Raw genomic sequence first — 57671 nt, forward strand, 5'->3', positions numbered from 1 at the left:
AGGGAACCAAGCCTTGGAATCATAGATAGTCAAAGTATCAAACGGGGTAATAATTATTCCTTGAATGGAATAGATGGGAATAAGAAAATCAAAGGTATAAAGCGTCATGTGGTGGTTGATAAGAATGGTTTTCTTATTGCTGTTATGGTTACAATCGCTAACATCCATGATAGCAAAGCGGCATATTTACTTATGCGTGTATTGAAAGAGCTTTGTTCGGGAGTAAAAGTTCTCTTCGCTGACGGAGGATATAGAGGTAAATTGATTGAAAGCGTGAAGAATAAGTTTGGCTATCTGATCCGGGTTGTGGTAAGCGCTTATAAAGAGCAAGGCTTCAGACCTATTCACAAAAGATGGATTGTAGAAAGTACTTTTTCCTGGTTTGATAATGACAGAAGGCTTTGCCGAAATTATGAGCTAACATTCGATTCAGCTGAGGAAATGGTCAAAATCGCCGCTATAAAATTATTATTGAGGAAAATTTAAACAGGCTCTTAGTTGCATTAATCTGAGAAGGCCTTTCCACCTCTTTTAACGAAGAAATAGAAATACTAAACAAGCCGATCCCTTCCAACTCAACCGTATCCCCCGTTAAAAGATGCCGTTTCAAAGTTGTCGAAAAAGCCTCCAGTAACCCCTTAACATCCGCACTACTGAATGATGACATAGAACCAATCTCAGCAGCAATCTGCTCCGTTTTAATAGCCCTGTCACTAATGGCCGAACATGAAATTTTATTTTACCATCCGCTTTCGGATTAGGTGTCTCATGAATAGAATACTTAACTGTAGCCATACGTATCTTTTCTCAATTGTAAGTTTGGTTAATAAATTAATTTTCAACGGTTCTCTTTTTCCACAAATATAGAAAAACTTTACCACAGTTATAGAAAAACTTTTTGACAGTTGTGATAAAAGCAAGTTGTAGAAAATTTATTTTCATTACACACTACACGATAAGCTTTCAATTATGTATCTTCGCTCATTAAAATACAGTTGTGGTTTTTTTCTTCTGAATCACAATAAGGATTATTCCGTTGTGAAAACATTTGGTTTGCCCCTTGTCCATAAACAGGGGGCTTTTTTGTGTCTTTTCGTTACTTTTCTTTTAACTTTGCGCTTACATCTTTAATGTTGTGTGTAATAACGTAAATCAATTATATATTATATGTACAGAACGAAGACTTGCGGTGAGCTTCGCTTGCTGAATGTGGGCGAGGAAGTTGTTTTGGCCGGATGGGTGCAGAAGGCTCGTAAGATGGGTGGAATGACTTTTGTTGATGTCCGCGATCGTTATGGTATTAGCCAGGTGGTTTTTAATCAGGATGTGAATGTGACTTTGTGCGAGGAGGCGAATAAATTGGGACGTGAGTTCGTTGTTCGTGTTACGGGTAAGGTGCAGGAGCGTTCAAGTAAGAATAGTCATATTCCGACAGGGGATATTGAGATAATTGCATCGGATTTGAAGGTGCTGAATGTGGCTGCTACGCCTCCGTTTACCATCGAGGATGAAACGGATGGGGGGGATGATATTCGTATGAAGTATCGTTATCTGGATCTTCGCCGGAATGTGGTGCGTCAGAATCTGGAGTTGCGCCATAAGATGACACTCGAAGTGAGAAGTTATTTGGATTCGCTGAATTTTCTTGAGGTGGAAACGCCTGTACTGATTAGTTCTACACCGGAAGGTGCGAGGGATTTCCTTGTCCCTTCTCGTATGAATCCGGGACAGTTTTATGCTTTACCGCAGTCACCACAAACGTTCAAGCAGTTGTTGATGGTTTCAGGGTTTGACCGGTATTTTCAAATCGTAAAGTGTTTCCGTGATGAAGATTTACGTGCCGACCGTCAGCCGGAATTTACGCAGATCGACTGTGAGATGAGTTTTGTGGACCAGGAGGATGTGTTGACTACTTTCGAAGGAATGACGAAGCATTTGTTTAAAACGATTCGTGGGGTGGATGTGGAAACTCCGTTTAAACGAATGACATGGCACGAGGCGATGAAATTGTATGGTAGTGATAAGCCGGATTTGCGTTTCGGTATGGAGTTTGTCGAACTAATGGATGTTCTCAAAGGGCATGGTTTTTCTGTTTTTGACGATGCGGCTTATATTGGTGGTATCTGTGCAGAAGGTGCTGCAAGTTATACGCGTAAGCAATTGGATGCATTGACGGATTTCGTAAAACGTCCGCAGATTGGGGCTAAAGGTATGGTTTATGCCCGCGTAGAAGAAGACGGAACGGTGAAGTCGAGCGTTGATAAATTTTATACGCAGGATGTTTTGCAAGAAATGAAATCGGCATTCGATGCGAAACCGGGCGATTTGATTTTGATTCTTTCCGGTGACAATGCGATGAAAACCAGAAAACAATTGTGCGAGCTTCGACTTGAGATTGCTTCTCAATTGGGATTGCGTGATAAAAACAAGTTTGCCTGTCTATGGGTGGTTGATTTTCCTCTATTTGAGTGGAGTGAAGAAGATCAACGTTTCTATGCAATGCACCATCCGTTTACGTCACCAAAGTCCGAAGATATACCTTTGCTTGATTCCGATCCCGGAGCCGTTCGTGCGAATGCTTATGATATGGTTATCAATGGCGTTGAAGTAGGCGGTGGTTCTATTCGTATTCACGACAGTGCGTTGCAGAATAAAATGTTTGAATTATTGGGCTTCACACCGGAACGCGCGCAGGCACAGTTCGGCTTCCTGATGAATGCCTTCAAATACGGAGCGCCCCCACACGGAGGTTTGGCTTATGGCCTGGATCGTTGGGTATCGCTGTTTACCGGATTAGATTCCATCCGTGACTGTATCGCCTTTCCTAAAAATAATTCAGGTCGCGATGTGATGATTGATGCACCATCAACTATCGATCCCGAACAATTAGAAGAATTATCTATTAAGGTAGAAGTGAAGGAGTAGTCGGTTTCTTTTAAAATACATATATTTGTGATATGTATAAAATTAAGGACATAATACGCGAAATAGAAGCATTTGCTCCACTGCCTTTACAAGAGAGTTATGACAACTCGGGAGTTCAGGTGGGGGATGTGAACCAACAGGCGACAGGTGCTTTGCTTAGTCTTGATATTACGGAAGAGGTAATAGATGAGGCGATAGAGCTGGGATGCAATCTGATTATTGCTCATCATCCTTTGATCTTTAAACCTCTTAAAAGGTTGACGGGGGCTAATTATATCGAACGTTGTGTAATAAAGGCTTGTCGGAATGATATCGTTATCTATGCAGCACACACAAATCTTGACAACACAAAAGATGGAGTCAATTATTATTTGGCAAATCTGTTGGGACTAAGGAATGTACGCGTGTTAAGTCCGCAAAAGAATGTTTTACTGAAATTTGTGACATTTGTTCCCGAATCATATGCCGATGTAGTCCGAAACGCGTTATTTAATGCAGGAGCGGGGAATATTGGCAACTATGATTCGTGTAGCTATAATCTGAAAGGAGAGGGGACATTTAAAGCGAATGAAGGTTGTGATCCCTACTGTGGTACTATTGGTGAGATACATATAGAGCCTGAAATCAGGATTGAAACAATTCTGCCTGTGTATAAAAAAACAGCAGTTACACGGGCGTTACTTTCCGTTCACCCCTATGAAGAACCTGCGTTTGACTTCTATCCGTTGGCAAATACCTGGAATGAAATCGGATCCGGGATCGTTGGTGAACTTCCGGAAGCGGAAGACGAAGCTATGTTCCTTGCCCGTATAAAAGAACTCTTCCATGTGGGCTGTGTGAAACATTCCGCTTTGCGCAATAAAGCCGTACGGGAAGTTGCTCTCTGTGGAGGTAGTGGAGCATTCCTGATTAATGATGCAATAGCCTACGGCGCTGATGTGTTCATTACCGGAGAAGCAAAATATAATGATTTTTATGATGTGGAAAACCGTATTCTGTTGGCTGTGATAGGACATTACGAATCAGAACTCCATACAAAAGATATCTTTTATAATTTGATTTCGAAAAAAATGCCTACCTTTGCCCTACATTTTTCGAATGTTAATTCAAACCCGGTTAAATATTTATAGAATGGCTACAGATAAAAAATCAGCTGAAAAAGAATATACAGTTGAAGAAAGGCTTTCTACGCTATATCAACTTCAGACAATGATGACTGAGGTAGATAAAATTAAGACACTTCGTGGCGAACTTCCTTTGGAGGTTCAGGATCTTGAAGATGAGATCGCGGGGCTGGAAACCCGTCTTCAAAACTATCAGACGGAGATCAAAGATTTTGAAGCTGCTGTTATAGAGCAAAAAAATAAAATCACGGAATCCACCGGATTGATTGAAAAATATAAAGGACAATTAGATAACGTACGTAATAACCGTGAGTTTGATAATTTGTCTAAGGAAATAGAGTTTCAAGGTTTGGAGATTGAATTTTCTGAAAAAAAGATTCGTGAATTCAATGAAACAATCGTAACGAAGAAGAACGATATCACCAAGATTGCTGAAACCTTAGAGGGACGTAAGGGAGACTTGGAGCAAAAGAAAAGCGAACTCGAAGAAATTATTTCGGAAACCAGACAGGAAGAAGAAAAACTAAGAGAGAAAGCGAAGAAATTGGAAGCTATTATCGAACCTCGCCTATTGACTGCATTTAAACGTATTCGTAAAGGTGCACGCAATGGTTTGGCTGTTGTTTATATTCAACGTGATGCATGTGGTGGTTGTTTTAATAAGATTCCGCCTCAGAAACAGATGGATATCAAACTACGTAAGAAAATTATCGTTTGCGAATATTGCGGACGTATTATGATTGACCCTGAATTAGCGGGTGTAGAAGAGATTTAAGAAAACAAAACACAGTATAAGATTAGGGATGCATATGTATCCCTATTTTTTTTCAATGCTAAGGAAAGTACGTGCGTATATAGAAGAATTCCACTTGTTGACGGATGATAAGCCTATTATTGTCGGGGTGAGCGGGGGCGCTGATTCGGTTGCCCTTCTAAGCGTGCTTTGCGATTTAAATTATCAATGTATAGCTGCGCATTGCAATTTTCATCTGCGTGGGAGTGAATCAGACCATGATGAGGCTTTTGTCCGTACTTTTACATCCGCGCGAAATATTCCGTACTATAAAATAGACTTTGATACGGAGTCTTATGCCGAAGAAAAGCATATTTCCATAGAAATGGCTGCCCGTGAGTTGCGTTACCAATGGTTTGAACAGTTACGCGTAAGCCTTTCTGCCCAAGCAATAGCTGTTGCGCATCATGAACAAGATAATGTGGAGACTGTTTTATTGAATCTGATTCGAGGTACGGGAATTAAAGGACTCACCGGTATGCAACCGAAAAATGAATATGTGGTACGCCCACTTTTATCCGTTAAACGAAATGATATTTTAGCCTGGCTGGAACATAAAGATATAAGCTACGTAACAGACAGTACAAACCTTTCTGACGAATACACCCGCAATTTTATACGTCTTAAAATCATTCCGTTATTAGAAGAAATCAATCCTTCAGTTTCTGAAGCGATCATAAGGACGGCTGAAAATCTTACAGATGCAGAGAAGCTTTATGCCTCCTCTTTGAGTGAATATCAAAAAAAAGTGCTTTCAGAAGATCATTCAGTCCTGATAGAACCCTTGTTAAATACCCCAGCGCCTAAAACTGTTTTATATGAAATTCTGAAGTCGTATGGGTTTAATCGCTCTGTCGTAAATGATATTTACCTGAGTTTATCGGGAGAATCGGGGAAACGATTTTATTCATCTACCCATCAATTATTAAAGGATCGGGATCGTTTGTTTATTGTGCCCCTTGCAGAACCAGAAAAGGATACTCAATGCCTGTTCCTGAACGAACAGGATAGAGAAATACAGTCTCCGATTAAACTTTCTTTGCGAAATGAGGTTATAATAGAAAGCCCCTCTATCAGTAAGGAAAAGAATATTGCTACTCTTGACCGTGATAAATTGCAGTTTCCTCTTTGTTTGAGACGTTGGAAAGAAGGTGATTGGTTCATTCCGTTCGGGATGAAAGGACGAAAGAAATTGAGTGACTATTTCACTGATCGTAAGTTAAGTTTGTTTGAAAAAGAAAAAATCCGGGTGCTTTGTAGTGGAGAAAATATCGTTTGGATTGTTGGCGAACGAATAGATAATCGCTTTTGTGTTGATAAAAACTCAAAAGAGATGCTTATAATTCAATTTTTCGATTAAATAAGCTGTTTTATTAAAAAGAATTTTTACATTTGCGCAGATTTCTCCGCTAATATGTTACTAATAGAGGTCAGATTAGCTAAACAATCCGTTATTTTTTTATATAATTATAATTTTTGTCAGCATTAAAAAGCAATGATAAAGTTGTGTATGGTTCATAAATATATATCCATCCCTTTATCCTATCTATATTATTACTTCTCAATATGCAGAAATATAACATCTTAGAATTAAATGAAAAACTTCTTCCGGAATTGCAAAAGATTGCCGAAGAATTAGGTATTAAAAAGATTAGTTCTTTAAGAAAGGAAGAGCTTGTTTATAAAATATTAGATGAACAAGCTATCTCTTATGCTGGTTTACAAGCAGAAAAAGAGAAAAATAAAGAAGCTAAAAAAGCCGAAAAACAGTCTAAAACAAAAAAGACAACTAAGTCTGAAACACCAAAGGGAAAAGCCGCCAAAGAAACTAAAAAGGAAGCACCTAAAGCTGATACGCCTAAAGTAGCCGAGGTAAAGGCTGTAGAACAACCCGTAAAAAAAGAAGCGAAAGAAAAGCCCAAAAGAGCTCGCGTGGAGAAGAAAAAGGAAGAAACAAAAGTGGAACCTGTTTCCGAAACTCCCAAAAACGAAGCTGTAGTGGAAAAGAAGCCTTCTCCTGTGGTTGTGAAAAAACAGAGTCCGGTTTTAGTAGAACAAACGAAAGAGGAACAGAAGCCTGTTGATGAGGCTAAACCTGAAGTGCAAACTCCTCCGGCTATCCCTTCAAAACAAGTGAAAACAGAGCCAAAGGAAACAAAAAAAGTGATTCCTGCTGCTGAAAAACAAACAGAGGTTTCTACAGAAGAAAAAGCAGAAACAAAACGCGTATTCTTCAGACATCCGGATACGAATTCGCTACTCGACCAAATGTTTCCTCTCGCTTCTCCAGCGCCAAAACAGGAACCTGCGCGGCAGGCTGAACAACAAACGAGTCAACAGCCAAATAATAATAATCGTCAGAATAATAACCGCCAGAATAATAACCATCCGAACGCAAAGAATACTAATGGTAACCAACAGGAGAAACCATATGAATTCGATGGTATTCTGATTGGTTCAGGGGTGTTGGAAATGATGTCTGATGGGTATGGATTCCTTCGTTCTTCGGATTTTAATTACCTGACTTCGCCTGATGATATCTATGTTTCACAGTCGCAGATCAAGTTGTTTGGTTTGAAGACGGGTGATGTCGTTGAAGGACCTATTCGTCCTCCAAAAGAAGGTGAAAAATATTTTCCATTGGTGAAAGTAGATCGTATCAATGGCCGTACTCCGGAAGAAGTAAGAGACCGTGTGCCGTTTGATCATCTGACTCCGCTTTTCCCGGATGAAAAATTTATGCTTACCGAAAAGAAATCGACTAAAGTAAATGATCAGATTGCTGTTCGTGTGGTTGATCTTTTCTCTCCGATAGGTAAAGGACAACGTGGTTTGATTGTTGCCCAACCGAAGACCGGTAAGACGATGTTGTTAAAAGACATTGCTAATGCGATTGCGACCAATCATCCGGAAGTCTATATGATTATCCTGTTGATTGACGAACGTCCGGAAGAAGTTACCGATATGGCACGTAGTGTTGATGCTGAAGTTATTGCTTCTACATTCGACGAGCCGGCAGAAAGACATGTGAAGATTGCAGATATTGTATTGAATAAGGCAAAACGTATGGTAGAATGCGGTCATGATGTGGTTATTCTGTTAGACTCGATCACTCGTTTGGCGCGTGCATATAATACCGTACAACCTGCATCCGGAAAAGTACTCTCGGGTGGTGTGGACGCGAATGCGTTACAAAAGCCAAAACGTTTCTTTGGGGCTGCCAGAAATATAGAAAATGGTGGAAGTCTTACGATTCTTGCTACTGCTCTTACTGAAACAGGGTCTAAAATGGATGAAGTTATTTTTGAGGAATTTAAGGGAACCGGTAATATGGAGTTACAGTTAGACCGTAAATTGTCTAACAAACGTGTTTATCCTGCGGTTGATATTACAGCTTCAAGTACACGTCGTGACGATCTCCTGCAAGACGATAATACACTCAACCGTATGTGGATACTTCGTAAGTATTTGTCTGATATGAATTCTATGGAAGCTATGGAATTTGTAAAGAAACGTATGGAACAAACGTTTGACAATATGGAGTTTTTAGCGTCAATGAACAGCTAATCAATAGTAAAATATATCTGAAAACGCCTGGCAGAATTTCTGACCAGGCGTTTTTTCTATTTACTTGATAGTCGGCGGGTTCTTTAGTGTTCCCCCTTCATTGTATTTCTGATTATTCGGAAGACCTTTCTGGCCTACCCCTTCTTTTAGCAGTTCTTTCAAATCATTCAGGTGGTAGCGGTAAATACCTCGCGGGTTCGTGTTGTATTTCTTGCAAAGGGATGCTGCCATACCAACTACTTCTCCCATCATTCCGGTAGTACGCATTACGCGTACTGTGCCTAATGCAACATGTGTGACGCTGATATTCCGTCCTGCCATAAACAGATTGTCTATGTTTCTGGAATAGAAACAGCGATAAGGGATTGGATAAGGATGAATAGGCGTGTGTTTGGCAATTGATTTAAATTCAGCACCGGGAAAATTAGCCGTATTTTTAGGATCAGGATAATGCAGATCGATCGTCCAGGTGGTAGCCGCCGTTCCGTCTTCATGAACAACATACTTTGTCAGATCCGCTTCCTTTAAGATATAATCACCCAATAAACGTCTTGATTCCCTCTTACCGGCGATATAAGCAACCCAACCTAATTTCCTGTTTTTATATAAGTCGTTCTCCCTTAGTTCATTTTTTAGATAGCTCCAGTTAGAGTACACCACCAAAAGACCATAATCACGAATACGTTCAAAGTCCTTGATCTGGTCGTAGTTCATTCCCGTTTCCCAAGTCCATTCTCCCATTGTTACCTTTTCACAACTTGCGTCCGTAAACTTGACTCCATAATTGAATAAGGGAAAACCCGTAGGCTTTTTTTCATCTACAGAATACCACTGTACAGATGCGCCCATCGTCATTTTATCGGATTCATCAGGGGCTGTCTCTTCTCCGAATTCCTCTTTGCTCTCTCTACCCATAGTAAAGTCCGCTCCCGCCAAATAACCGATTGTTCCATCCCCCGTACAATCCGAGAATACAGGAGCCACAAATGTTTTTTCTTCTCCCGATTCAATATGTTTTGCAATAATCGAGGCGATTTTAGAACCATTCATATTTACAGCGATAGCTCTGAAGTTAGAAAACAGCGTGATGTTTTTCTCGTTTGCAACAATCTGATCTTTCTTATCATCTTCATAATAATCTGCAGGTTGAGCATTTCCACCACGCGTAGGTCCAAACTCCTTCTGCAAGTTACCCAACTCTTTATAGGAGCCTGATTCAATACGTCCCCCAAGATGAACACGGATTTCAGAACTGTTATTTCCTCCTAAAACCGGACGATCATTGATTAAAGCTACCTTGCATCCTAAACGAGCTGCAGAAACAGCTGCACTGATACCCGCAACACCACCCCCAACGACAACCAGATCATACGTTCCCGCCGTTGGCGGGGTATCCGGAAGACTAAGCTCCTTTTTACGGAATGTACCCAATGCCGCCAGGTCAGACGGAGGAACATCTCCTTCTTCAGTTGTGAAATATATCGCATCACATCGTCCGTTAAACCCCGTTAAGTCGTGCAACCCTACTGTAGCTTCTGTTTTTTTGATGCTTACTTTACCGGCTGACTGCCATATCCAGGCTTCTCCTTCAGTCCCCAGAACCGGAGATAACTTTTTCCCGTTTACCGATAACTTAAACTTACCCGGCCCTTCACCTTTCTTCCACGGAGAAGTCCAGTTGAATGTCCTCACGTAAACATAATAAGTACCCGTTTCAGGAAAAGAAACTTTTGTTCCCGCATCATCAACCGGTTCTCCCAAACCATGCGCCATCAGATAAGGCGATCCCATTAGATCCATAAATTGCTGATCCACTACCCAGCCTCCTTTCTCTGTAAAACTTTCCGCTTCAACTAAAAGTCGGGCAGCATTCGCCACATTAAAACTCAAAAGCAAAGCTAAAACTGCAACTAAATTTGTTCTCATGTTTTATCGTATTATTTATAGTCTAACCCTATAAAGTATTAAGTATTTATAAATATCTTACTTTCTCACCGCATTCGTTATATCTTTGCTCACATCCCTTTTGCATTAATAACTTTAATTCATCCAGATGATAACGATATACTCCGCGAGGAGATACGTTGTGTCTTTTACATAAAGAGGCTGCCATACCAACCACTTCACCCATCATTCCGGTTGTACGCATAACACGAACCGTACCTAATGCGATATGAGTTACACTGATATTTCTTCCGGCCATAAACAGATTCTCAATATTCCTTGAATATAAACATCGATACGGAATAGGATAGGGGTCTATTTTGATGTGTTTGGCAATGGACTTAAACTCTGCATTCGGAAAATTAACTGAGTTATCAGGGTCAGGATAGTGAAGGTCGATAGTCCACGTAGTTGAAGCCGTTCCGTCTTCATGAATCAGTTGCTTTGTCAGATCACTTTCTTTTAGAATATAATCGCCAAGTAATCTGCGCGACTCCCTCTTTCCGCTAACGTAGGCTACCCAATCTAATTTCCGATTCCTGTATGCTTCGTTTTCTTTTAAATTATTCTTTAGATAGCTCCAGTTAGAATATACAACTAACAAACCATAATCACGGATACGTTCAAAATCATTAATCTGATCATAGTTCATGCCTGTTTCCCATGTCCATTCACCCATCGTTACTCTTTCGCAATTTTGGTCAGAGAAAGTAACGCCATAGTTAAAATACGGAAATCCCGAAGATTTTTTTTCTTCCGAAGAATACCATTGTACGGAAGCTCCCATTGTTAATTTATCCGCTTGCTCAGGAGCTGTTGCTTCATTAAACAGATCTTTGGCTTCTCTTCCCATCAAGTAATCAGCCTTTGCAAGATAACCTACAGTACCGTCTCCAGTACAATCAACAAATAGTTTTCCGGTAAAAACCTTTTCCTGATTTGTGATGATATCTTTCCCTGTAACCGATTGAATAGTTGCTCCATCAACTTTGACAGCAAATACATGTGTGTTTAGAAAAAGATCTATGTTATCTTCCTGCTCTATTATCTCAGTCTTTTTGTCATCTTCATAATTGCTTGCAGGTCCGGCATTGTGAATCTTCTTCTCCGGATTTTCTTCAATCACTTTTAAGATGTTCTTACTCCTTTCACTTTGAGGATCTTGTTTTGCTTCCCAAAGAGTCCAATATCCAATAGAACCTATTTCATCTACTACTTTTCCTAATTGCGGGTAAGGGCTTTGGAATATGAGTCCAGACAAACCAACCCTGACTTCAGAACTATTATTCCCACCCAAAACCGGTCGGTCTTGAATTAGAGCTACCTTACTTCCTAACCTTGCTGCTGTAATGGCCGTACTCATTCCGGCTATTCCACCACCTACAACAACTAAATCATAGGTTTTAGTTTCCGGTACATTCACTATTCCTTGTAATTGCCGACGAAAAGCATGTAATGACTCGCTTTCAGACGGAGGAATATCTCCCTTTTCTGTAGTAAAAAAGAGAGCATCACATCGTCCGTTAAACCCTGTCAAGTCGTGTAGCCCAATCGTTACCTCAGAGGTTTTAATAGTAACCTTTCCTACAAGCTGCCATAACCAGGCGTTTCCTTCTGTCCCTAATACCGACGAGAGTTTTTTTCCATTTACGGACAACATAAATTTACCCGGTCCTTCTCCCAGTTTCCAAGGAGAAGTCCAGTTATATGTCCTTGCATAAATATAATAGACACCTGTTTCCGGGAATTTAACAATTGTTCTTGCGTCATCAACTTTTTCACCCAAACCATGCGCCATCAAATAGGGTGATCCCATTATGTCCATGAACTGTTGATCAACTACCCATCCGCCTTTCTCTTTAAAACTTTCAGCCTCTACCAACAAGCGGGCTGCTTCAATAAATCCAAAATCCAAGAAAAGGATTAGGATTGTAAATAAATATATTCTCATGTTTTATCGTATTATTTATAGTCCAACCAGGTTGTTGCATTTACATCAGTATCTGATACAAACCTGATCCATCTGGCCTGAAAAGAGTCAGGGAATTGATGAACCTGTTTCTTCCCTGCTTCAACAGGTATAACTAAGTATTCCATCCAGTCCCCATTGCCTGTAGGATCAACTTCGATTGTGAAATTAACAGTCTTGCTTCCATTATGAGACAGGGTTAATGTCTTCTTATCATAGAAACTAATCAGATAAGGATCGGAGGGTATTCCCTGTTTAACGCCCGATTCAACCCACGGACCGCCTTCCCCCACAGGTTTACCTAAAGTCCAGAGGTCGTCGATTACTCCTGCCCATACTGCTGCTTTATTATCATCGGAAACAATGATATGTGGATTATCTGCTCCCTTTTCAGGGGTGACACCTGTTAAAATCAACATACCGCGATACGAAGCATAGTCGTTAATTTTGAAATTATGTGAGCTGACAGGTCTGATTTTAGCATACCCGTCGGCGTTTTCTGCCGGAAGTTCAAAGAATGTACCCATAGCATGAAAAAGATCTCTTTCGGTCGCAACTTCACGGCAAATACGTAAAAGCCCCTTATTGGTGTCATCGGCTAATTTAGCGTTGCTGAAAGGAAGTCTCCATCTGCGATCGTTGTCATCTATGATCAGAATAGAACCCTTCTCGATTGAAATCACTTGCTGAGGAATAGCAAACTTTTCGCGAATGAAATCGGTCGTTTCCTTGTCCTCTTTACGCACGAGTTTCAGCGTATCTCCCATTTCGTAATAGCCTGTCTCAATCGTTTGACCGTCTTTGATTTCTGAAGCAAGTACCCCTAATGCACGGCGGTTATCCCCCAATCCGTAGAGTAATCCTCCCTTAGAGGCAGAAGATTCAGATGTTGCCAAACCCTTGAATAGTTCTGCGGGAGAAGTCGAACGTTCATCCGGAGCGGTATAAGCAAAGGCTACAGTTGCTGTCGTATTCTTATCTGTTTTTACCCGTATCCATTCACCTTTATCGGCAGAGGTAAAAGGAATACCAGTGGATTTACCTGCAGCAACTGTTATGGATTTTAGTTCAGACCAGGTATTGTTACCTTTAATATCCGTTTCAAATGTAAAGGTAATATCCTGGTTACCTTCATTTTTCACCCAAGCCTGCCGTTGATTCCAACCACTAAACAAAAAAGGCTCCGAATAACTGTTTGCCTTAACTTCTTCCTTAGCCCAAACAGCACCTTCAGCTGTAGCCGGACCTAACTCGTCCGGTTTTGTTAATGACGTAAACCAAAGATTCGAGTTGGATTGTCCCGGCCCCTCAATGTTGCCTTTTGTTTTACGCTTATTCAGAAATTCTTTCTGGGCGGAGTCGTCACAACCAAACACAAGCCCATCGTTCCAGCGGGTAAAATCTCCGATCACTTTCAGATAAGCTGTACGAGGACGGATTCCAGCGGTGTTGTCTGCTGTAAATGTACCCGGGAAATGCCAAAACATGCCATGCATAGTCATCAGATAGTCGGGCGAACCGGCCGTTCCTATGTCACGAATACGAGGCCATTCCGTGTTCCATCCATGTGCCCCGTCATAACTATGGCTGGCTTTAGGCAGGCGGAAAAAAGTCCACCCTTTTTTCGCATCGCGAACACCCAGTAAAACAGATTTATAATCCCAACCGGTTGCCCATATCGGATCAGTTTCCGGATTAGAATTACCATAGATTCCTCCGGGTCCGGTTACTTCCACAAATTGATTTCGGCGAACAATTTTCCAATCTTTTCCATCCCATTCAGCCAATGCTCCTGACTTTATAGCAAAGTTGACCAACGCCTCTTGACCGGTTTCACCGTTATTCGAATAAACCAAAACCCCCTGACCGGAATAAAGCCCTTTCCCGTGCGCACCGGGCAATAAAGCAGCTTCCTGCGCCATCTCTCCGGGTTTTCTGTTCACATTCCCGTCTTCAAATAATGTGTTCGGTTCAAGTGTTTTTACATCAACTTCATAAAAACCTTCCTCCATAGTCCCGTAATAGATTTTATTCGCGGGATCTGTCAGATGACGCGCATTGCCGGTATGCCTCCCGGGCATAGATTTATAAGGAATCGCACGTACATTTCCTTCTTCAGAAATAGCATAAGGCCCGATAAACAATTGATTACTCTCCTTATGGATCATCCTGTTGGCAGGTGTACCTCCGATACTTTCCTCACGAACAATCTGATTTAATTCCGGTGTGATCTGATATAATTTATCAGACGAACCGAAAGGCAGATGAGGGCCATAAGTTATTACCCATAAATTGCCTGACCAGGGAACAACCGCCCCTGTTCCGCATTCCCCCTCGTTATTATAATAAGCCAGATGAGGATAGATTCCGGATAATTCCTTCGGTGGTGCAGTCTTTTGATTGGATGTAGAGCATCCGATAGAAAAAATAAGAAATAGCAATAGTGTAAATCTTGCGAACATGGTCTTTTTAGATTTGATTGTGAAAATATTAACTTTCAGGTAAATAGCAAGCTTCTTTTTCCCTTTTTAGTAAGAAATGAAATTTTGAGGCGCTTCAACTTTCGTTTCCAGGCGCTTCAACTTTCAAAACCAGGCGCCTCAACTTTCGTTTCTAAGCGCCTCAACAAAGAACTTTACAGTGATCAAAATAAACGTATTTACGTAAATACGCTATTTGATACTTGATGGTAGGGATATTACATAGGTCTAATAATTCTTGAACAGCATGCAATACTCCCTACCTCAAAGGTTACTAATTACCAATTCGGATTCTGATCAAGATTCTCGTTAATCAGACGATCGTCGGCAGGAACCGGCCACAAATAGTCACGTTCCGCATCGAATTTGCGTTCACTCGCCGTAACAATATAACCCGCTTTAGCCATAGGGCTAAGATCGGCAAGACCATTTTCATCTATTTGAGGCACACCTCCTATTGGATAGTTTCCGTCTTTCCAGTTTTGGATCAATTGACGATATTCAGCAGAAACAGAATTTTCATCTCCATCCCAGGATGTAGATCCCGACCATGCTCTACGTAAGAAATAACTGGGGCGATTGTAAACCTTCTCTGCTAATTTCCAACGAATCAAATCAGCATAGCGATGACCTTCCCAAGCCAGTTCAATGAAACGTTCAGTACGAAGAACAGTGCGCATAGCGCTCTGTGTGTCAAGCATAACGCGCGGATAGGTAATATCTGTCCCGGCATAAGCTCTTTCACGTAATTTGTTAATCGTAGCATCTAAAACATCCTGAGAACATCTGTCGAGTTCAATCATTGCTTCAGCATACATTAAAAGCACATCGCCATACCGTAGATAAGGATATGTTGTCGGTGCGCCATTGCGCCCATTGTCAAGGAACGAATCATCAATATACTTTTTGAAGCAAAAACCATTGTAAGCAGCATGTTCTGCACGGGCTTTGGAATCTGTATTGCTAACCTGTGCACCATCTGATCCTCGATAAACAGTAGTTTTGTTTGGTGCAGGATTATGTTCATAACCGAGCCATAAATAATCTTTCGGATCATAAGTTCCATCCAGAACTTTCTTGTTATATGCCGTAGCAAAAGGAACGACCGTCATTGCCAGACGAGGATCCCGATTCTCAAAGATATCTTTCGGATTGTAAAGTGGCGATTCGTCAATAGGTTTACCATCTATACAAGGATAGGCACATATAAGCTCGTAAGAAGGAGCTTTTTGTGCACCCCATCCTCCTGAAAGACGGGTTATACAGTTCAGCACATCGGCTCCAGCCCAATAATATTTTTTCAGTGTTACATCACCACGGAAGAAAAAGATCCACTCATCCGACCAGGAAGCCGTAAACAAACTTCTGTAATTACTGTGTAGTTTATAAACATTCAGATCCATACATGCTTTTGCCGCTGTAGCTGCTGTTTCGTAATCGCCGTTTCTAAGCGCAATACGTGCTTTAAAAGCAAGAGCTGCCCCTTTTGTTGCTCTTTGTGTGCCGGAATAACTGTTGGGTAACCGTTTCGTTGCTTCGTCTAAGCACTCGTAGCTATAGGCTAATACATCCGCTTTTGGAGATCGTGATATACTATAAGCTTCATCAAGTCCCATTCCTACTTTGTCAAGAATCGCATCTCCCCAATGAAAAGCTAACATCCCATAGGCATATCCCATATAAAAATAGGCCTCTCCTTCGTATTGTGTGACACTTGCTTCTGCAACTCCCATAGAGCGTGCATTATCCATATTGTTCAGCAAACGTAAGGCGCGTGCAATACCTTTATACAGGTTTTGCCAACGAGTGGCAATTGTACCGTTTTCTGCAGTCAAAGTGCCATTCTGTACAGCAGAAGTGGTATTACGTGCTGTTACGTCATCGCTCCAATCCATTGGGTCTATCGGGAAGAACTCAGTGCGATAGAAGTCATTTAAAGACATTTCAATCTCTTGCTGTGATGAATACCAATTTTCACTTGAACCTTCAGATAAAGGATTAAGATCGAGATCAACGCAAGCCGGGAGCATGAACATTGATGTTATTATAGTCGTTAACAATATCTTTTTCATAAGAATACGTATTTAAAATTTGACATTAACTCCAAAAAGGAAAGACGTTGATATAAAGTCTGAAGATGAGCCTATTTCAGGATCCCATCCTTTGGGGTAGTTACTGATAGCCGGAAGATCGTTTACACTAAAATATAAGCGTATATTCTTCATGCTGATTTTGTTTAGTATTTCCTTTGGTAATGAATATCCAAGTGTTATATTTTTCATACGGAAATAAGCCCCGTTGAATAACCAGTAATCAGATCCGGTATAAGTATTTGTTGTATTTGTATAGGTCAGACGGGGATACTTAGCTTTAAGATTTTGTTCTTCCGTATTGTGCTGGCTCCAATAGTCACCCAATACAAGTGACGGAACAGCACCCCATTGTTCTTTTAAAGGCTGAATCCAGGCAGAGTTAAATAAAACACGTTGGTGGCCTATTCCTTGAAATGACAGATTGAGGTCAAAGCTCTTCCAACCGACAGAAATATTACCTCCATAAAGATATTCCGGTTGTGAATTGCCCATGCGGACTTTGTCATCTGAATTGATAACACCGTTTTCATCCACATCTACATATTTAATATTACCGGCTTTATCGTTTGCCGTAAGTGTTGGGTATTTATTGCCGTCTGCATCATAGAGATCTGCATCCGTCTGAAATAAACCATCTGTTTTATACATATACCATTCATTATAATATGATCCTTCTTCATAGATGTAATTACCATTGATGGTGCGCTTGTCGCCTAAGTAACCCATTTTTGAACGATAATCAGACAGATTTGCAGATACACTATAAGAGAAATCTCCTATTTGATCAGACCAACTTAACTCCAGATCGTACCCTTTGGTGTACATGTCACCTGCATTCTGCGTTGGTGCAGAGAAACCGGCATAAGAAGGGAAACCGAGCGTAAGTAGCATGTCGGACGTTTTCTTATAATAGTAATCACCCGTAAAACGTAAACGATTATTGAACATTGAAAAATCAAGACCGGCACCATAAGTCTCTGTTGTTTCCCATGTGATATTGTTGAATGCGTAGTAAACCTGAGCAGCATTCTGTAAAGCAATAACAGACTGCGACGATTTGTCATACATGTAACTATTCCCAAAATTAATGGCTGCCTGATAAGGAAATTCTGAACCGATACGTTCATTACCGAGTTGACCGATAGAACCACGTATTTTTAGATAATCTACTAAATCATTTTTGAACCATGATTCTTCAGACATGACCCAACCTGCCGACATTGAGTAAAATGTTCCCCAACGATTGTCTTTTGCAAAACGCGATGAACCATCAGTACGTACATTACCTTGAATCATGTATTTGTTTTTATAGGAGTACATTAAACGGCCAAATCCGGATTCATAAGCGTTATGTCCTGCGCTACCTGAGTTGTACTGATAATCTTCCGGACCAATATTTAGATAAGGATATGTATCAAGTAGATAGTTTGTACGGGAAGCATCTTGATTTTCCCAACGATAAGAATAACCTTCGTAACCCGCCATGGCGCTGAACGAATGATCACCTAAAGTCTTCTGATAGTTGCCGTAGAATTGATATGTCAAACTATTATTATCATTACGTGTTTCTAAAAGATTTGTAGTTTTATGAGATTGCATAAAGGTGGTAGAACCATTCTCATAATAAACAGGGACTGCACGTGTGAATTTTTTTCCTTTGGTGAATGCAAAACGAGGTGCAATGATAGCTGACAAAGTGAGCCCTTTAAGCGGTGTTATATCTATTTGCGCTTTACCTCCGAACTTATAATAGTTTGTTTTATTCCGACCACCTTGCTGCAAACCGGCAATTGGATTTGCGCCATCTTTTACATCGGCGTAACGTCCATCTTCCCAATAAGGAGTATAATAAGGCGAAACCAAATAAGCCCAATATATAGCATTGATCTGAGACGGACTTATCGCGTTTGATTTAGAGAAATCAAGATCAATATTGGCTCGGAACCAGTCTGTTATTTTATAGTCATTATTCACACGACCGGCAATTCGTTCGTAAGACTTGTTCTCGTAATACCCATCCCCTTTCTGATAATTGAGCGTTGATTTAGTCCTTAGTTTTTCCGTACCACCCGAAACACTCAAGACATGTTGTTCATGCGATGTACTGTTTTTTAGTAATAAATCAACCCAGTCGGTATTCGGATAATGATAAGGATCAATTGCATTATTACTGAGCCATGACCCGATCGTTTCCTGAGAATATTGAGAATATGGATCGGAAGCTCCGTCATTCCACTTCACTTCGTTTTGTATGTTCATCCAGTCAATAACGTTACCGTTAGTCGGACGCGCTGTTGGCTTGTCAATTGCATACTCATAGTTGTAGTCGAAGGAGAATTGTTGTTCTTTGGCCCGTTTAGTGGTGATGAGAATTACACCTGCCGCGGCGCGCGAACCATAGATAGAGGCAGAGGCTGCATCTTTCAAAACAGTCATAGTCTCTACATCTGATGAAATAACATCGTTGAGTGATGATGGAACACCATCGACGATAACTAATGGATCGTTGTTAGAAAGTGTAGTAACCCCACGAACGCGTATTGTGGCAGAAGAACCCGGTTCTCCGGATGAACGGGTTACCTGAACTCCTGAAATCTGACCTTGCATACTTGTCGAAAGCTGTTGTGTGGAACGATTGGTTAATGTTTCTCCCTTGATGCTTGAAATTGCGCCGGTTAGATCACCCTTACGAGCTGTTCCGTATCCGACAACAATAACTTCGTCTAATTTCTCTGTGTCTTCTTCGATGACAACTGTAATGTTCGACTGATTTCCTACGGTTATTTCTGTTGTTGTATATCCTATGTAAGAAATAATTAGTATGGCATTTTCAGGAACATTAAGAGTGAAATTACCGTTAAAGTCTGTGATTGTACCTGTGGTGGTTCCTTTAATAACAACATTTGCTCCGATAATGGGCTCATTCTTTAAATCAACAACCGAACCGGTTAGTCTTCTTCCTGCTTGCAGAACTCTTGGGTTATTGACTGTTGCTGTTTTTATTAATACCTGTCGGTCAATTATTTGATATACGTATCCGGTATTAGACAATACTTGCGCCAGTACATCTTCTAAAGAACTGTTGTTTGCGTTGATATTTGTTTTTCTATCAACATTTACCTGGTTGTCATTATAGAAGAAAGTAAACTCACTATTTTCTTCTATCTCACGTAAGATATCACGGATACTGCTGTTTTGTTTGTGAATTGAGACCCTGAACTCTTGCGCATAAGTTGTTGCAGCCAGAGAAAAGGTACAGCAAAGAATAAGAATGGCTATAATCTTCATAATTCGATTTGTCTTACATAATAGCAGGACATAATTGTTCCTGAGCTTGTTTTTTTTCATAACTTTGAATATGTTTTTGATAAATTAATATGCAATACAGCGGTTAACGATTCGTGTTGTATGCATTTTCGGAAACTCATGGGTTGGGAGATGCTGGCAGGCGTCTTCCAACTTCTTTGAATAAGGTTAACTTTCTTTTTTACTTCATAGGCAATCTGTTTTTATTTGATGCTTTGAGACTAAGTATATAATCTTCACTTTCTGTTTTTTCAAAAAGAATAGGGGACGATTGTTGTAGTATAAAAAGGATCTTTTCAAGTGATTCGTCTCTTACCTTAAACGTAAATCTGTATTTCTGAGCTATTTCCTTTGTACAGAATATTTTTCTTCCGTACCATTGTTCCAAACGTGGGATAATCATGGTGAGTTGTTCGTTTTCGAATGAAATGATTTTGTTCTTTCTCCATGAGGTATATTTATCTGCATCTACAATGCATTTTGTTGTCTCATTTTCGTTGTTGACTGTAAATTTATCATTTGGTAACAGATAATATTCCTTTGTTCTATCAGTACAGGTACCCGGGATGTTGATTTTGAGTTTCCCATTAAGTAAAATTGCTTCAGACTCTTTTTCATCCTGATGACAGAATAGTTCGAATGCTGTACCCAAGGCCTGCACTTTCATCTTTGGGGTTTCTACAATGAATGGCTTTCGTTTATCTTGTTTAACGTCAAAAAAAGCTTGTCCGTCTAAGGTCACTGTCCTCGTTTTACCCAGAAATGAGGAAGGATATTCCAAACGACTTCCCGGTCCCAGTAATACAGAGGTGCCATCGGGTAACGTTACCGATTCAATGCGTTGGATCCCTGCCCCAACTACATAAGTAAATAAATTGTTCGTCTGATCCGTTGTCTTATGTAGGAAATAGATTGTTCCAACAACTAAAAGAATAGATGCCGCAATACTATACGCCTTATAAAAACGGAGCTGTTTGTATGCATGCTCATTCCAGATGTTTTTAATAATATTCCCCCATATTTTCTGCTTTATTGACAGGTGAGGAGAGGGCGTATTCATAGCATCAACCCATTGCTTATTCATTGAATTATTTACGAAATCAGCTTCTAATAGTTGTTTTTCCTCTTTTGTGGAAAAATCTTCGTGAAGTAACTTCTTAATTAATTGTTTTTTATCTCTTGTCAGCATATATTTGTCCTGTTATATTATAAATATGCGCAAGTTGCGTATATCCCCTATTGAGGAGAACGTTTTTTTCTGATTCCTTTGAAGTTTATATCCTAATATTGTTCATAATTGACTTTAAAGATAATGCTATTAAGATTTTCAGTAAATATAAAGGCGCTTAATAATGGTGACAGAGACGAGTTTACGGCTCTGTACAATTATTATTGGAAGCAAGTTTACAATTTTAGTCGTTTATATCTTAGAAATGAACATGTGATAGAAGAGGTCGTACAGGACGTTTTTATTAAAATCTGGGAAAAAAGAGCGATGATCTCTGACAATGAAAATTTAAAAGGACTTCTGTTTATTATTACCCGTAATCTTATTTTTGGAAAGTTCAGAAAAGATGTAAACGAAACATTTTATAAATTATCAGTTTTGAATGCAGTGGAGCAATCTTATAGCATAGAAGAGGAGATAGAAGCTAATGATTTGAAAAACTACATTGATTTACTCGTTGATGAATTACCGTTGCGTTGTCGTGAGATTTTTCTTCTTAGCAGACGTGACAATAAATCTTACAAAGAAATTGCGACTTTGCTTTCTATATCTGAAAAAACGGTGGAAAACCAGATATCCAAAGCTCTAAAATACTTAAAGGAAAATATTCGTCTTCTTGTGCTGTTTTTGTCTTTTTTTAATTGATCGTTGAAGAATACCAACTGATAATCTTCACTATTTTATCTGATTCTTATAAACAAAATATCTATAAACATGTTTATATAAATAGTTATAAACATAAAATAATGAAGATTATATGAAACGAACTTTATTTATTGCCTTTTGGGCTTTGACCAGTGTGTTTGCATTTGCGCAAGAGGATGAACAGGGGTATGTTGATGGGGCTTGGGACTTGAAAGGCGTTACGGGGATTAACCTGTCTCAGACTTCGTTGAGTAATTGGTCTGCCGGTGGTGAGAATTCTATGGCCGGTAATATCTATTTAAATGGAGGGTTGAAAAGAAAAAGCGGTAATTGGCTTTGGGTTAATACGCTTGTTCTGGAGTATGGTTTGTCTAAGATAGAGTCTGATGGAACTAAAAAAACAAATGATAATATTGATTTCTCTACTCAATTAGGGTATTCTACGAATAATAAACTGTTTTATACAGCTATGGGAAGCTTTAAAACGCAGTTTTACAAAGGATATAATTATCCGGATAAATCAAAGATAATCTCTGATTTCATGGCGCCGGCTTATTCTAACCTCTCTTTAGGTTTGGAGTACAGACCGAAATCTAATTATTCGATTTTCTTTTCTCCTGCTTCTGCGAAACTGACGTTTGTAGAGGATGATTATTTGTCAAGTATCGGAGCTTTCGGTGTGGATCCGGGTGATAAGTTTAAAGCGGAAATCGGTACTTACCTGAAGGCACGCCTTGAACAGGGACTTATGGAAAATGTGAATCTTATCTCAACGTTAGACTTGTTTACGGCATATGATAAATCGTTTGGGAATATTGATGTAAACTGGGATGTTCTTATCAGCATGAAGATTAATAAATATCTTTCTGCAACCCTGAATGCAACCCTGAAGTATGATGATGATGTGAAAGCAACAAATGATCAGGGACAGCAGATAGGTCCCAAAATTCAGTTTAAAGAAATCTTAGGTGTTGGAATAGCGTACAATTTTTAATCGTCCTTGTAAACTCCCTTGATTTTTCTCTGCTTTTATTTAGCTATTTTGTGGTTAGATATAGATTAATTCTATCACATAATAGGATAAATTGAATGCAAAGTGAAAGTATTTTTACTATATTTGTTAACTTCGTAAACCAATAAAACAATAATAAAAATGATACATGATATAGAAATGTTGCGGGAATTCTACTCTCGATTTGCTGAGAAAATAAATTCTATCCGTAGAAGCATAAATAAGCCGATGACGTTGGCCGAAAAAATCTTATATGCGCATTTATATAACTCTTCCAATGTACGTGTTTATAAACGTGGAGAGGATTATGTGAATTTTCGCCCGGATAGGGTTGCTATGCAGGATGCAACGGCTCAGATGGCATTGCTTCAGTTTATGAATGCAGGGAAGGAAACTTCTGCTGTTCCGGCTACTGTACACTGTGATCATCTTATTCAGGCAAATTTAGGAGCTAAAGCGGATATTTCAACGGCAACAGATAATAATAGGGAAGTGTATGATTTCCTGAAGTCTGTATCTAATAAATATAATATTGGTTTTTGGAAACCCGGTGCCGGAATTATTCATCAGGTTGTGTTGGAAAACTATGCGTTTCCGGGAGGAATGATGGTTGGCACGGATTCGCATACGCCTAATGCCGGTGGACTGGGTATGATTGCTATTGGTGTTGGTGGTGCTGATGCTGTGGATGTAATGAGCGGTATGGAATGGGAATTGAAAATGCCGAAACTAATCGGGGTGAAATTAACAGGGAAATTGAGTGGTTGGGCTTCTCCAAAAGATGTTATTCTCAAAGTTGCCGGAATTCTTACCGTAAAAGGAGGAACAAACTCCATTATAGAATATTTCGGAGAAGGAGCTGTCTCTTTATCGGCTACCGGAAAAGCTACGATCTGTAATATGGGGGCAGAGGTAGGCGCTACGACTTCCTTGTTTGGCTTTGATGATAATATGGCGGCTTATCTGCGTCATACCGGTCGTGAACAAGTGGCTGAGTGGGCAGAACAGATTGCAGAACATTTGCAGGCTGATCCGGAAGTAATTGCTGCTCCCGAAACATATTATGATCAACTGATTGAAATCAACCTTTCTGAACTTGAGCCTTATATAAACGGGCCGTTCACTCCGGATGCAGCAACGCCTATTTCTCAGTTTGCCGCCATTGTAAAAGAAAAAGGATACCCTCGTAAGATGGAAGTTGGATTGATTGGCTCATGCACAAATTCATCTTATCAGGATCTTAGCCGTGCGGTGTCTCTTGCTCGTCAGGCAAAAAAAGAGAAAATTGAAGTCTCCGCTCCGTTAATTATTAATCCCGGATCGGAAATGATCCGCTTTACTGCAGAAAGAGATGGCATTCTGAATGATTTTGAGCAAATTGGCGCTGTGATCATGGCAAATGCCTGTGGCCCCTGTATTGGCCAATGGAAGAGGCATACGGATGATAATAATCGTAAAAACTCAATTGTTACTTCATTTAATAGAAACTTCGCAAAACGTGCTGATGGCAACCCGAATACGCATGCTTTTGTTGCTTCTCCCGAACTGACGCTTGCGCTGACAATTGCAGGGGATCTCTGCTTTAATCCGCTTACCGACAAACTAAAAACTAAAGACGGACGTGAAATAAAGCTTGAGGAGCCGCAAGGACTTGATTTCCCGACTGCCGGATTTGCTGTAGAAGACAATGGGTATATTGCTCCGGGTGCAAATAAAGAAGAGGTGAAGATTGCTCCGGATTCAACCCGTTTGCAGGCACTGCTTCCTTTTGCTAAATGGGATGGGAAGGATTATACGGATCTTCCTTTGTTGTTGAAAGCTGCAGGGAAATGTACCACAGATCACATTTCGATGGCCGGTCCTTGGTTGCGTTTCAGAGGACATTTAGAAAATATCTCTGATAACATGCTGATGGGTGCGATTAATGCTTTTAACGGTAATGCGAATTCGGTATTGAATCGTTTAAATGGAACATATGAAGGTGTTTCGGCGGTTGCTAAACAATATAAAGCGAAAGGAATGTCTTCAATCGTAGTAGCCGAAGAAAATTATGGAGAAGGCTCTTCTCGTGAACATGCAGCTATGGAACCTCGATTCCTGAATGTAAAAGTGATTCTGGCGAAAAGTTTTGCCCGTATCCATGAAACTAACCTGAAGAAGCAAGGTATGCTTGCTCTTACTTTTGCCGATAAGACGGATTATGATAAAATACAAGAGGAAGATACCCTTTTTGTTATCGGCTTGACTGATTTCGCCCCCGGAAAGCAGTTGACCGTTGTGGTAAAACATAAGAATGGCTCTGAAGAATCTTTCCTTGCTAACCATACGTACAATAATTTACAAATAGAATGGTTTAAAGCCGGTAGTGCTTTAAATTATTTGAAAACCAACTAAAAAATACCATGTCGAAAAAAATAACGAAGCAAAACGGAGAATTAGTCGTTCCCGATCTGGTGACGATCCCTTTTATTGAAGGAGACGGTGTTGGAGCAGAGATTACGCCGGTATGTCAACAGATCGTTGATGCCGCAGTCGAAAAGGCTTATAAGGGACAACGTAAAATAGAATGGAAAGAAGTACTTGCCGGTGAAAAAGCATTTAATATAACCGGCAGTTGGCTTCCGGAGGAAACAATGAATGCTTTCCGTGAATATTTAGTTGGAATAAAAGGACCCTTGACAACCCCGATAGCAGGGGGGATACGCTCGTTGAATGTGGCGTTGAGACAAACGTTGGATTTGTTTGTTTGCCTGCGTCCTGTACGTTGGTTTAAAGGCGTTGAAACTCCGATAAAGGAGCCTCAGAAGGTTGATATGTGCATTTTCCGTGAAAACACGGAAGATATTTATGCCGGTATCGAATGGCAGCAAGGAACACCTGAAGCAAAGAAATTCCTGAAATTCCTGACAGAAGAAATGGGTGTTACAAAAGTACGATTCCCCGAAACATCCTCATTTGGCGTTAAACCCGTTTCTGTTGAAGGTAGTGAACGTTTGATTCGTGCTGCTATTGAATATGCTCTTGAGAATAATCTACCGAGTGTAACGATTGTTCATAAAGGAAATATCATGAAGTTTACCGAAGGCGGATTTAAACTTTGGGGATATGCGATGGCTGAAAGAGAATTCGGAGATCGTGTATTTACCTGGCCGCAGTATGAAGCACTGAAAAAAGAACAAGGGGAGGAAGTGGCGAAAGCAGCCCTTGACAAAGCTGAAAAAGAAGGTAAACTTATTATTAAAGACGTGATAGCAGATGCTTTTCTGCAAAACACCCTTCTTATTCCGGAAGAATATTCCGTTATAGCAACATTAAATCTGAACGGAGATTATATTTCTGATCAGCTTGCAGCTATGGTTGGCGGGATCGGTATTGCCCCCGGAGCTAATATCAATTATAATACCGGATATGCTGTGTTTGAAGCGACACACGGAACAGCTCCTAATATTGCAGGTAAGAATGTGGTAAATCCTTCTTCCTTATTGCTTTCATCTGTTATGCTGTTGGAGTATCTCGGATGGAATGCCGCTGCAACATTAATAACTGAAGCCCTTGAAAAAGCTTTTCAAAATGGAAAAGCAACCCATGATCTTGCCCGTTTTATGCCGAATGGAATATCTTTAGGTACAAAAGAATTTGGGCAGACTATTATAACTTTATTGTAATATCCATAAAACATACAGAAAATGAAAAAAGAATATTTGATTTATCGTCTTTCTGAATTTGCAAAAGAATCAACAAAAATAGATAATGAACTATTTCCAAAATATGATGTAAAACGAGGGTTGCGTAATGAAGACGGAACCGGAGTTTTGGTTGGACTGACAAAAGTAGGAAATGTCGTAGGATATGAACGTTTACCGGAAGGAGGATTGAAAGCAATTCCCGGAAAATTGTTTTATCGCGGATACGATGTGGAAGATTTAGCGCATGGGCTCATCAAAGAAAAACGATTTGGATTTGAGGAAGTTGCTTATTTGATGCTTTCTGCCAAATTGCCTGATAAAGAAGAACTGGCTGCATTCAGAGAGTTATTGAATGATCATATGCCGCTTGAGCAAAAGACGAAAATGAATATTCTTGACCTTGAAGGACAAAATATAATGAATATCCTGGCTCGTTCAGTTCTGGAAATGTACACGTTCGATCCGAATCCGGATGATACCTCACGTGATAATCTCATTCGTCAGGCTATTGAGTTGATCTCCAAGTTCCCGACAATTATAGCTTATGCATATAATATCTATCGTCATAGTACACAAGGACGTTCCCTGCATATTCGTCACCCGCGTGAAAATGTGTCTCTTGCTGAGAACTTCCTTTTCATGTTGCAAAAAGAATATACCGAATTAGATGCTCGTACCTTAGACTTGTTGCTTGTTCTGCAGGCTGAGCACGGTGGTGGTAATAACTCAACATTTACTGTTCGTGTAACCAGTTCGAGTGGAACGGATACCTACTCATCTATTGCAGCAGGTATCGGTTCGTTGAAAGGGCCGTTACATGGAGGAGCAAACATTCAGGTAGCTGATATGTTCCATCATTTGAAGGAAAATATTGAGGATTGGAAGAGTGTGGAAGAGATTGATACGTATTTTATGCGCATGTTAAATAAGGAAGCATATGATAAGACCGGTTTAATTTATGGGATCGGTCATGCGGTTTATACTATCTCTGATCCTCGTGCTATACTTCTGAAAGAATTGGCCAGAGATTTGGCAAAGGAGAAAGGTCGAGATGTCGAATTTGCATTTCTTGAATTGTTAGAGGAGCGCGCAATTGAATGTTTTGCTAAATATAAAGGAACAAAAAAACGTGTTTCCTCGAATGTTGACTTCTACTCAGGTTTTGTGTATGAAATGATCGGTTTGCCACAAGAAATATTCACGCCGTTATTTGCGATGGCACGTATCGTAGGTTGGATGGCGCATCGTATTGAGGAACTCACCTTTGACGGAAAACGTATCATTCGTCCTGCATACAAGAATGTTCTGGATGAACAAAAATACGTACCGTTGAAAAAAAGATAAGATTAATAACATTAAAAAAGGCTATCATTTCCTGTTTGAGATGATAGCCTTTTTTGTTTAAGAGCCTGTTTAAATTTTTATTCGTGGCTTCTTTCGTTTTATTTTTTGTTTAGTTGTATATCCGCATGAATGAACATAGCGGGCTATGTGATTGAATGCGGAGATGCAGATAAGCAAAAAAGAAGACGAAAGAAGACCGAAACAAGCCCTCAAGAAATATCCTATAAAAATTTAAACAAGCTCTTAGTCTTGTCTCCATTCTTTCATTTCGTACATATCAAGATATTCTTCCCATTCGGGATCATGTTCTGTGTAAATGGTTATTGGTAATAATTCAAAAGGAGCAAGAGCTTCATTTAATCGTTCCCCAAATACTCGAACATTGCGTGCATAGAATACCCATACCCTCTCCCCATCTCCAGAATAGACTGCCGTCATTATGGCCAATTTGTCTTTTTCCATGATCTTTTGGAGGGCAACCTCTACGTCTTCCATTTGTTTACCAACCGGTTCTGTTACCATTCCTCTCTCGTCCGGTTCGTACTTCCATGTAATTTCTATTCGGTCTTTCAACTTTCCACTGGATGCAAATTCGGCCAATTCATCCCGACCTAAAACCGAGATGATCTGTCCCGTTTCACTTTGGGATAAAGCCGTAAACCATTCGTTACTTAATCTCATATTATTCTTGTTTTGTTATTGCTTTTCTCCCTCTCAACCATAATTGGTATGAGTTGATAATATTCTGCCATAGCACATAGGCCGCCGGAGCTACAGACGAGATCGGATTAAGATAAACCTGAGCCATCCAGATTGCAAGAATTGTGTTCTTTTGTCCCAACCCTTGTCCGGATGATACGGGATCGCCGTACTTACGTCCGATTTTTCTGCCTAATAAAAACTGGCCACAACAGATAATAAGCGCTACAACGGCACAACCGATCTCTATAAAATAATCCGCATTGTTCTGTTCAACTAAAAATTTGACAGTTCGTCCCGTCACAATGATTAATGCCACAGCCCAAAGATAAAAGGAAAGTTGATGTATGCGTATAATCCGTTCGTGTAATTTGGGTATTCCATAACGAATAACCCAGGCAAGCACGAGAGGAAGTATAAGAATTGGTCCTACCTGACTGCAAATAAAAATAACGGAATCAATGAATGGCATTTCTGTATAGGAACCTATAAGCGGGAATAAAACAGGTACGGCAAGAGCAACTGCAATATTGCAGAATAAGAGATAGCTGGTCAGAAAAGCAACACTTCCGCCAAGCATCCCCGTAATAACAGCTGCGGCAGTAGCCGTAGGTGCTAAAACACAAATCATCGCTCCTTGCGCAATCACCGGATCAATCTTGTAACAAGCCGCATAGGCAAGTAAGGCTCCTCCGATTTGAACGAACAGAAGCTTTCCATGCGCGGGATGAAAACGAATTTCTCTCGGGGATAATTTGCAGAAAGTAAGAAGCAGCATAAAGAAAATCAGATAAGGAGTGAGGATAGACAACTTTCCGCTGATGGGATAAGTTACGGCTCCGGTGATCATTGCCAATGGCAACATCCAGTTTTTAATAAATTTCAGCACAGGCAGATGTTTTATTCGTATGCAAAGTAACAAAAAAACCGGCGTTGCTCAAACAACCCGGTTCTTTCATGTTTATTATATGTTTTATCTTTTACCGCAAAGGTATATACTGAACGAAAGCCTCAATTGCTTCATAAGCAGCAAGTCCTAAGTCTCTGTACAGATCGGCTGTTGCACGGTTGCGATCTTCTGCACGTTGCCAGAACAAGCGTTCGTCGTCTCCGAGGAACGGTGCGCTTTCGGCTTGCGACTGATGCTTCAGGATAGCAATACGTTTCAGGCGTAACTCTTCCGGACTGATAGGCACGGCCATCTCAATGTGGTCCATTTCCCATTCTGCCCAGGCACCGCGATACATCCATATACGACATTCTTTCATCCATGCATCATCCTTCATTTCATCAATGGCAGCAAGAATAGCATCCAGACAAACCTTGTGCGTTCCATGTGGGTCGGCTAAGTCTCCCGCAACAAATATTTGATGAGGCTTAATATCTTCAATAAATTTCTTGATAATATCTTTATCTTTTTCACTGATGTCATTCTTCTTAACCAATCCGGTTTCATAGAACGGAAGATCAAGGAAGTGGATATGATCATCTCTCGTGATACCTGAATGACGCGCACCTGCACGTGCTTCCTCACGGCGGATTGTTCCTTTCATAAAGAGAACATCTTTATGTTCCGGTACGCCTTCTACTTTTTCATTTCTTAGATAATACAGTATATCTTCGGCTTTTTCGGCTACCGGATTACTGCCCGGTGCATATTTTGCACATACATCTCTCAGATATTCGCAATAACGGATCACTTCGTCGTCGCCTACTGCAATATTACCTGAAGTTTGGTATGCTACATGTACATCATGTTTCTGATCACACAACCTGCGGAATGTTCCTCCCATAGAGATTACGTCGTCATCAGGGTGCGGGCTAAAGATAATCACACGTTTGGGATATGGGTTGGCACGTTCCGGACGATTAGAATCGTCGGCATTGGGCTTTCCTCCCGGCCATCCTGTGATTGTGTGTTGTATATCATTGAATATTTTGATGTTCACATTATAAGCGGACCCGTATAAAGCCAATAATTCGCCTAATCCATGTTCACTGTAATCCTTATTTGTTAACTTAAGTATGGGTTTACCGGTCAATTGACAAAGCCATACAATAGCGCGACGGATTAATTTGTTGTCCCATTCACAACTTGTCACTAACCACGGACGACTGATACGTGTCAGTTGCGAAGCTGCAGACAAGTCGATCGCCACACGGGCTTTAGGAACAACTGTCTGTAAAAACGTAGCAGGGAATGTGTCGCTAACTTTGCCCTCTACCGTTTCATATATTAATTGAGACTTGTTCTCACCCCATGCCATCAGAATAATATTCTTAGCAGCAAGGATTGTGCTCATTCCCATTGTTATAACACTTGCCGGAACATTCTCTATCGATTTGAATGTATTTGCGGCTTCTTTACGTGCATCGTTGTCTAACAGAACTAAACGAGTACGAAGAGAAGGTGTAGATCCTGGAGCGTTGAATCCGATATTTCCGGCATGACCAACTCCTAAAAGGATATAATCAAGGCCTCCGGCTTCTATAATCTGATTTTCATATTGACTGCAAAACTCAGATGTGGCATCTTTCGACATGAATCCGTCCGGAGTATAAATATTAGCCGGATCAATATCAACATGATCAAGCAAAGCATCTTTCAAAAAAGCAATATTGCTATTTGCTTCTGAAACCAAAGGGTAGAATTCGTAAACATTAAATACGATTACATTCTTAAAGCTTAAATCTTCTTTTTTGTGCAGCCTGATTAATTCTTTAAAGACGCTTTGAGGAGAACGTCCTCCGGGCAGAGCTAATACAAACTTCTTTCCTTCCGCTTGCTTTTTGCGGATTTCGGCTGCGATTTGTTTGGCGATAGTTACTGATCCCTCATCGGCCGACTCATAAATAGAGGTGGGGATCTTTTCGAAACGCGTCAACACGGAGAGTTCATATGCATTCTCCGGACGGTAATACCGGGTTGGAATACGCGTCAGTGTGATCTGTGAACTAAGGTTCGTTTTCATTATCCAGTGTTTAAGTTACAATTTTTATTATTTAAAAGACCGAATTGCAAATATAACGTTTTCTGCAGTACGTTCTACCTCCTTAATTGTTTAAAACTTCTAATTCTAACGTCAATTCAGTCCATTTTTCCATCGCGTCTGCCAATTGTTTCTTTAAGTTCCCGTATTCTGTGTAAAGAGATGTGTCTGATGCGCCTTCCGGTGTAGCGAGTTGTACTTCTATTTCTCCTATTTTAGATTCGGTATTTGTGATATGTTCTTCGCATTCAGCTATTGCCTTTTCGACTTTTCGTACAACTTTCGCCTGCTCTTTTCGCGCTTCATAAGAAAGTTTGTTTTCTGTGACTTTCTCATCGCCGAGCGATTTGCTTTCTCCTTGCGCTTGCGAATTACGTTCTAATTCTTGTAAACTATCTACCTTTTTTCGCTCTAAGAACTCATAGATCCCCCCCAAATGTTCTACTATACGTTTGTTGCCGAATTCATAAACCTTATCAACCAACCCATCTAAGAATTCACGGTCGTGAGAGACTAAGATAACTGTTCCGTCGAACTCTTTCAACGCATCTTTCAAAACATCTTTTGAACGCATGTCAAGATGATTGGTCGGCTCATCAAGAATCAGTAGGTTAACCGGTTCCAGCAAAAGGCGGATCATAGCAAGACGACTCCTTTCTCCTCCCGAAAGTACACCTACCTTTTTGTCTGAGGCTTCTCCTCCAAACATAAAGGCTCCCAAAATATCTCTTATCTTAGTTCGTATATCACCTTGAGCAACGTAATCTATCGTGTCGAATACGGTAAGTTTTTCATCTAATAGCTGTGCCTGGTTCTGTGCGAAATAGCCGATCTTTACATTGTGGCCGAGTTGCAATTTCCCTTCAAAGCCAATCTCATTCATGATACACTTGACAAGCGTGGATTTACCCTCCCCGTTTTTTCCGACAAAAGCAACCTTGTCGCCCCGGTTGATTGTAAACGTTGCATGCTCAAAGACTAAGTGCTCCCCATAACGTTTCGCTAAATTCTCTACGATTACCGGATATGAGCCCGATCTTGGAGCCGGAGGAAACTTAAGGCTGAGCATAGCGGTGTCCACGTCGTCCACTTCGATACGTTCCACTTTCTCTAATTGTTTAATGCGGGATTGAACCTGCACCGCTTTTGTCGCTTTATAACGGAAGCGCTCAATAAAAGCTTCCGTATCCGCCAATTTCTTTTGTTGATTTTCGAAAGCGCGAAGTTGCTGTTCGCGACGTTCACGGCGCAGTTCTACATAGTCCGAATATTTCGCCTTATAATCATAAATATGCCCTAACTCTATTTCAATCGTTCTGAAAGTAGTGTTGTCTATAAAAGCGCGGTCATGAGATACTAATATAACCGCATTGGCACGTGTCGAAATAAAATTTTCCAGCCATTGGATAGACTCGATATCAAGGTGGTTCGTCGGCTCATCGAGTAAAAGCACATCCGGTCTTTTCAATAATAATTTGGCTAACTCGATACGCATACGCCAGCCACCGCTAAATTCCGAAGTGGGGCGATCAAAATCCTCACGCATAAAACCCAGTCCCATCAACGTTCGTTCAAGTTCGGCATGAAAATTAGCCCCACCTTCCATTTGGAAAAGTTCGGAGAGATGTGTTACTTTTTCAATCAGAGCATGATAAGCATCAGATTCATAATCCGTACGCTCGGCTAACTCCAGATTCATACGTTCAATATCCTGTTCCATTCGCCGGATATGTTCGAAGGCCAATTCAGCCTCTTCACGAACAGTCCGTAAATCCGACAACTGCATTTGTTGTGGCAGATAACCGATCGTAATATCTTTCGGAAGATGAACATTTCCTGATGTCGGAGCCTGTAATCCCGCAAAAATCTTTAACATCGTTGACTTTCCTGCACCATTTTTCCCAACCAGCGCAATCCTGTCTTTTTTATTAACCACAAACGAAACATCATCAAAAAGCGTAAACCCGCCAAACTCTACCGTTAGTCCTTCTACCGATACCATATCGTACTCTTCATTGTTTTATACTTTGCAAAGATACAATAAGTTCCATGTGTATCGTAGCATTACTCATATCCATTCCAAATTTAGAGGTAGGTCTAATCAAATTTAGAGGTAGGTCTAATCAAATTTAGAGGTAGGTGTAAATCAATTTAGAGGTAGGTGTAAATAAGAAAATAAAGTAGGCGTTGACTTTTTCTGAAACATTAAATAGAAGTTCGTATCTTGCGGAGCCTTTAAAAAAGATATTATGCAGCAACTTATTGAATTTGACAAACAATTATTTTTAGATATAAACAAACTTCATACGCCGTTGCTGGATCCGGTAATGCTGTTTTTAAGTTCGTATGAGGCATGGGGAGTTATTGCTATTCTTATTGTTTTGTATGTTTTTTACTCCAAAGATAAAGCATGGCGTTGGCCGGTACTCTGTTTTATGTTTCTTTCAGTCGCTTCTACAAATGCTTTGAATCAATTAGTGAAGATCACCATTGCCCGTCCTCGCCCTATTCATGAGGCGATATTTACCGACCTGATTCATTCGTTGGAAAAATATGATGCCAGTTATAGCTTTTTTTCGGCTCATTCGTCCAGTTCGTTTGCTTTGGCCGTTTTTGCATTGTTGGTTGTCAGGAAAAAGTTTTTTACAGTAATCGTCTTGTCGTGGGCTTTACTTGTGGGGTATAGCCGGATTTATGTAGGGAAGCATTACCCGATAGATGTTGTTGTCGGTATTCTCTTTGGGGTATTGATGGCCGTAGTCTGGTGGAAAATCTATATGTATTATAAGAAAAGGAAAACTGAAATAAAATGAAGAGAAGGATTATAGAGATCTGTGCAAATTCAGCACAAAGTTGTGTGGAAGCAGAACAAGGAGGTGCTGCTCGTGTTGAACTTTGTGCGGCTATTCCCGAAGGGGGAACAACTCCCAGCTACGGAGAGATAAAGGCTGCGCGGGAATTAACTTCCCGAATTGATATTAATATAATTATTCGTCCCCGTGGAGGTGATTTCCTATATACTCCCGCAGAAGTACGTTCTATGCTCTATGATATTGAAATGGCAAAGGAGTTAAAAGTACATGGTGTAGTGTTTGGTTGTCTGACTCCTGATGGAGATATTGATGTAACTTTATTAAAGCGTTTAATGGATGCCGCTAAACCCTTGTCGGTAACCTTTCATAGGGCATTTGACGTATGCCGTAATCCTTTTCTGGCTCTTGAACAATTGATTGATGCGGGATGTGACCGTATCCTGACTTCCGGGCAGGAAAAAGATGCAGTGACGGGTATTCCATTATTGGCCGAGTTAGTGAAACGTGCGGCAGGCCGAATCATCATTATGCCCGGTTGTGGGGTGCGTGAACAGAATATTGCACGGATTGAGGCGGAAACCGGAGCAACAGAGTTTCACACATCTGCACGTAGTGTTGTGCAGAGTAAAATGATTTATCGTAAAGAGCGGGTACCTATGGGGAGCAGTGCGGTGACGTCTGAGTTTGAGACAGTAGAAACCGACCGGAATAAGGTGGCGCTTTATTTGTAATATTCGGAAAATTTCTTATTTTTGATAGATTAATTATCTAAAAAGAAAAACATGGAAGAACGTAAACGATTGACTCGCTCGGTCAGAGATAAAATGATTGGCGGTGTTTGTGGAGGGATTGCGAAATATTTTGATCTGGATCCTACTTTGGTTCGTGTCGGCTATATTCTGCTTTCTATTTTTACGATATTTTCGGGTGTAATTGCCTATTTTATCCTTTGGCTTATTATACCTGTGGCAACTGATGAATAAAGAGTGTAAATGAATTTTGAATTATCATCTCCTTTTAAACCGACCGGAGATCAACCTGAGGCTATTGCGGCTCTGACTGAGGGGTTGTTTAGTGGAGTGCCGTTTCAGACGCTTTTGGGGGTTACCGGTTCGGGAAAAACCTTTACGATTGCTAATGTGATTGAAAAAGTACAACGCCCGACGTTGATACTAAGTCATAATAAGACATTGGCAGCGCAGCTATACAGCGAATTCAAGGCTTTCTTTCCCAATAATGCTGTGGAGTATTTTGTTTCCTATTACGATTATTATCAGCCCGAGGCTTATCTCCCGACAACGGATACATATATAGAGAAAGACCTTTCTATCAATGACGAAATTGATAAGTTGAGGTTGCGGGCGACTGCTTCTTTATTGTCCGGACGAAAGGATGTTATTGTTGTTTCGTCGGTTTCTTGCTTGTATGGTATGGCTGACCCAAGTGCGTTTGCTGAAAAAGTGGTACATCTGGAGGCCGGCATGCAGATTGACCGGGATAAAATGATCCGACGTTTGGTTGATGCATTGTATGTAAATGATAAGGTTGAATTCAGGCGCGGAACATTTCGGGTTAATGGTGACAGTGTCGATATTTTTCCGGCGATTGAAACTTTTGACGGAATGGCTTACCGGGTTGAATTCTGGGGGGATGAGATAGAGCGTATTTCTTCTTTTGAACCAGACACGGGGCGGGAGATAGATGAACAAACGGAGTTGAATATTTATCCGACGAATTTGTTCGTTACTACGCAGAATCAGATAAACAAAGCTATCGGTCAGATTGATGTAGATCTCGGAACGCAGGTGGAGTATCTGAAATCAATTGGTAAGCATTTTGAAGCAAAACGTTTGTATGAACGGGTAACTTTTGACTTGGAGATGATACGTGAATTAGGGCATTGCTCGGGGATTGAGAATTATTCGCGTTACTTTGACGGAAGGGAGGCAGGAGAACGCCCTTATTGTTTGTTGGATTATTTTCCGAAAGACTTCATGCTTGTTGTGGATGAGAGTCATGTGACCATTCCTCAGATACGGGCAATGTACGGAGGAGATCGTTCAAGGAAGCAGAATTTAGTGGAATATGGTTTTCGTCTTCCTGCGGCAACGGATAATCGTCCGTTGACATTTGAAGAGTTCGAGTCGCTGATTTCATGTGCTATTTATGTCAGTGCAACACCTGCTGATTTTGAATTGGAAAAAAGCGAGGGGGTGATTGTTGATCAGGTGATTCGACCTACCGGATTGTTGGATCCGGTAATCGATATCCGTCCGACGATGAATCAGATTGACGACCTGATGGAAGAGATACAACGTTGTGCCGCGAAAGACGAACGGGTTTTGGTAACCACGCTGACGAAACGGATGGCGGAGGAGCTGACTGCTTATCTGACAAGGATGGGGGTGCGTTGTAATTATATCCACAGTGATGTGGAAACGTTGGATCGTATTCAGATTATGGACGATCTGCGAAAGGGATTGTTTGATGTGTTGATTGGAGTAAACCTGCTGCGTGAGGGATTGGACTTGCCGGAAGTCTCGTTAGTAGCCATATTGGATGCCGACAAGGAGGGATTCCTTCGCTCGCATCGTTCGCTGACGCAAACAGCCGGTCGTGCAGCGCGTAATGTAAACGGGAAAGTAATTTTCTATGCCGACAGGATTACAGAAAGTATGCAGTTGACCATAGATGAAACAAACCGCAGAAGAGAAAAGCAGTTAGCTTATAATGAAGCCCATGGGATTACCCCTACTCAGGTGAAACGAAATACATCGTCATTGCTGTCCGAAAAGCAGTCTGAAACGGCTGAACCATACGCGTATATAGAACCCAGTATTAGTCTTGTCGCTGATCCGGTTATAAGTTATATGACCCGTCCTCAATTAGAGAAAGCAATTGAACGAACCCGCAAACAGATGACAGAAGCCGCTAAGAAACTCGACTTCATTGAAGCCGCTCAGTTCCGCGACGAATTACTCAAACTACAGGATTTATTAGCTACTAAAAAAGAATAATCATGCGTGTCGGTTGCCTTATACTTTCTATCTTGTTTGTCTCTTTATGCGCTATAGCTTCAGAATCTGTTATTTATACCACTGATCTGGATAAACAGCGATTCGGACAGTACATAGACTATATACAAACCAAAGAAAGAACTCCTCAGGCGGTGTTGATGGCAACTGCCGATTTCTTTTTGACTGTTCCTTATGTTGCTTCCACGCTGGAAAAAGAGCCCGAAGGGTTAGTTGTTAATCTTCGCGAGTTAGACTGTACTACTTTTGTGGAAACCGTGCTTTCCTTGTCCAAAACGGTTTTAGATGGCGAGCCCACCTTTGAGTCCTTTTGTATAAACCTGCAGTTATTCCGTTACCGGCATGGAATAATTGACGGATACACGAGCCGGTTACATTATACGACCGATTGGATATATGATAATAGCCTGAAGGGATTAATAAAAGATATAACTCAACAAATAGGAGGGGAGGCATTACCTGTATCCGTATCGTTCATGAGTGAAAATCCGGATAAATACAAATCGTTGAAAGGAGATTCCCTACGAATTGAGAAGATGGCTACTATTGAACAGTCAATTAATAAGCGTTCATACTATTACATCCCCAAAGAACGGATTGACGCCCTTCGCAACGGTATTCAGGAGGGTGATATGATTGCTTTTGTTACTTCCATCAAAGGATTAGATGTGTCTCATGTTGGCCTGGCTAAATGGAAAGACGGAGAGCTCACCTTTATACATGCGTCTTCCTCCCATAAAAAGGTTATTGTAGAACCTCGTACTCTGCATCAATACGCGGAAGCAATAAAAAGCAATAAAGGAATTATTGTTGTCCGTCCGGTGTTTTCGGAAAACTGAGCTTTTCTTCTACCCATACTCTTTCCGGTCATCAGAATAATTCAAAGGCAAAACGAAGACCGAATCGCTGATACTCTTTTCCTTTAAAACTGACGAATCCTGCAATGTTAAAGATGTGATTACCGATACCGTAACCCACCTCGGTATAACTATTCAGGACGGGAGTCCATAGTTGCCCGAAATAAAAACGTTCGGATAGGACATATTTGGACATACCTTGCTTAAACAGATGAAGTAGAATAAACGGACTCTCGTACATGAAATGCCCCTGTACATATTTGTCTGATGCATTATACCATTCCCGTTTAAGTAAATGGAATTTTCCCCCTATTTCTTCGCTCCATCTGTCGGGGAAAAAACTTTGTCCGAAAAAGCGGAAGTCCGCAAAATAAACCGACTTCTGCTCTGTATATAAGCCTCCACTTACGTTGTAACTTAATACCCTACATAATCCTAACGATACCGCTTGTTGCACGTTTGCCTCTACACGACAATAATCTCCGTTACTGTTTAATATACCCGGAATAGCCTGAGCTATTTCTGCTGTGATAGTCGGATAGAAAGAATACATATATTCCTTCTTCCGACCTACCATGCGATAATATTGTCTTGGTGTATAAGATAGGTTAATAACCGGCGTGAAATCCGTATAATCTTTATTTACGATGTCGTTGATGTTTTCGTTCTCCATCACCCTGTGCTTTTCAGAAGGAGTACGGAAATAATAAGAAAGCCCTGCCGCAGCCTGTAATCCGTGAAAAACTTCGATGTTGTGACGAATGTCGGCAAAATACGATTTAAAATAAGGCAGATCCAGTTTGTCAAAATTGAAAGTCGAGTCCTTAACCTGTTCTTTGATCTCCTGCATAAACACAGACGAATAACTCTGATACGTATTTCCGACTGAAAAACTAAGATACCCCAATCGTTGCGGACAATATTCAAACTCACCACTCAGTTTCAGAAATAACTCTTTCCTTTTGAATATGAAACCGACTTCCGGACGAAAACGCAACTGACGTCCGTTTTCATAGTTTTTAGTAAACCGTAATAATTGCCTGTAAGTAACTCCATTCAACTTGGAATATCCTAATTGAGAGGGGTTTAATAACCCCGAATAACGAAGCTCAGTACTCCGCAAGTCCATATTAATCGATCCCGTCAGGTTTTCCGTAATTTCCAGATACTTTGAAGTGCGACTTGTATCGGATGCTGCTTCTGACTTCGTGTCCATGGCATATAACCTTTTCTCTTCATTGGTGAGCGGACAATCGCGATAATGATTCCAATAACTTGAATTTCTTATAATAGGGATTTCTTTCTTGGATAAGCTGTAGTAATTAGTCAGGTCAAGCGATTTTTTTACTTTAGTCAGTAAATTGTCATTCTGCCATTCTATTTTCCGGTAGTTGAAATTAGAATGATAGACCGTTTCAATAATATTCCCCAGCAGATTCACTCTCATTTTAAGATCGGCATTCTCAGGGAGGATAAATCTCTCCGTGTCCCGACAATACGACATAACAAGATTAAAATCCGCAAAAGAATACCGTCCGCTTATGTCGATTTTATCGATTGTCCACCATTTATCCATTACATAAATGTTTCCCGATACTAATTTCTGACTGATAACTTTAGGTATAAACTGAATATTATAAATCCTCCTGTCCTTATAATTCTCATATCCCAGAAGCTTGAATTTATAATAAGAAAAAGCATTAGGAGAGATCGGGGTAAGCAATTCCTCCTTATACAGAGTCGCAGAATATACATTTATGTTCAGGAAGTTGAGCGCTTCTTGTTGTTTCTTTTGATTTGGAATGCTGTTCCCTGTAATTGCTTTGATTTCGTGTTTGTAAATATTGGGGGCGTTGAATTGCGAAAAACTAAGCATTTCAAAAAGCATATCCCTGTTTTTACGATTAACAGGAAGTATATGATGAGCCAAACGAATCAAGGCGTTATTTTGCAGAATCTCGGTTCGCCCTTTTATATATATATCCGCTTCATACTTGGATAACGTCTTTTCATAGATCGCAGCATTAGAAATAACAGAGCGCATAATTGAATCTGCGGTCTCATTCAAAACCTCAGCACTGTCCTTAGCTGATAAAACACCTTTACTCGTGTCCGCTACGGTTAAAGCGGTTAGTTTACATGTGACAGAAAAAAATATAAATATGAATAATAGTTTATTCAATTATCTCTAATTTAGTATCGTTACAAACGTAAAAAATAAAAATGAGAAAGCTTGTAATATCCTCTAAAATCTTAGATACTATGCAATTATTAAACAGAAAAGTATTAATGATTTAAAAGAATTGTCTTATATTTGTGCTTCATAAGTATGTTATATAGCAGTCGTGGTTAAGCAACAACAAGGAGAGGTCGATCTGTCGGCCAGTTTATCAGATGTATGGAGGGTTTTAACAGACAAAGAAAGGGAAATTCTCCGGAGTAATTCGACGATCCAGCAATTTAAACGAAATGAGTTAATTTATTGCGAGGGCGACGAACCCAAGGATATGATGTGCTTACTGAGAGGTAAGGTGAAGATTTTCAAAGAAGGCGTAGGCGGACGAAGTCAGATTATACGAATGATTAAACCTGTTCAGTATTTTGGCTATCGGGCGAATTTTGCGCAGGAAGATTATCTGACGAATGCGGCTGCTTTTGAGGCATCTACGGTTTGTTTGATACCTATGTCTGTCGTTACTGACTTGTTGATGGGGAATACCAATCTGGCCTTGTTTTTTATTCGTCAGCTTTCAGTTGATCTGGGGATTGCTGATGAACGGACTGTAAACTTGACTCAGAAACATATTCGTGGACGTTTAGCGGAATCTCTTCTGTTCCTGAAGGACAGCTATGGTTTGGAAGAAGACGGTGCGACGTTAAGTATTTATCTGGCCCGTGAGGATTTAGCAAACTTATCTAATATGACAACATCTAACGCGATACGTACTTTATCTACGTTTGTTTCCGAACGTATAATTGCATTGGATGGACGCAAAATCAAACTTATTGATGAAGAGAAATTGAAAAAAATAAGTAAGATGGGCTAAAACAGCAAAGACATTGTGTACAAGATATTGAAAAGGCTTTCGATAAATAGAGAGTCTTTTTTTTATCCGTTTTCTGTTAATAATCTGTAATAACCCGAAGATTATAGTTGTAAACAACATTTGCTGTATCTTTTTACGAATTAGTAAAATAGTTTCTTCATAATTCCGTTTACTTTTGTACCTGTGTGCTTTGGATTTTTTTTGAGAGAGTTTATGTGTACATGTATTTCTTATTCCTTATTCTAAATGCAGTTTTTTAATTATATAAGGAAATGGTGTCAGTCGCAAACCAGTTTTTATTTTGTGTTTGTGTTATTATCCATTATTCCTAATCTTGTCTTGTTTTTTACAGAACCACTTCCGTTTGTGTTAGGTTTGGCTTCTGTAGGTATTCCATTGGCTATAATGCTTTGTGTGTTAGTTCTTGCTCCTAAGCCGGGAATTGTAGTCTGGTGTTTGTTACCTAAAGTGATTTTAGACGGCGGACAGCTTGTCTTATTATATCTTTTTGGAGAATCCGTTATAGCGGTAGATATGTTCCTGAACTTAACCAGTTCGAACGCTTCTGAAGCCAGTGAATTGCTGTCGAATATCTTCGTCGTTATTAGCTGTGTTTTTCTATTTTATACCTTGCCGACTCTGTTGTTGGCATTCCGTTCTGTCCGCTTGAAAGAAAAACTGACCGTTGATTTTAGAAAAAAATGGGCAAAACGTGGCGGAATGCTTTTGTTGGTAAGTGCTGTTCTATGTTCCTCATTCCCTTTGTTCGATTACTCATTCTCCGTTAAAAATGATATTTATCCGGCCAATGCTTTGTATAATTTGTATTTCGCGATTAATAAATCCCGAAAGAATGCGAATTATAAGAAAACTTCGGCTGATTTTTCTTTTAAAGCTGTGAAATCAGACCGGGCTGAGAAACAAAGAGAGGTCTATGTTCTTGTTGTTGGTGAAACCGGACGGGCGATGGAGTGGGGTTTGTATGGATACGAACGCGAAACAACTCCTAATCTTAAGAAAACAGCAAATCTGGTCTATTTAAAGGATGCCGTGACACAATCGAATAATACGCATAAAAGTGTGCCGATTATATTATCTGCAGCAAGTGCAGAAAACTACGAGATACTTTATGAACAAAAGAGTATTGTGACAGCATTTAAAGAAGCCGGATTTAAGACAGTGGTGATTGCTAACCAGAAACTGACGACGTCTATAATCGGTTGTTTCTATAGAGAAGCAGATACTTTTATTGATATGAGTACATTTAAAACCGGTTCATATCTGAAATCATTACATGACGATGCTCTGCTTCCTTATTTAGAAAAAGAATTGACGAAATCGGATGATAATCTCTTTATCGTACTTCATACATATGGATCGCATTTCAATTATTATGAACGTTATCCAAAAGATTTTTCTATATTTACACCAGATAAAGCAGATGGAATCAGGGCATCTTTAAAGAAAGAATTGCGCAATTCATATGATAATACGATTTGTTATACCGATTATGTGCTAAGTGAAATAATCAAAAGACTTGACAAATCGAATACTTGTGCGGTTTTAGCTTATTTGAGTGACCATGGTGAAGATATTTTTGACGACAACAGAAATCGTTATTTACACGCTTCTCCAATTCCAACATATTATCAACTGCATATCCCGTATGTTTATTGGTTTTCGGAAGATTATAAAACCTGTTTTCCTCAGAAATTTGAGCAAGTAAAGAAACACGCGGATGTTCCGGTTAGCACTAATAGTCTATTTCATACCATGCTGGATATTGCGAGTATTAAAACCGATGTTTTAGATGAAAGTTATTCGCTTTCGTCAGAAACGTTTGTGATACGGGATAGAATGTATTTAGGAGATCATGACAATCCTGTGCCTTTCTGGAAAATCGGATTGAAGAAACAGGACTTTATCATGCTTGATAAATGGAATATTGCATATGAAAAAGAATAATCTTATCAATGACGATAAAAATAAACACCTTACACTAAAAGTAATATCAGGCTATACACTGTTTGCTATAGTAGCCTTTGGCTCTATTTTCTATATCCTCCATCTTATTAAAGCAATGAATACGGATGACGGTTCAGAGCAACAACAGAGAGAAAGAGCCTACCTGATAACACGTACTATTTCACTGTTGAATGAAAGTGCAGCTATAGGGCAACCTATAGGAATGACTCAAGAACATTTTGATCTATTTAATGAAACGATGGATGAGACACAGGAATGTCTTGATGAACTTCGACTGATGCTGACAGATTCATTTCATGTTCAAGGGGTTGATACAATAGGCGTTTTAATTGAAAACAAAAGGCTAAATACAGAACAACTCTATGTGCTATGGCAAGATATGAGTTCGGATAAATTATACGATAAACAAATCAAGAAAATAGCGTCTGATACGGTTGTTACGAAAGTAGATAGAACAAATGAGATAGAGACAAAAAGAGATTCGGTTGTAATAGCTCGTAAGAAAAAAGGTTTTTTTAAGAGACTTGCTGATGCATTTGTTCCCCCAAAAGAAGATGTTGGTGTAGTAATAAAGACCATTAGTAATTCTAAATCCGACTCAACTATTAATATATACGATCCGAAAAATGGAACTTCTGATATTCTTAAGGAATTTCGGGAGAAGATGGATAAAGAGAGGAAACAGTTGAATTATAAACTTTATGATAAGGCTGCTGAGTTAAGACATAATAATGCATTGATTAATACGCGTATTAATCAGATCCTGTATGCAATTGAAGAGGAAGAAATGGACGCTTCAATCGAAAAAATGGCTGCTAAACAGAAGCTATATACAGATTCAACGCGTATTATGGGGGTAGTGGCTATTGCTGCGATTCTGATTATTATAGGATTTGTGTTAGTTATCAGTAGAGATATTTCCAAAAGTAAATACTATAGACGCCAGTTAGAAAAAGCAAAACAATATGCCGAAGAGCTATTGGTGAAACAGGAAAAGGTCATGTTGACAATAAGCCATGATATTCGTGCTCCGTTATCTTCAATACTGGGATATGTTGAGCTGCTTCTGAAAAGAAAACCGGACGAGAGACAACGCTATTATTTGGAAAATATGAGCAGTTCTTCAAATCATATACTCTCTTTGGTAAATGACTTGCTTGATTTTCATCGATTAGACTCTGGTAAGATGGAGATTCAGAAAGTTCCGTTTAATATAAAACCTTTGTTTGATGATATTTTTGCCAGCTTTAAACCTATTGCAGATGCTAAAAAACTGACTTTTAGCATTGATATGGATGAAGTGGATATGGATTTGACATATCTGGGGGATACGATTCGTATAAGACAAATAGTAAGTAATTTACTGTCTAATGCGATAAAATTCACAAATGAAGGAGAGGTACGAATGTCTGTTCGCATTCGGGATAAACAATTATGCTTGTCTGTCAGTGATACAGGGCAAGGTATTCCGGAAGAAGAACAGGCCGGTATCTTTGGCGAATTTACCCGTTTGAAAAAAGAAAAAGCAGAGGGTTTTGGTTTAGGACTTTCAATAACGCGTAAACTTGTCGAACTGATGGGTGGCTCTATCTCCTTAGAAAGTACTGTAGGAAAAGGAAGTGTGTTTTATTTAGATTTTCCGTTGGAAGAAGTTGAAAAAAACACTACAGGAAGTAGCCCGGAACCTATAGAGGAAAAAGTTTCTGACATTGTCGCAAACGGACGTGTGATTAATTGCTTATTGGTCGATGATGATCCCCTTCAGTTGGCTCTGACTGAAGAATTATTAAAGCAAAGTCTCGTAATTGTAAAGACTTGTACAGATCCCCGGAAAGTGCTTGATCTGCTACGAGAACAAAAATATGATATTGTTATTACAGATATACAAATGCCGGGACTCAATGGCTTTGAGTTAGTAGGGCAGATTCGGGAGTCGGGAATTTCAGGGACAGATGTGTTGCCGGTAATAGCCTTATCCGCAAGTGTTGCAAATGAAAAAGAAACCTATTTCGACGCTGGATTTACCGGATTCCTGAATAAACCATTTACCGCAAAAGAGCTTATTGCTGTTTTGAATGATATTTTATCTACTGATCTGCAAATGGATACTAAACTGGATTTTACTTCTTTAACGGACTTCGCAGGGGGAGATAAAGAAGCTCTTAATTCAATTTTGTCAACATTTGAAAGTGAAACTTCTGAAAATGTAAAACGATTGAACAGTACACTTGAACAAACTGATCGTGATAAAGCTTCAAAAATAGCGCATAAAATGATTCCTGTTTTTTCTATGATAGGTGCCAATTCTCTTGTCCAACGTTTGCGATTGCTGGAGAAAAACGACGAAGAACTTTCAGATTCTGCCTGGCGCTCGTTAATTCAGGAATTAAATACACAAATTGAAGTAGTAATGATGGATGTCGCTGAACAGAAATGTGGATTGTGATGTGGAATAATTCTACACCTCCACAATGTTTTCTACACTTATGGACGATTGGAGGAATACTCTTTTTTTATTATTGATTTCTTTTGTTTGTTGATTATCAACTGTTTGTGTAGCTTGCCCCGATAAACTGTATGTTTTGGCATACTATTGGGATAGTATAATGTATCGAAACAGAACGTTTCTACATTTACACACTGTTTTTACACACAAAAGAAAGATTAGGTTAGTTCGAGAGTATTTTTTTACTAAGTCTGCGAAAAATGAGGGCACCTTCCCTAAATGGTGCTCTCTGTTTTTTTATATATACGCACCTAATGTATAATCCCGACGACTGCTTCACGGAACAAAATATTTTATACCTTTGCGAATCTTAAAGTAATCGTATTGAACGTTATATATATTAAGTAAAAGCAGAAATGGCAAAGGAGTTGAAAGAACTAACCAAGCGTAGTGAAAATTACTCGCAATGGTATCAGGATTTGGTAATTAAAGCTGATTTAGCAGAGAACTCAGCAGTGCGTGGTTGTATGGTTATTAAACCTTATGGATACGCGATCTGGGAAAAAATGCAACGTATTCTTGACGACAAGTTTAAAGAAACAGGGCATGTGAACGCTTATTTTCCGTTACTGATCCCCAAGTCATTTCTTAGTAAAGAAGCAGAACATGTAGAAGGTTTTGCGAAAGAATGTGCTGTTGTAACGCATTATCGTCTGAGAACTAATGCTGACAAAACGGGAGTGGAGGTTGATCCAAATGCTAAATTAGAAGAAGAACTGATTATCCGTCCTACTTCCGAAACGATCATATGGAATACCTATCGTAATTGGATACAATCTTATCGTGATCTTCCTATCTTATGTAATCAATGGGCGAATGTGATGCGCTGGGAAATGCGTACCCGTTTATTTCTACGAACAGCAGAGTTCCTCTGGCAGGAAGGTCATACGGCGCATGCTACTCAGGAAGAGGCCGAAAAGGAAGCTCGTATGATGCAGGATGTGTATGCTGATTTTGCGGAAAATTATATGGCTATGCCGGTTGTCAAAGGTGTGAAAACGGCAAGTGAACGCTTTGCCGGTGCAATTGATACTTATACCATTGAGGCTATGATGCAAGATGGGAAAGCTTTGCAAGCCGGAACATCCCATTTCCTTGGTCAGAATTTCGGGAAGGCGTTTGATGTCACTTTTATCGATAAGGAAGGAAAAATTGAGTATGCCTGGGCTACTTCGTGGGGTGTTTCTACTCGTCTGATTGGTGCACTGATCATGGCGCACTCAGATGATAATGGTTTGGTGTTACCTCCCCATTTGGCTCCGATACAGGTGGTGATTGTTCCGATTTACAGAAATGACGAGCAACTAACACAGATTCGTGAGAAGGTGGCCGGAATTGTTGCAAATCTGAAAAAGATGGGGATATCTGTGAAATTTGATGATGCAGATAATAAAAAGCCCGGATGGAAATTTGCGGAATATGAACTGAAGGGTGTTCCTGTTCGTTTAGCTATGGGCGGGCGTGATCTGGAAAATAATACAATCGAAGTGATGCGTCGTGATACCTTAGTGAAAGAAACAATTACATGCGATGGCATTGAAGAGTATGTAAAGAATTTATTGGAAGATATACAACAGAATATTTTCACCAAAGCATACGACTTTCGTGCTGCTCATACAGTTGAAGCTGATACATACGACGACTTTAAGGCGAAATTAGATGAGGGGAATTTTATCCTTGCTCACTGGGATGGAACGCCTGAAACTGAGGAACAGATTAAAAACGAAACAAAAGCAACAATACGATGTGTACCGTTGGATGGTGATACAACGCCGGGAAAATGTATCCTGACGGGTAAACCTTCTGAACGTCGGGTGCTATTTGCTCGTTCTTATTAAAAAATAAAACGATAAAGGCGAATAGAAATGTTCGCCTTTTTTTCTTAATTCTAACAGATCTGAAATGATGAAAAAGCTAAGCTTATCTTTAATTTTTTTTATTGGCAGCTTTATTTCTTTGCATGCTGCAAAAGTGGATACAATTGCTGTTCATAGCCCTTCTATGAATAAGAATGTCGAAGTCGTTGTAGTTGCGCCTACTTCAATTAAAGCTGATGCTCCTGTTATCTATCTGCTTCATGGATATAGTGGAAATGCTCGTTCGTGGATTGGAATAAAACCTAATTTGCCGGAAATTGCAGACCAGGCAGGAATTGTCTTTGTTTGTCCTGATGCTAAAAACAGCTGGTACTGGGATAGCCCGAAAGATCCATCTTATCGCTATGAAACTTTTGTCGCTAAAGAACTTGTTAATTACATTGATACACATTATCCCGTTAAAAAAGATCGTAGTGCAAGGGCTATTACTGGCTTAAGTATGGGAGGACATGGTGCTTTATGGTTAGCGTTCAGACATACAGATGTTTTTGGCGCTGCCGGTAGTACAAGTGGAGGTGTAGATATCCGCCCATTTCCGAATAATTGGGAAATGAATAAACAGTTAGGTGACGAAAGTAGCAATCGTGAAGTTTGGGAACAACATTCGGTTATCAATCAGGTTGACCGTTTGAAAAATGGAGAATTGGCAATTATCGTGGACTGTGGCTATGGAGATTTCTTTTATGAGATAAATCAGGATTTACACGGGAAACTGTTAAAGTATAAGATTGATCATGAGTTCCAAGTGCGACCAGGTGTCCATAATGCTGATTATTGGCGTAACTCGATTGATTTCCAGATACTCTTCTTTAGAAAATATTTTGAAAAATAAGTCTCTTTCTGGTTATTGTGTTTCTATTTATTTTATGACCATAACATCAACTTGTCGTACCTAATTTTAGTAAATCTATGATTGCGAGAATTCCTATTATTGTTTTGTTTGCTATGTTGGTAACAACAATAACTGCACAGAAAGAGTACAAACCATTTGGTAATATGTCGGTTTCTGTGAATGTTGGAACTCTTGGTGTTGGCGTACAACTTGCTTCAAGTGTGACTCCTGCATTATCTTTTCGGACAGGACTCTCGTTGCTGAAATATTCGTACGATTACGAATATAAAGGTGTTGTCAGTTATAAAGAATATGAAATGGAACTACCTGTACCATTGAATGCAAAAGCCAATATGGTTAATGGTTTGCTTTTAGCTGATATTTTCCCATTTAAGAAATCTCCATTTCATATTATCGGAGGAGTCTATTGGGGAACTGCCAATATTATTAATGTTGTTGGAGAAGCGGATTATTCGGTGGAGATAACCCATGAACTTGTCATACCAGCCAAAGGAGTCGTTTCTGCGAAGCTCGAAACAAATAAGATTAAACCCTATGTCGGACTTGGTTTCACTCGTTCCTTTACCAAGAATAACAGGTTCGGGTTTACAATAGAATTAGGAGCCATGTTTCATGGAACACCTAAAGTTATCATAGAAGAAAGTACTGTCGTTACGGATTACGGAGATTTTGATATAGACGGAGAACTCAATGATATGAATAAATTTTTAAAGGATATTAAAGTATATCCTTTGTTGAATTTTCAATTAAACTTTCGACTCTTTTAAAAGCATATAAACAAAAAAAGGTTGTCTCACGACAACCCCAATCTTAATTGCTAACTTTAAATCTAATACCATGAAAAACACGATGCAAATATACGCATAATTTATGCTGTACAACATGTTTTTCGAGAAAGTATTAGCTGCTTAACGTTTTTTATATCTAACATAGCCGATCCCTTATTGCTTATTTTGAAGCAAATAAGCTTCGATCTGCTCAAAATTAGCGTCTTTAAATATTACTTTCTTGTCCTGATCTAAGAAATAAAGAGTAGGTATCGCTTTCAGATCATAAATCTCTTCATTTTTCAGATATACATCCTGATCATATCCGCTTATCCAGTTTTCAGGAATATCATTCAAATATTTTTTCCATTCTTCCAAGTCTTCATCGGGATAAACGGCAAGAACCTTCAATGTCTTATCAGATAAAGCAGAAGAAATAACTTGAGATGCCTTCATTTTTGTGCTTGTTTCCTTACATGCCGGACAACCAGGATTATAGAAATAGACTAATAAGTATTTCGCCTTTTGTTTATAAAGACTTTGTTTCTGTCCGTTCTTGAGCGTAAACGTAAAATCATTAGCCTTCTCACCAACTCTGTTTTTTAAAGCAAGATGTAAAAGGTTCTGCGGACGTATCTTTTCTGCCTCTTCATAAGCGGGCGATGCGATTATTCCCTCAAGCACAGGAATAAATAGTTCATCATTTCGCATCGGAGAATTCGCATCATAGAAATATTTTTCATACAAACTGAAAAAATAATCAACCATCTTTTTCTCTGTAGAAGCCTTTTCTATCGTCTTTTTTATTGAGGCATTGGCTATCTCATAATTGGTGTGAGGGAGTATATCTATGTAGTTTACAAAAGCTTGTTCTGTAACATCTTCATTATCTACGTAGATCGTGTCCGAAAAATCAAAATTATTCCAATAGTTTTTTACTAAATATTCAGCCCTTTCTTCCGGAGTTGCCAGAATACTTGGAATGCTAACCATTTTAAATACCGGACTTTTATCTTGTTGTTCTTCTTGTTTCTTAACGGTTGAAGAAGGAGTCGCATTACACGACAGTAAAAATGCAGACATAAATAGAAGGTATATTCCTCTCATAGTCATAAAACTTACATATTTAATTGATTGCAAATATAACTGATTCAATATAAAAAACTAACACAACCTAACATGTCTTTAGCTCGAAAGAGGGATAATTTGACGTAAAATAAACGAATTTGAATTATAATTAAACATTTTTCTTTAGAATGTATTGTATTTTTGCGACATCTCAATTATTGTAAGTCTTGATCTAATAAAAAGTGACTGAGTTATAATTGCTGTTGAACTTAATGAAAACATAAAATAACTAATAATGAAAAAAGTACTACTCTTTCTCGTTCTGTTTGCGACTGCGTTAACCGCATGTTCTACAAAAGGGACTTTTGAAGTGGGTGATAAGACGTTCTTGCTGAATGGTGAGCCGTTTGTTGTAAAGGCGGCGGAGATTCATTATCCGCGAATTCCTAAGGAATATTGGGAACATCGGATTCAGGCTTGTAAGGCGTTGGGCATGAATACGATTTGTCTGTATGTGTTTTGGAATTATCATGAGCCTCAGGAAGGGCAATATGATTTTACCGGGCAAAAAGATATTGCTGCTTTTTGTAAGTTGGCGCAGAAGTATGATATGTATGTGATTGTTCGCCCGGGGCCGTATGTGTGTGCGGAGTGGGAGATGGGCGGACTTCCCTGGTGGTTGTTGAAGAAGAAAGATATCAAGCTACGTGAACAAGATCCGTATTATATGGAAAGAACCCGTTTGTTTATGAATGAAGTCGGAAAACAATTATCCGGCCTACAGATAACAAAAGGTGGAAATATTATTATGGTGCAGGTGGAGAATGAATACGGTGCATTCGGCACGGATAAACCTTATGTCGCTGAAATTCGTGATATTGTGAAGGGTTCCGGGTTTGCGGATGTACCTCTCTTTCAATGTGACTGGAATTCTAATTTTGAAAATAACGCACTTGATGATTTACTTTGGACAATCAATTTCGGAACCGGAGCTAATATTGATGACCAATTTAAGCGATTGACGGAGTTGCGCCCGAATACGCCCTTGATGTGTAGTGAATTCTGGTCAGGTTGGTTTGATCACTGGGGTGCCAAACATGAAACTCGTAGTGCGAAGGAATTAGTAAACGGTATGAAAGCAATGCTTGATCGTAATATCTCGTTCAGTTTATACATGACGCATGGAGGAACAAGTTTCGGACATTGGGCTGGTGCTAATTTTCCTAATTTTTCCCCTACTTGTACCTCTTATGATTATGATGCGCCGATCGGAGAATCGGGTAATATCACACCTAAATACTATGAAGTCCGCGAATTGCTGAAGAACTATTTGCCTCAAGGTTACACTCTTCCGGAAGTACCCGAACCTATCCCTACAATTTCGATCCCCACATTTGAACTGACGGAGATTGCTCCTCTTTTTAAGAATCTGCCGGAAGCGAAACAAAGTGAAAATATCCGCTCAATGGAATTTTTTGATCAGGGTTGGGGTAGTATTTTGTATCGTACGAAATTAGAGCTTTCCAAAGAAGAACAAACATTGATTATTACAGAAGCGCACGACTGGACACAAGTTTTTGTGGACGGAAAGAAGATAGCAACGCTTAGTCGCCTGAAAGGAGACGGAGTTGTGAAGTTACCTCCTTTGGAAGCAACTTCGCAGTTAGATATTCTTGTAGAAGCGATGGGGCGTATGAATTTCGGGAAGGGTATTTATGACTGGAAAGGAATAACTGAAAAAGTTGAACTCGAGTCCGCCTCAGGAAGCAAGGAGTTGAAAAATTGGGAAGTCTATACTATTCCGGTTGATTATGAATTTGCAAAAGGAAAAAACTATACAAAAGAACCGAATGATACCAAACAACCGGCTTATTATAAGGGTACATTTACTTTAGATAAAGTTGGTGATACATTCTTTGATATGACAAACTGGAGTAAAGGAATGGTTTGGGTAAATGGTTACGCTATCGGCCGCTATTGGGAAATCGGACCTCAACAAACGCTTTATATGCCAGGTTGTTGGCTGAAGAAAGGTGAAAATGAAATCATTATTCTGGATATGGCTTCACCATCTAAACCGGAAACGAAAGGTCTGGAAAAACCGATATTGGATGTTCAAAGAGGTAATGGGGCATACTCACATCGCAAATTGGGTGAAAATCTCAATCTGACAGATGAGAAACCGGTCTATCAAGGTGCGTTTAAACCGGGTAATGGTTGGCAGCATATGAAATTCGGAAAAGAAATCGATTCTCGTTTCTTCTGTCTCGAAGCCTTGAATTCGCACGGTGGTGATGATTATACCGCTATTGCAGAACTGGAATTGCTGGGAACTGACGGAAAACCTGTTTCCCGTCAACATTGGAAAGTTATTTATGCAGATAGTGAAGAATTAGATGATGCAAATAATATCGCATCGAATGTTTTCGACTTGCAGGAATCTACTTTCTGGCATACGAACTATTCATCATCCAAGCCCTCACATCCACATCAGATCGTGATTGATTTGGGAGAAGACAAACAAATAACCGGTTTCTCCTATCTTCCGCGTGCGGAAGAAAACAGACCCGGAATGATAAAAGACTTCAAGGTTTATATAAAGAAAAGACCATTTAATTTAAAGGAATAATTATATATATATGTAGGATCATCTGCGTATAAAACCGGACGTGCTTTTGGAGGATTTTTAAAGCATTAGTATGAATAAAAAAATATAAAGGATATTTTTCCAAAAATATCCTTTATAATTGGAAAAATAACCTTTATATTTTTGCGCTTATTTTTCGTTTGATTTTCAACTAATAAAATTGGCCATATTTTTGGCTATAAATTAGTGCATATTTCTCTGCATTGTGGGGCCGTTTTTATTTCTATTTTTTGTTTATATGCAGAGTTAAGATAGTTAATTCTTATATTGTTTTAGGGAAACTCTGAAGGGCTGCAAAAATAATCGTATTTTTGTTCCAATAGATTTTCTCAAAAACATAATGATAGATCAACCTACTATAGACCGGATTCTGGATGCTGCAAACATTGTGGATGTTGTTTCCGAATTTGTAACATTAAGAAAGAGAGGGGTAAACTACGTTGGCCTTTGTCCTTTTCATGCGGATAAAACGCCGTCTTTCTATGTTTCACCGGCTAAAAATATTTGTAAATGCTTTGCTTGTGGTGAAGGGGGAACGGCTGTTCACTTCATTATGAAGCATGAACAGATAAGTTATTTTGATGCCTTACGTGTTTTAGCTAAAAAATATAATATTGAGATACAGGAACGGGAACTGACGGATAAGGAAAAAGAAACGCAAAGTACCCGGGAAAGTATGTTTATAATTAATTCTTGGGCACAAGATTATTTTATGTCCATGCTGCATGAACATGTTGAAGGGAAAAGTGTAGGCTTGCGTTACTTTATAGAACGAGGATTCCGCGAAGATACGATACGGAAGTTTCAACTGGGTTATAGTCTGGACCAATGGGACGGACTGTATCAGGAAGCGTTGCGTAAGGGATATAAACAGGAATTTCTCGAAAAAACGGGATTGGTTATTGCGTATGATAATGGGAAAGTGAACGACCGCTTCAGGGGGCGTGTGATGTTTCCCGTGCATAGTGTGAGTGGAAAGGTGGTTGCTTTTGGTGGACGTATTCTGAAAAAAGATGAGAAAACGGCCAAGTACATGAACTCTCCCGAAAGCGAGATTTACCATAAAAGTAATGAACTCTACGGAATCTATTTTGCCAAACAAGCGATTGTTCGTGCCGATAAATGCTTTTTAGTGGAGGGCTATACGGATGTGATCTCAATGCATCAGGCGGGAATAGAGAATGTGGTTGCTTCTTCCGGTACGGCTCTTACTCCGGGGCAGATACGTATGATCCATCGTTTTACGAATAATATAACCGTCCTGTATGATGGAGATGCGGCCGGGATAAAGGCTGCTTTAAGAGGGATAGACCTTTTATTGGAAGAGGGAATGAACATTAAAGTCGTGCTGCTGCCTGACGGAGAAGATCCGGATTCGTTCGCCAGAAAGAATAATGCTGCTGCTTTTACTGATTTTATAGAAAAGAAAGAAACCGACTTTATACGATTCAAAACAGAACTTTTACTAAAAGAAGCCGGCCATGATCCGATGAAGCGTTCTGCCTTGATTACGGATATCATTGCCTCAATCGCTATTATTCCGAACGATATTGCGCGTACGGTTTATATCCGCGAATGTAGTTCGATGATGGAAATGGACGAACGAGTTATTCTGAATCAGGTCAATAAATTACTTTTACAAAAACCGACAGCTACTCCGGTTCGTCATACGCCTACGCCACCGGCTTATACAAATAGTTTTGATTCGGAAGGTATGCCTACTCCTCCTGATGATATTCCTCCTTTGACCGAAGAAGAAATTGCCCAAATGGAGAACGGACAATTGTCTTCTACTCCGCCGCAATCGCCATCTGTTACGCGTTCGCCGTATGAAGTTTTTGAGTTAGCTTTGTTGCGATACATTGTCCGTTACGGGGAGGTTGTTTTGTATGACTATATAGATGAGAATGAGGAACGTGTTGTAATACGTGTTGCAGAATATATTGGATTTGACATGGAACGTGACGACCTCACGTTTATGACCCCTCTTTTCAAACAAATGCTTGATGAAGCATCAGCACGCTGTACGGACGAAGGGTTTATCGCACATAAATATTTCCTGTCTCATCCCGATGTTAACATCAGTCGCTTAGCTGCTGATTTGATTGAAGACAAGTATCAACTGAGTAAATATCACTCTAAATTTCGTGAACTTGAGACGGAGGATAAGAACTTACATCAGTATGTAGTAACTGATCTTTATGCTCTCAAGGATGCGTATATTAAACATAAAAGAAAGATTATTCAGGCTGACCTTAAAAAGGCGCAACAAGAAGATAGAATGGATGAAGTAATGAGTAAAATGGAAGAGTTGTTAAAGTTGGATAAAATAAAAAGTGTTTTGAGTAAACAACTGGGAGAGCGTATCATATTAAAGATGTAACCTAATATAAACAATCTATGAATTTTTTAGAAACAGAAGACGTAGTTAAACAGTATTCCGGTCATTTAGCGCTGAACAAAGTAAGCATTCAGGTGGCAAAAGGAAAAGTTTTCGGTTTGTTAGGCCCGAACGGGGCGGGAAAAACCACACTGATCCGGATTATTAACCGGATAACGGCACCTGACAGTGGAATCGTTCGCTTTGATGGCAGGCTGTCCAAGCCGGAAGATATATATCAGATCGGCTATATGCCGGAAGAACGTGGCTTGTATAAGAAGATGAAAGTCGGCGAACAGGCAATTTATCTTGCCCAATTAAAAGGACTTTCTTATCCGGTAGCGAGGAAACGACTGATACATTGGTTTGAAAAGTTTGATATTATGTCGTGGTGGAACCGAAAGTTAGAGGAACTCTCTAAAGGAATGCAGCAGAAAGTACAATTTATCATAACGATTATTCACGAACCCCCATTGCTTATTTTCGATGAACCGTTCAGTGGCTTCGACCCAGTAAATGCCGATATCCTAAAACAAGAAATATTGGAATTGAAAAATGAAGGACGTACTATTATCTTCTCTACACATAATATGGCTTCGGTGGAAGAAATCTGTGATGATATTGCCTTAATAAACCGGTCGCAGGTGGTACTTTCCGGAGATGTGACGGAAGTGCGTAATCGCTTTAAAGGAAATACGTTTTTGCTGAAACTTGTAGATTCAGGCATCGAGAGTGAGACTTTTGAAACAGATAAATACACGATTTTGTCTGATGAAACAGCAAAGGGCGTACGTGAAATTCGTATCCATAAAGAAGTTGATATGAGTAATTCTGATCTTGTGAGCCTGCTGACAAAACAAGGTGAGATCATTTCTTTTACAGAAGAACTACCTTCCATGAATGATATATTTATTAACACGGTATCAGCCCCAAATACAACAGAAGTATGAGTAAGTTAGAAATAATAATAAAAAGAGAATACCTGCGCAGAGTAAGTAAAAAGTCTTTTCTGCTATTGACTTTCCTGATGCCCATCCTGATGGTTGCTATGGTGTTTATTCCCCTGTGGCTTTCTTCAATAAAAGGTGATGATGTGCATAATATCGCTGTGATAGATAATACAGGAAAATATGCTGCGTTATTTCAGGATACAGAAAATTATCGATTTGTTCAAAGTGAGAAATCATTAGAAGATTATCGAAATAGTGATAATAAAGAAATCTATGCTTTCCTGAGTATTACGGACGATTTATTACAGAATCCAACCGCTGCTACACTTTATTCAGAAAAACAAATCCCCGGAGAGTTAAGTCGGCTCATAAATCAGGTGATCAGTAAAGAACTGGAAGAAGAAAAAATGGCTTCTTTCAATATCCCGAACCTGAAAGAGATTATAAAAGAATCCAAGATCAATTTTGATGTACAGACAATCAAATGGGGTACAGATGGCAAAGAAAGTAAATCATCGTCTATGGTTGCTTCCATAACCGGTATGGTTTTCACGCTTCTGATTTATATGTTTATCATGATATACGGAGGGATGGTGATGCAAGGGGTAATGGAGGAGAAAACGAACCGCATTGTTGAGGTTATCATTTCTTCCGTCAGACCATTCGATTTGATGATGGGTAAAATTATCGGTATTTGTTTTGTCGGACTGACGCAGTTGTTCCTGTGGGGTATTCTGACCACCGCTTTATTGTTTGGTTCGCAATTGATCTTTGGCGGAGGAATAAGTCCGGATATGGTGACTGTAAACGGAATGGCGCAACAGGGTACAAACGTATCTGCCAACATGATGAATAATCCGGAAATATTTGAAATTATAAATACGATTAATTTTGTTCAGCTGGGTATTTTCTTTGTTCTGTTCTTCATCGGCGGTTATTTGCTTTATGCTTCTTTATTTGCTGCGATAGGCTCTTCTGTTGACTCACAGGAAGATACACAACAATTTATGATGCCGATTACAGTTTTGATGATTTTTGCCTTGTATGCCGGCATTTACAGTATGGAAAACCCCGATGGAC

39 protein-coding genes (1 of these 39 running past the window's edge) are annotated in these 57671 nt (G+C 39.7%); 26 read left to right on the forward strand and 13 right to left on the reverse strand.

Going from position 1 to position 57671, the window contains the following annotated elements:
- Positions 1-486: transposase (locus tag PHT93_RS05615; RefSeq protein WP_300240519.1), on the forward strand; the 486-nt coding region annotated here is incomplete at its 5' end.
- Here the strand turns inward: PHT93_RS05615 and PHT93_RS15150 are convergent.
- Positions 458-733, reverse strand: coding sequence for an HU family DNA-binding protein (locus tag PHT93_RS15150; RefSeq protein ID WP_363318625.1), 276 nt, complete (start codon positions 731-733; stop codon positions 458-460). The two genes, PHT93_RS05615 and PHT93_RS15150, sit on opposite strands and share 29 nt — an antisense overlap.
- Positions 734-1167: 434 nt before the next feature.
- Between PHT93_RS15150 and aspS the strand changes: the two genes are divergently transcribed.
- The 5 genes from aspS (at position 1168) to rho (ending at position 8409) form a co-directional block, all read left to right on the forward strand.
- Entirely contained in the window at positions 1168-2925 is a 1758-nt protein-coding gene (gene aspS, locus PHT93_RS05620; protein ID WP_300240523.1) for an aspartate--tRNA ligase, read from the forward strand.
- 32 nt (positions 2926-2957) lie between these two features.
- Entirely contained in the window at positions 2958-4055 is a 1098-nt protein-coding gene (locus PHT93_RS05625; protein ID WP_300240526.1) for a Nif3-like dinuclear metal center hexameric protein, read from the forward strand.
- Between the two features lies 1 nt (position 4056).
- Positions 4057-4824 carry a C4-type zinc ribbon domain-containing protein gene (locus PHT93_RS05630; RefSeq protein WP_300240528.1) on the forward strand — a complete coding sequence of 256 codons (768 nt, stop codon included), beginning with the start codon at positions 4057-4059 and terminating at the stop codon, positions 4822-4824.
- Between the two features lie 55 nt (positions 4825-4879).
- Entirely contained in the window at positions 4880-6202 is a 1323-nt protein-coding gene (tilS, locus tag PHT93_RS05635) for a tRNA lysidine(34) synthetase TilS (RefSeq protein WP_300240530.1), read from the forward strand.
- Between the two features lie 206 nt (positions 6203-6408).
- Entirely contained in the window at positions 6409-8409 is a 2001-nt protein-coding gene (gene rho / locus PHT93_RS05640) for a transcription termination factor Rho (protein ID WP_300240532.1), read from the forward strand.
- Between the two features lie 60 nt (positions 8410-8469).
- Here the strand turns inward: rho and PHT93_RS05645 are convergent, their stop codons facing one another.
- The 6 genes from PHT93_RS05645 to PHT93_RS05670 form a co-directional block, all read right to left on the reverse strand.
- Positions 8470-10335, reverse strand: coding sequence for an FAD-dependent oxidoreductase (locus tag PHT93_RS05645; RefSeq protein ID WP_300240534.1), 1866 nt, complete (start codon positions 10333-10335; stop codon positions 8470-8472).
- A 46-nt stretch (positions 10336-10381) separates the two neighbouring features.
- Positions 10382-12304: an FAD-dependent oxidoreductase gene (locus PHT93_RS05650; RefSeq protein ID WP_300240536.1), complete on the reverse strand. Its 1923-nt coding sequence runs from the start codon at positions 12302-12304 to the stop codon at positions 10382-10384.
- A gap of 11 nt (positions 12305-12315) precedes the next feature.
- Entirely contained in the window at positions 12316-14784 is a 2469-nt protein-coding gene (locus PHT93_RS05655; RefSeq protein ID WP_300240538.1) for a hypothetical protein, read from the reverse strand.
- A 296-nt stretch (positions 14785-15080) separates the two neighbouring features.
- Positions 15081-16874: a RagB/SusD family nutrient uptake outer membrane protein gene (locus PHT93_RS05660; protein ID WP_300240540.1), complete on the reverse strand. Its 1794-nt coding sequence runs from the start codon at positions 16872-16874 to the stop codon at positions 15081-15083.
- A 12-nt stretch (positions 16875-16886) separates the two neighbouring features.
- Positions 16887-20183, reverse strand: coding sequence for a TonB-dependent receptor (locus PHT93_RS05665; protein ID WP_300240541.1), 3297 nt, complete (start codon positions 20181-20183; stop codon positions 16887-16889).
- Positions 20184-20382: 199 nt separating this feature from the next.
- Complete coding sequence (locus tag PHT93_RS05670; RefSeq protein WP_300240542.1) at positions 20383-21390, reverse strand: FecR family protein; 1008 nt, start codon at positions 21388-21390, stop codon at positions 20383-20385.
- A 123-nt stretch (positions 21391-21513) separates the two neighbouring features.
- Between PHT93_RS05670 and PHT93_RS05675 the strand changes: the two genes are divergently transcribed.
- The 5 genes from PHT93_RS05675 to PHT93_RS05695 all read left to right on the forward strand — a co-directional run bounded on the left by PHT93_RS05675 (position 21514) and on the right by PHT93_RS05695 (position 28116).
- Entirely contained in the window at positions 21514-22074 is a 561-nt protein-coding gene (locus PHT93_RS05675; protein ID WP_300240544.1) for an RNA polymerase sigma-70 factor, read from the forward strand.
- Between the two features lie 112 nt (positions 22075-22186).
- Positions 22187-23068 (forward strand): DUF3078 domain-containing protein, encoded by an 882-nt coding sequence (locus tag PHT93_RS05680; protein WP_300240546.1) that lies wholly within the window; start codon positions 22187-22189, stop codon positions 23066-23068.
- Between the two features lie 159 nt (positions 23069-23227).
- Positions 23228-25480 carry an aconitate hydratase gene (locus tag PHT93_RS05685; RefSeq protein ID WP_300240548.1) on the forward strand — a complete coding sequence of 751 codons (2253 nt, stop codon included), beginning with the start codon at positions 23228-23230 and terminating at the stop codon, positions 25478-25480.
- 8 nt (positions 25481-25488) lie between these two features.
- Positions 25489-26751: an NADP-dependent isocitrate dehydrogenase gene (gene icd / locus PHT93_RS05690; protein WP_300240551.1), complete on the forward strand. Its 1263-nt coding sequence runs from the start codon at positions 25489-25491 to the stop codon at positions 26749-26751.
- Positions 26752-26772: 21 nt separating this feature from the next.
- On the forward strand, positions 26773-28116 hold the full coding sequence (locus tag PHT93_RS05695) for a citrate/2-methylcitrate synthase (protein WP_300240553.1): 1344 nt from the start codon (positions 26773-26775) through the stop codon (positions 28114-28116).
- A 243-nt stretch (positions 28117-28359) separates the two neighbouring features.
- Here the strand turns inward: PHT93_RS05695 and PHT93_RS05700 are convergent, their stop codons facing one another.
- The 4 genes from PHT93_RS05700 to PHT93_RS05715 all read right to left on the reverse strand — a co-directional run bounded on the left by PHT93_RS05700 (position 28360) and on the right by PHT93_RS05715 (position 33807).
- Entirely contained in the window at positions 28360-28797 is a 438-nt protein-coding gene (locus tag PHT93_RS05700; protein WP_300240555.1) for a DUF695 domain-containing protein, read from the reverse strand.
- Position 28798: 1 nt separating this feature from the next.
- A complete protein-coding gene (locus tag PHT93_RS05705; RefSeq protein WP_300240557.1) occupies positions 28799-29704 on the reverse strand; it encodes a transporter in 906 nt (301 codons plus the stop codon).
- A 91-nt stretch (positions 29705-29795) separates the two neighbouring features.
- Positions 29796-31787 carry a glucosamine-6-phosphate deaminase gene (locus PHT93_RS05710; protein WP_300240559.1) on the reverse strand — a complete coding sequence of 664 codons (1992 nt, stop codon included), beginning with the start codon at positions 31785-31787 and terminating at the stop codon, positions 29796-29798.
- A gap of 82 nt (positions 31788-31869) precedes the next feature.
- Positions 31870-33807 carry an ABC-F family ATP-binding cassette domain-containing protein gene (locus tag PHT93_RS05715; RefSeq protein WP_300240561.1) on the reverse strand — a complete coding sequence of 646 codons (1938 nt, stop codon included), beginning with the start codon at positions 33805-33807 and terminating at the stop codon, positions 31870-31872.
- Between the two features lie 247 nt (positions 33808-34054).
- Between PHT93_RS05715 and PHT93_RS05720 the strand changes: the two genes are divergently transcribed.
- Genes PHT93_RS05720 through PHT93_RS05740 form a run of 5 tightly spaced genes read left to right on the forward strand, consistent with a single transcriptional unit; the run spans position 34055 to position 38492 of the window.
- Complete coding sequence (locus PHT93_RS05720) at positions 34055-34618, forward strand: phosphatase PAP2 family protein (RefSeq protein WP_300240563.1); 564 nt, start codon at positions 34055-34057, stop codon at positions 34616-34618.
- Positions 34615-35349 (forward strand): copper homeostasis protein CutC, encoded by a 735-nt coding sequence (locus PHT93_RS05725; RefSeq protein WP_300240565.1) that lies wholly within the window; start codon positions 34615-34617, stop codon positions 35347-35349. Before PHT93_RS05720 ends, PHT93_RS05725 begins: the two co-directional genes overlap by 4 nt.
- A gap of 51 nt (positions 35350-35400) precedes the next feature.
- Positions 35401-35601 carry a PspC domain-containing protein gene (locus PHT93_RS05730; RefSeq protein ID WP_300240567.1) on the forward strand — a complete coding sequence of 67 codons (201 nt, stop codon included), beginning with the start codon at positions 35401-35403 and terminating at the stop codon, positions 35599-35601.
- A 9-nt stretch (positions 35602-35610) separates the two neighbouring features.
- On the forward strand, positions 35611-37635 hold the full coding sequence (gene uvrB / locus PHT93_RS05735; RefSeq protein ID WP_300240570.1) for an excinuclease ABC subunit UvrB: 2025 nt from the start codon (positions 35611-35613) through the stop codon (positions 37633-37635).
- 2 nt (positions 37636-37637) lie between these two features.
- Positions 37638-38492, forward strand: a complete 855-nt coding sequence (locus PHT93_RS05740) for an N-acetylmuramoyl-L-alanine amidase-like domain-containing protein (protein WP_300240572.1) — start codon at positions 37638-37640, stop codon at positions 38490-38492.
- Positions 38493-38523: 31 nt separating this feature from the next.
- Here the strand turns inward: PHT93_RS05740 and PHT93_RS05745 are convergent, their stop codons facing one another.
- A complete protein-coding gene (locus tag PHT93_RS05745; protein WP_300240574.1) occupies positions 38524-40692 on the reverse strand; it encodes a DUF5686 family protein in 2169 nt (722 codons plus the stop codon).
- A 163-nt stretch (positions 40693-40855) separates the two neighbouring features.
- Between PHT93_RS05745 and PHT93_RS05750 the strand changes: the two genes are divergently transcribed.
- The 6 genes from PHT93_RS05750 (at position 40856) to PHT93_RS05775 (ending at position 49546) form a co-directional block, all read left to right on the forward strand.
- A complete protein-coding gene (locus PHT93_RS05750) occupies positions 40856-41557 on the forward strand; it encodes a Crp/Fnr family transcriptional regulator (RefSeq protein WP_300240577.1) in 702 nt (233 codons plus the stop codon).
- A 246-nt stretch (positions 41558-41803) separates the two neighbouring features.
- Entirely contained in the window at positions 41804-43522 is a 1719-nt protein-coding gene (locus tag PHT93_RS05755; RefSeq protein WP_300240578.1) for a phosphoethanolamine transferase, read from the forward strand.
- Complete coding sequence (locus PHT93_RS05760; protein ID WP_300240581.1) at positions 43509-45989, forward strand: ATP-binding protein; 2481 nt, start codon at positions 43509-43511, stop codon at positions 45987-45989. Before PHT93_RS05755 ends, PHT93_RS05760 begins: the two co-directional genes overlap by 14 nt.
- 416 nt (positions 45990-46405) lie before the next feature.
- Complete coding sequence (gene proS, locus PHT93_RS05765; RefSeq protein ID WP_300240583.1) at positions 46406-47887, forward strand: proline--tRNA ligase; 1482 nt, start codon at positions 46406-46408, stop codon at positions 47885-47887.
- A gap of 67 nt (positions 47888-47954) precedes the next feature.
- Positions 47955-48758, forward strand: coding sequence for an alpha/beta hydrolase family protein (locus PHT93_RS05770; RefSeq protein ID WP_300240613.1), 804 nt, complete (start codon positions 47955-47957; stop codon positions 48756-48758).
- A gap of 77 nt (positions 48759-48835) precedes the next feature.
- Entirely contained in the window at positions 48836-49546 is a 711-nt protein-coding gene (locus tag PHT93_RS05775; protein ID WP_300240585.1) for a hypothetical protein, read from the forward strand.
- A gap of 174 nt (positions 49547-49720) precedes the next feature.
- Here PHT93_RS05775 and PHT93_RS05780 read toward each other — a convergent pair whose 3' ends face one another.
- Positions 49721-50629 carry a DUF5106 domain-containing protein gene (locus PHT93_RS05780; protein ID WP_300240587.1) on the reverse strand — a complete coding sequence of 303 codons (909 nt, stop codon included), beginning with the start codon at positions 50627-50629 and terminating at the stop codon, positions 49721-49723.
- A gap of 280 nt (positions 50630-50909) precedes the next feature.
- On the opposite strand from PHT93_RS05780, the gene PHT93_RS05785 reads away from it, so the two are divergent.
- The 4 genes from PHT93_RS05785 to PHT93_RS05800 all read left to right on the forward strand — a co-directional run.
- On the forward strand, positions 50910-53243 hold the full coding sequence (locus tag PHT93_RS05785) for a beta-galactosidase (RefSeq protein WP_300240590.1): 2334 nt from the start codon (positions 50910-50912) through the stop codon (positions 53241-53243).
- Between the two features lie 358 nt (positions 53244-53601).
- Positions 53602-55644 carry a DNA primase gene (gene dnaG, locus PHT93_RS05790; protein ID WP_300240592.1) on the forward strand — a complete coding sequence of 681 codons (2043 nt, stop codon included), beginning with the start codon at positions 53602-53604 and terminating at the stop codon, positions 55642-55644.
- Positions 55645-55661: 17 nt separating this feature from the next.
- Positions 55662-56591: an ATP-binding cassette domain-containing protein gene (locus PHT93_RS05795; protein ID WP_300240594.1), complete on the forward strand. Its 930-nt coding sequence runs from the start codon at positions 55662-55664 to the stop codon at positions 56589-56591.
- Positions 56588-57671 carry the 5' portion of an ABC transporter permease gene (locus PHT93_RS05800; protein ID WP_300240596.1) on the forward strand. The gene runs 227 nt beyond the window's last position, so only the first 1084 of its 1311 coding nucleotides appear in the window; the start codon lies at positions 56588-56590; its stop codon lies off the right edge, out of view. Before PHT93_RS05795 ends, PHT93_RS05800 begins: the two co-directional genes overlap by 4 nt.

The sequence above is a fragment of the Massilibacteroides sp. genome, from assembly GCF_028705895.1.
Classification (GTDB): domain Bacteria; phylum Bacteroidota; class Bacteroidia; order Bacteroidales; family Tannerellaceae; genus Massilibacteroides.

Coding starts and splice junctions, on each gene's coding strand:
- aspS (WP_300240523.1), top strand. CDS start 1,168: ATGTACAGAACGAAGACTTGCGGTGAGCTTCGCTTGCTGAATGTGGGC.
- PHT93_RS05625 (WP_300240526.1), top strand. CDS start 2,958: ATGTATAAAATTAAGGACATAATACGCGAAATAGAAGCATTTGCTCCA.
- PHT93_RS05630 (WP_300240528.1), top strand. CDS start 4,057: ATGGCTACAGATAAAAAATCAGCTGAAAAAGAATATACAGTTGAAGAA.
- tilS (WP_300240530.1), top strand. CDS start 4,880: ATGCTAAGGAAAGTACGTGCGTATATAGAAGAATTCCACTTGTTGACG.
- rho (WP_300240532.1), top strand. CDS start 6,409: ATGCAGAAATATAACATCTTAGAATTAAATGAAAAACTTCTTCCGGAA.
- PHT93_RS05645 (WP_300240534.1), bottom strand. CDS start 10,335: ATGAGAACAAATTTAGTTGCAGTTTTAGCTTTGCTTTTGAGTTTTAAT.
- PHT93_RS05650 (WP_300240536.1), bottom strand. CDS start 12,304: ATGAGAATATATTTATTTACAATCCTAATCCTTTTCTTGGATTTTGGA.
- PHT93_RS05655 (WP_300240538.1), bottom strand. CDS start 14,784: ATGTTCGCAAGATTTACACTATTGCTATTTCTTATTTTTTCTATCGGA.
- PHT93_RS05660 (WP_300240540.1), bottom strand. CDS start 16,874: ATGAAAAAGATATTGTTAACGACTATAATAACATCAATGTTCATGCTC.
- PHT93_RS05665 (WP_300240541.1), bottom strand. CDS start 20,183: ATGAAGATTATAGCCATTCTTATTCTTTGCTGTACCTTTTCTCTGGCT.
- PHT93_RS05670 (WP_300240542.1), bottom strand. CDS start 21,390: ATGCTGACAAGAGATAAAAAACAATTAATTAAGAAGTTACTTCACGAA.
- PHT93_RS05675 (WP_300240544.1), top strand. CDS start 21,514: ATGCTATTAAGATTTTCAGTAAATATAAAGGCGCTTAATAATGGTGAC.
- PHT93_RS05680 (WP_300240546.1), top strand. CDS start 22,187: ATGAAACGAACTTTATTTATTGCCTTTTGGGCTTTGACCAGTGTGTTT.
- PHT93_RS05685 (WP_300240548.1), top strand. CDS start 23,228: ATGATACATGATATAGAAATGTTGCGGGAATTCTACTCTCGATTTGCT.
- icd (WP_300240551.1), top strand. CDS start 25,489: ATGTCGAAAAAAATAACGAAGCAAAACGGAGAATTAGTCGTTCCCGAT.
- PHT93_RS05695 (WP_300240553.1), top strand. CDS start 26,773: ATGAAAAAAGAATATTTGATTTATCGTCTTTCTGAATTTGCAAAAGAA.
- PHT93_RS05700 (WP_300240555.1), bottom strand. CDS start 28,797: ATGAGATTAAGTAACGAATGGTTTACGGCTTTATCCCAAAGTGAAACG.
- PHT93_RS05710 (WP_300240559.1), bottom strand. CDS start 31,787: ATGAAAACGAACCTTAGTTCACAGATCACACTGACGCGTATTCCAACC.
- PHT93_RS05715 (WP_300240561.1), bottom strand. CDS start 33,807: ATGGTATCGGTAGAAGGACTAACGGTAGAGTTTGGCGGGTTTACGCTT.
- PHT93_RS05720 (WP_300240563.1), top strand. CDS start 34,055: ATGCAGCAACTTATTGAATTTGACAAACAATTATTTTTAGATATAAAC.
- PHT93_RS05725 (WP_300240565.1), top strand. CDS start 34,615: ATGAAGAGAAGGATTATAGAGATCTGTGCAAATTCAGCACAAAGTTGT.
- PHT93_RS05730 (WP_300240567.1), top strand. CDS start 35,401: ATGGAAGAACGTAAACGATTGACTCGCTCGGTCAGAGATAAAATGATT.
- uvrB (WP_300240570.1), top strand. CDS start 35,611: ATGAATTTTGAATTATCATCTCCTTTTAAACCGACCGGAGATCAACCT.
- PHT93_RS05740 (WP_300240572.1), top strand. CDS start 37,638: ATGCGTGTCGGTTGCCTTATACTTTCTATCTTGTTTGTCTCTTTATGC.
- PHT93_RS05755 (WP_300240578.1), top strand. CDS start 41,804: ATGCAGTTTTTTAATTATATAAGGAAATGGTGTCAGTCGCAAACCAGT.
- PHT93_RS05760 (WP_300240581.1), top strand. CDS start 43,509: ATGAAAAAGAATAATCTTATCAATGACGATAAAAATAAACACCTTACA.
- proS (WP_300240583.1), top strand. CDS start 46,406: ATGGCAAAGGAGTTGAAAGAACTAACCAAGCGTAGTGAAAATTACTCG.
- PHT93_RS05770 (WP_300240613.1), top strand. CDS start 47,955: ATGAAAAAGCTAAGCTTATCTTTAATTTTTTTTATTGGCAGCTTTATT.
- PHT93_RS05775 (WP_300240585.1), top strand. CDS start 48,836: ATGATTGCGAGAATTCCTATTATTGTTTTGTTTGCTATGTTGGTAACA.
- PHT93_RS05780 (WP_300240587.1), bottom strand. CDS start 50,629: ATGTCTGCATTTTTACTGTCGTGTAATGCGACTCCTTCTTCAACCGTT.
- PHT93_RS05785 (WP_300240590.1), top strand. CDS start 50,910: ATGAAAAAAGTACTACTCTTTCTCGTTCTGTTTGCGACTGCGTTAACC.
- dnaG (WP_300240592.1), top strand. CDS start 53,602: ATGATAGATCAACCTACTATAGACCGGATTCTGGATGCTGCAAACATT.
- PHT93_RS05795 (WP_300240594.1), top strand. CDS start 55,662: ATGAATTTTTTAGAAACAGAAGACGTAGTTAAACAGTATTCCGGTCAT.